Source organism: Methylobacterium sp. D48H (genome assembly GCF_053345715.1).
Window position 1 is genome coordinate 1 of record NZ_JBKFAP010000028.1, and the last position, 52,700, is coordinate 52,700.

Annotated in this window: 62 protein-coding genes and 3 tRNA genes (1 of these 65 running past the window's edge); 33 read left to right on the forward strand and 32 right to left on the reverse strand. The window is 67.7% G+C overall.

Going from position 1 to position 52,700, the window contains the following annotated elements:
- The coding region (locus ACLBX8_RS27095; protein ID WP_447716119.1) for a transketolase C-terminal domain-containing protein at positions 1–404 on the forward strand (404 nt) is incomplete at its 5' end.
- A gap of 298 nt (positions 405–702) precedes the next feature.
- On the opposite strand, the gene ACLBX8_RS27100 is transcribed toward ACLBX8_RS27095, so the two are convergent.
- Together ACLBX8_RS27100 and ACLBX8_RS27105 are read right to left on the reverse strand one after the other, a co-directional pair.
- Positions 703–1,794, reverse strand: a complete 1,092-nt coding sequence (locus ACLBX8_RS27100; RefSeq protein ID WP_447696566.1) for a tartrate dehydrogenase — start codon at positions 1,792–1,794, stop codon at positions 703–705.
- 103 nt (positions 1,795–1,897) lie between these two features.
- On the reverse strand, positions 1,898–3,829 hold the full coding sequence (locus tag ACLBX8_RS27105) for a chloride channel protein (protein WP_447701250.1): 1,932 nt from the start codon (positions 3,827–3,829) through the stop codon (positions 1,898–1,900).
- Positions 3,830–4,050: 221 nt separating this feature from the next.
- Between ACLBX8_RS27105 and ACLBX8_RS27110 the strand changes: the two genes are divergently transcribed.
- From ACLBX8_RS27110 to ACLBX8_RS27150, 9 genes are all read left to right on the forward strand, one after another.
- Positions 4,051–4,127 (forward strand) — tRNA-His (locus ACLBX8_RS27110).
- A gap of 257 nt (positions 4,128–4,384) precedes the next feature.
- Positions 4,385–4,753 (forward strand): hypothetical protein, encoded by a 369-nt coding sequence (locus ACLBX8_RS27115; protein WP_020094393.1) that lies wholly within the window; start codon positions 4,385–4,387, stop codon positions 4,751–4,753.
- 124 nt (positions 4,754–4,877) lie between these two features.
- The gene (hpt, locus tag ACLBX8_RS27120) at positions 4,878–5,444 is read left to right on the forward strand and encodes a hypoxanthine phosphoribosyltransferase (RefSeq protein WP_447701251.1); all 567 of its coding nucleotides are present in this window, start codon (positions 4,878–4,880) and stop codon (positions 5,442–5,444) included.
- Positions 5,445–5,607: 163 nt separating this feature from the next.
- Positions 5,608–5,973 carry a response regulator gene (locus tag ACLBX8_RS27125; RefSeq protein ID WP_007567202.1) on the forward strand — a complete coding sequence of 122 codons (366 nt, stop codon included), beginning with the start codon at positions 5,608–5,610 and terminating at the stop codon, positions 5,971–5,973.
- Between the two features lie 104 nt (positions 5,974–6,077).
- On the forward strand, positions 6,078–6,407 hold the full coding sequence (locus ACLBX8_RS27130; protein ID WP_091682827.1) for a hypothetical protein: 330 nt from the start codon (positions 6,078–6,080) through the stop codon (positions 6,405–6,407).
- Between the two features lie 64 nt (positions 6,408–6,471).
- Positions 6,472–6,849: a hypothetical protein gene (locus tag ACLBX8_RS27135; protein ID WP_447701252.1), complete on the forward strand. Its 378-nt coding sequence runs from the start codon at positions 6,472–6,474 to the stop codon at positions 6,847–6,849.
- A gap of 393 nt (positions 6,850–7,242) precedes the next feature.
- A complete protein-coding gene (locus ACLBX8_RS27140; RefSeq protein WP_447701253.1) occupies positions 7,243–7,857 on the forward strand; it encodes a class I SAM-dependent methyltransferase in 615 nt (204 codons plus the stop codon).
- A gap of 369 nt (positions 7,858–8,226) precedes the next feature.
- Positions 8,227–8,826 (forward strand): hypothetical protein, encoded by a 600-nt coding sequence (locus tag ACLBX8_RS27145; protein WP_447701254.1) that lies wholly within the window; start codon positions 8,227–8,229, stop codon positions 8,824–8,826.
- A gap of 361 nt (positions 8,827–9,187) precedes the next feature.
- Positions 9,188–10,378, forward strand: a complete 1,191-nt coding sequence (locus ACLBX8_RS27150; protein ID WP_447701255.1) for an acyltransferase family protein — start codon at positions 9,188–9,190, stop codon at positions 10,376–10,378.
- Between the two features lie 108 nt (positions 10,379–10,486).
- Here the strand turns inward: ACLBX8_RS27150 and ACLBX8_RS27155 are convergent, their stop codons facing one another.
- Entirely contained in the window at positions 10,487–10,618 is a 132-nt protein-coding gene (locus ACLBX8_RS27155; protein ID WP_447683248.1) for a hypothetical protein, read from the reverse strand.
- Between the two features lie 268 nt (positions 10,619–10,886).
- On the opposite strand from ACLBX8_RS27155, the gene ACLBX8_RS27160 reads away from it, so the two are divergent.
- Positions 10,887–10,961, forward strand: a tRNA-Thr gene (locus ACLBX8_RS27160).
- A gap of 617 nt (positions 10,962–11,578) precedes the next feature.
- On the opposite strand, the gene ACLBX8_RS27165 is transcribed toward ACLBX8_RS27160, so the two are convergent.
- From ACLBX8_RS27165 to ACLBX8_RS27180, 4 genes are read right to left on the reverse strand one after another with little or no spacing between them, the layout of a single operon-like run.
- Entirely contained in the window at positions 11,579–11,761 is a 183-nt protein-coding gene (locus ACLBX8_RS27165) for a hypothetical protein (RefSeq protein ID WP_447700770.1), read from the reverse strand.
- On the reverse strand, positions 11,752–12,219 hold the full coding sequence (locus tag ACLBX8_RS27170) for a hypothetical protein (RefSeq protein WP_447700771.1): 468 nt from the start codon (positions 12,217–12,219) through the stop codon (positions 11,752–11,754). Before ACLBX8_RS27170 ends, ACLBX8_RS27165 begins: the two co-directional genes overlap by 10 nt.
- Positions 12,219–12,440: a hypothetical protein gene (locus tag ACLBX8_RS27175; protein WP_447716120.1), complete on the reverse strand. Its 222-nt coding sequence runs from the start codon at positions 12,438–12,440 to the stop codon at positions 12,219–12,221. Before ACLBX8_RS27175 ends, ACLBX8_RS27170 begins: the two co-directional genes overlap by 1 nt.
- Positions 12,437–12,862, reverse strand: a complete 426-nt coding sequence (locus ACLBX8_RS27180; protein WP_447716121.1) for a hypothetical protein — start codon at positions 12,860–12,862, stop codon at positions 12,437–12,439. The genes ACLBX8_RS27175 and ACLBX8_RS27180 overlap by 4 nt, the downstream gene beginning before the upstream one ends.
- Positions 12,863–13,489: 627 nt before the next feature.
- Here ACLBX8_RS27180 and ACLBX8_RS27185 point away from each other — a divergent pair.
- The 3 genes from ACLBX8_RS27185 (at position 13,490) to ACLBX8_RS27195 (ending at position 16,023) form a co-directional block, all read left to right on the forward strand.
- On the forward strand, positions 13,490–14,386 hold the full coding sequence (locus ACLBX8_RS27185; protein ID WP_447716122.1) for a hypothetical protein: 897 nt from the start codon (positions 13,490–13,492) through the stop codon (positions 14,384–14,386).
- A gap of 111 nt (positions 14,387–14,497) precedes the next feature.
- A complete protein-coding gene (locus tag ACLBX8_RS27190) occupies positions 14,498–15,289 on the forward strand; it encodes a hypothetical protein (RefSeq protein WP_447700206.1) in 792 nt (263 codons plus the stop codon).
- Between the two features lie 167 nt (positions 15,290–15,456).
- Positions 15,457–16,023 carry a hypothetical protein gene (locus ACLBX8_RS27195; protein ID WP_447700207.1) on the forward strand — a complete coding sequence of 189 codons (567 nt, stop codon included), beginning with the start codon at positions 15,457–15,459 and terminating at the stop codon, positions 16,021–16,023.
- An 85-nt stretch (positions 16,024–16,108) separates the two neighbouring features.
- Here ACLBX8_RS27195 and ACLBX8_RS27200 read toward each other — a convergent pair whose 3' ends face one another.
- From ACLBX8_RS27200 to ACLBX8_RS27215, 4 genes are all read right to left on the reverse strand, one after another.
- Positions 16,109–17,620 carry a trypsin-like peptidase domain-containing protein gene (locus ACLBX8_RS27200; RefSeq protein ID WP_447716123.1) on the reverse strand — a complete coding sequence of 504 codons (1,512 nt, stop codon included), beginning with the start codon at positions 17,618–17,620 and terminating at the stop codon, positions 16,109–16,111.
- Between the two features lie 108 nt (positions 17,621–17,728).
- Positions 17,729–20,218 (reverse strand): hypothetical protein, encoded by a 2,490-nt coding sequence (locus ACLBX8_RS27205; RefSeq protein ID WP_447700209.1) that lies wholly within the window; start codon positions 20,216–20,218, stop codon positions 17,729–17,731.
- The gene (locus ACLBX8_RS27210; protein WP_447700210.1) at positions 20,208–20,342 is read right to left on the reverse strand and encodes a hypothetical protein; all 135 of its coding nucleotides are present in this window, start codon (positions 20,340–20,342) and stop codon (positions 20,208–20,210) included. The genes ACLBX8_RS27205 and ACLBX8_RS27210 overlap by 11 nt, the downstream gene beginning before the upstream one ends.
- A complete protein-coding gene (locus tag ACLBX8_RS27215; RefSeq protein WP_447700211.1) occupies positions 20,339–20,929 on the reverse strand; it encodes a hypothetical protein in 591 nt (196 codons plus the stop codon). The genes ACLBX8_RS27210 and ACLBX8_RS27215 overlap by 4 nt, the downstream gene beginning before the upstream one ends.
- A 242-nt stretch (positions 20,930–21,171) precedes the next feature.
- On the opposite strand from ACLBX8_RS27215, the gene ACLBX8_RS27220 reads away from it, so the two are divergent.
- Complete coding sequence (locus tag ACLBX8_RS27220; protein WP_447700212.1) at positions 21,172–21,459, forward strand: hypothetical protein; 288 nt, start codon at positions 21,172–21,174, stop codon at positions 21,457–21,459.
- 9 nt (positions 21,460–21,468) lie between these two features.
- On the opposite strand, the gene ACLBX8_RS27225 is transcribed toward ACLBX8_RS27220, so the two are convergent.
- The 3 genes from ACLBX8_RS27225 to ACLBX8_RS27235 form a co-directional block, all read right to left on the reverse strand.
- Positions 21,469–21,660, reverse strand: coding sequence for a hypothetical protein (locus ACLBX8_RS27225; protein WP_447700213.1), 192 nt, complete (start codon positions 21,658–21,660; stop codon positions 21,469–21,471).
- Positions 21,661–21,784: 124 nt separating this feature from the next.
- Entirely contained in the window at positions 21,785–22,051 is a 267-nt protein-coding gene (locus ACLBX8_RS27230) for a hypothetical protein (RefSeq protein WP_447700214.1), read from the reverse strand.
- Positions 22,038–22,706, reverse strand: coding sequence for a hypothetical protein (locus tag ACLBX8_RS27235; RefSeq protein ID WP_447716124.1), 669 nt, complete (start codon positions 22,704–22,706; stop codon positions 22,038–22,040). The genes ACLBX8_RS27230 and ACLBX8_RS27235 overlap by 14 nt, the downstream gene beginning before the upstream one ends.
- A 500-nt stretch (positions 22,707–23,206) precedes the next feature.
- Here ACLBX8_RS27235 and ACLBX8_RS27240 point away from each other — a divergent pair, with 500 nt between their 5' ends.
- From ACLBX8_RS27240 to ACLBX8_RS27260, 5 genes are all read left to right on the forward strand, one after another.
- On the forward strand, positions 23,207–23,392 hold the full coding sequence (locus tag ACLBX8_RS27240; RefSeq protein ID WP_447700216.1) for a hypothetical protein: 186 nt from the start codon (positions 23,207–23,209) through the stop codon (positions 23,390–23,392).
- Positions 23,389–23,718, forward strand: coding sequence for a DUF6522 family protein (locus ACLBX8_RS27245; RefSeq protein WP_447700217.1), 330 nt, complete (start codon positions 23,389–23,391; stop codon positions 23,716–23,718). The genes ACLBX8_RS27240 and ACLBX8_RS27245 overlap by 4 nt, the downstream gene beginning before the upstream one ends.
- A 92-nt stretch (positions 23,719–23,810) precedes the next feature.
- Positions 23,811–24,002 carry a hypothetical protein gene (locus tag ACLBX8_RS27250; RefSeq protein ID WP_447700218.1) on the forward strand — a complete coding sequence of 64 codons (192 nt, stop codon included), beginning with the start codon at positions 23,811–23,813 and terminating at the stop codon, positions 24,000–24,002.
- Positions 24,003–24,229: 227 nt separating this feature from the next.
- A complete protein-coding gene (locus ACLBX8_RS27255) occupies positions 24,230–24,598 on the forward strand; it encodes a hypothetical protein (RefSeq protein ID WP_447700219.1) in 369 nt (122 codons plus the stop codon).
- A 98-nt stretch (positions 24,599–24,696) separates the two neighbouring features.
- Positions 24,697–24,936, forward strand: a complete 240-nt coding sequence (locus tag ACLBX8_RS27260; protein WP_447700220.1) for a hypothetical protein — start codon at positions 24,697–24,699, stop codon at positions 24,934–24,936.
- 63 nt (positions 24,937–24,999) lie between these two features.
- On the opposite strand, the gene ACLBX8_RS27265 is transcribed toward ACLBX8_RS27260, so the two are convergent.
- The 7 genes from ACLBX8_RS27265 to ACLBX8_RS27295 form a co-directional block, all read right to left on the reverse strand.
- Positions 25,000–26,151 (reverse strand): AAA family ATPase, encoded by a 1,152-nt coding sequence (locus tag ACLBX8_RS27265; RefSeq protein WP_447700221.1) that lies wholly within the window; start codon positions 26,149–26,151, stop codon positions 25,000–25,002.
- Positions 26,151–26,384 (reverse strand): hypothetical protein, encoded by a 234-nt coding sequence (locus ACLBX8_RS27270; RefSeq protein ID WP_447700222.1) that lies wholly within the window; start codon positions 26,382–26,384, stop codon positions 26,151–26,153. The genes ACLBX8_RS27265 and ACLBX8_RS27270 overlap by 1 nt, the downstream gene beginning before the upstream one ends.
- Positions 26,381–26,812, reverse strand: coding sequence for a hypothetical protein (locus ACLBX8_RS27275; protein WP_447700223.1), 432 nt, complete (start codon positions 26,810–26,812; stop codon positions 26,381–26,383). Before ACLBX8_RS27275 ends, ACLBX8_RS27270 begins: the two co-directional genes overlap by 4 nt.
- Positions 26,809–27,015, reverse strand: coding sequence for a hypothetical protein (locus ACLBX8_RS27280; protein ID WP_447700224.1), 207 nt, complete (start codon positions 27,013–27,015; stop codon positions 26,809–26,811). Before ACLBX8_RS27280 ends, ACLBX8_RS27275 begins: the two co-directional genes overlap by 4 nt.
- Positions 27,016–27,018: 3 nt before the next feature.
- On the reverse strand, positions 27,019–27,225 hold the full coding sequence (locus tag ACLBX8_RS27285) for a helix-turn-helix transcriptional regulator (protein WP_091928138.1): 207 nt from the start codon (positions 27,223–27,225) through the stop codon (positions 27,019–27,021).
- Between the two features lie 129 nt (positions 27,226–27,354).
- On the reverse strand, positions 27,355–27,795 hold the full coding sequence (locus ACLBX8_RS27290; protein ID WP_447700225.1) for a hypothetical protein: 441 nt from the start codon (positions 27,793–27,795) through the stop codon (positions 27,355–27,357).
- Positions 27,792–28,997 carry a tyrosine-type recombinase/integrase gene (locus ACLBX8_RS27295; protein ID WP_447700226.1) on the reverse strand — a complete coding sequence of 402 codons (1,206 nt, stop codon included), beginning with the start codon at positions 28,995–28,997 and terminating at the stop codon, positions 27,792–27,794. The genes ACLBX8_RS27290 and ACLBX8_RS27295 overlap by 4 nt, the downstream gene beginning before the upstream one ends.
- 160 nt (positions 28,998–29,157) lie before the next feature.
- Here ACLBX8_RS27295 and ACLBX8_RS27300 point away from each other — a divergent pair.
- From ACLBX8_RS27300 to ACLBX8_RS27320, 5 genes are all read left to right on the forward strand, one after another.
- Positions 29,158–29,227, forward strand: a tRNA-Thr gene (locus ACLBX8_RS27300).
- Between the two features lie 282 nt (positions 29,228–29,509).
- On the forward strand, positions 29,510–30,724 hold the full coding sequence (locus ACLBX8_RS27305; RefSeq protein ID WP_447700227.1) for an ABC transporter substrate-binding protein: 1,215 nt from the start codon (positions 29,510–29,512) through the stop codon (positions 30,722–30,724).
- Between the two features lie 17 nt (positions 30,725–30,741).
- Positions 30,742–31,500, forward strand: coding sequence for an SDR family oxidoreductase (locus ACLBX8_RS27310; protein WP_447700228.1), 759 nt, complete (start codon positions 30,742–30,744; stop codon positions 31,498–31,500).
- Positions 31,501–31,824: 324 nt separating this feature from the next.
- Positions 31,825–32,082 (forward strand): NepR family anti-sigma factor, encoded by a 258-nt coding sequence (locus ACLBX8_RS27315; RefSeq protein WP_042671734.1) that lies wholly within the window; start codon positions 31,825–31,827, stop codon positions 32,080–32,082.
- Positions 32,079–32,675, forward strand: a complete 597-nt coding sequence (locus ACLBX8_RS27320; protein ID WP_020094385.1) for a sigma-70 family RNA polymerase sigma factor — start codon at positions 32,079–32,081, stop codon at positions 32,673–32,675. The genes ACLBX8_RS27315 and ACLBX8_RS27320 overlap by 4 nt, the downstream gene beginning before the upstream one ends.
- Positions 32,676–32,707: 32 nt before the next feature.
- On the opposite strand, the gene ACLBX8_RS27325 is transcribed toward ACLBX8_RS27320, so the two are convergent.
- The 10 genes from ACLBX8_RS27325 to chpT all read right to left on the reverse strand — a co-directional run bounded on the left by ACLBX8_RS27325 (position 32,708) and on the right by chpT (position 43,484).
- Complete coding sequence (locus ACLBX8_RS27325) at positions 32,708–33,241, reverse strand: isochorismatase family protein (RefSeq protein ID WP_056529984.1); 534 nt, start codon at positions 33,239–33,241, stop codon at positions 32,708–32,710.
- A 303-nt stretch (positions 33,242–33,544) separates the two neighbouring features.
- A complete protein-coding gene (locus ACLBX8_RS27330) occupies positions 33,545–34,447 on the reverse strand; it encodes a tetratricopeptide repeat protein (RefSeq protein ID WP_447700229.1) in 903 nt (300 codons plus the stop codon).
- 347 nt (positions 34,448–34,794) lie between these two features.
- Positions 34,795–35,811, reverse strand: coding sequence for an asparaginase (locus ACLBX8_RS27335; RefSeq protein ID WP_447700230.1), 1,017 nt, complete (start codon positions 35,809–35,811; stop codon positions 34,795–34,797).
- A gap of 119 nt (positions 35,812–35,930) precedes the next feature.
- Positions 35,931–36,503 carry a hypothetical protein gene (locus tag ACLBX8_RS27340; RefSeq protein ID WP_447700231.1) on the reverse strand — a complete coding sequence of 191 codons (573 nt, stop codon included), beginning with the start codon at positions 36,501–36,503 and terminating at the stop codon, positions 35,931–35,933.
- A gap of 248 nt (positions 36,504–36,751) precedes the next feature.
- Positions 36,752–37,615: a CheR family methyltransferase gene (locus ACLBX8_RS27345; RefSeq protein ID WP_091682808.1), complete on the reverse strand. Its 864-nt coding sequence runs from the start codon at positions 37,613–37,615 to the stop codon at positions 36,752–36,754.
- Positions 37,612–38,832, reverse strand: coding sequence for a chemotaxis-specific protein-glutamate methyltransferase CheB (gene cheB, locus ACLBX8_RS27350; protein ID WP_447700232.1), 1,221 nt, complete (start codon positions 38,830–38,832; stop codon positions 37,612–37,614). The genes ACLBX8_RS27345 and cheB overlap by 4 nt, the downstream gene beginning before the upstream one ends.
- Positions 38,833–38,890: 58 nt before the next feature.
- Positions 38,891–39,283 carry a response regulator gene (locus tag ACLBX8_RS27355; RefSeq protein WP_012320961.1) on the reverse strand — a complete coding sequence of 131 codons (393 nt, stop codon included), beginning with the start codon at positions 39,281–39,283 and terminating at the stop codon, positions 38,891–38,893.
- 11 nt (positions 39,284–39,294) lie between these two features.
- Positions 39,295–39,813 (reverse strand): chemotaxis protein CheW, encoded by a 519-nt coding sequence (locus ACLBX8_RS27360; protein ID WP_447700233.1) that lies wholly within the window; start codon positions 39,811–39,813, stop codon positions 39,295–39,297.
- Between the two features lie 105 nt (positions 39,814–39,918).
- A complete protein-coding gene (locus ACLBX8_RS27365) occupies positions 39,919–42,669 on the reverse strand; it encodes a hybrid sensor histidine kinase/response regulator (protein ID WP_447716125.1) in 2,751 nt (916 codons plus the stop codon).
- 104 nt (positions 42,670–42,773) lie between these two features.
- The gene (gene chpT / locus ACLBX8_RS27370; RefSeq protein ID WP_447700235.1) at positions 42,774–43,484 is read right to left on the reverse strand and encodes a histidine phosphotransferase ChpT; all 711 of its coding nucleotides are present in this window, start codon (positions 43,482–43,484) and stop codon (positions 42,774–42,776) included.
- Positions 43,485–43,876: 392 nt separating this feature from the next.
- Here chpT and ACLBX8_RS27375 point away from each other — a divergent pair, with 392 nt between their 5' ends.
- Both ACLBX8_RS27375 and ACLBX8_RS27380 read left to right on the forward strand, forming a co-directional pair.
- A complete protein-coding gene (locus ACLBX8_RS27375; protein ID WP_447700236.1) occupies positions 43,877–46,894 on the forward strand; it encodes a bifunctional [glutamine synthetase] adenylyltransferase/[glutamine synthetase]-adenylyl-L-tyrosine phosphorylase in 3,018 nt (1,005 codons plus the stop codon).
- Positions 46,895–46,965: 71 nt separating this feature from the next.
- Positions 46,966–47,838 (forward strand): 3'(2'),5'-bisphosphate nucleotidase CysQ family protein, encoded by an 873-nt coding sequence (locus ACLBX8_RS27380; RefSeq protein WP_447700237.1) that lies wholly within the window; start codon positions 46,966–46,968, stop codon positions 47,836–47,838.
- Here ACLBX8_RS27380 and ACLBX8_RS27385 read toward each other — a convergent pair.
- Positions 47,819–48,397, reverse strand: a complete 579-nt coding sequence (locus ACLBX8_RS27385) for a YHS domain-containing (seleno)protein (protein ID WP_447683261.1) — start codon at positions 48,395–48,397, stop codon at positions 47,819–47,821. The two genes, ACLBX8_RS27380 and ACLBX8_RS27385, sit on opposite strands and share 20 nt — an antisense overlap.
- A gap of 157 nt (positions 48,398–48,554) precedes the next feature.
- Between ACLBX8_RS27385 and ACLBX8_RS27390 the strand changes: the two genes are divergently transcribed.
- From ACLBX8_RS27390 to ACLBX8_RS27415, 6 genes are all read left to right on the forward strand, one after another.
- A complete protein-coding gene (locus tag ACLBX8_RS27390; RefSeq protein WP_091682796.1) occupies positions 48,555–49,181 on the forward strand; it encodes a DUF1134 domain-containing protein in 627 nt (208 codons plus the stop codon).
- 158 nt (positions 49,182–49,339) lie between these two features.
- Entirely contained in the window at positions 49,340–50,062 is a 723-nt protein-coding gene (locus ACLBX8_RS27395; RefSeq protein ID WP_447700238.1) for a hypothetical protein, read from the forward strand.
- Between the two features lie 142 nt (positions 50,063–50,204).
- Positions 50,205–50,507, forward strand: coding sequence for a hypothetical protein (locus ACLBX8_RS27400; RefSeq protein ID WP_020094369.1), 303 nt, complete (start codon positions 50,205–50,207; stop codon positions 50,505–50,507).
- Positions 50,508–50,675: 168 nt separating this feature from the next.
- Positions 50,676–51,023, forward strand: coding sequence for a hypothetical protein (locus ACLBX8_RS27405; RefSeq protein ID WP_447716126.1), 348 nt, complete (start codon positions 50,676–50,678; stop codon positions 51,021–51,023).
- Positions 51,024–51,189: 166 nt separating this feature from the next.
- On the forward strand, positions 51,190–52,458 hold the full coding sequence (gene lysA, locus ACLBX8_RS27410) for a diaminopimelate decarboxylase (protein WP_447700239.1): 1,269 nt from the start codon (positions 51,190–51,192) through the stop codon (positions 52,456–52,458).
- Positions 52,455–52,700: the 5' end (the start) of a glycosyltransferase family 2 protein gene (locus ACLBX8_RS27415; protein WP_447700240.1), read on the forward strand. The gene runs 615 nt beyond the window's last position; only the first 246 of its 861 coding nucleotides appear in the window; the start codon lies at positions 52,455–52,457; its stop codon lies off the right edge, out of view. Before lysA ends, ACLBX8_RS27415 begins: the two co-directional genes overlap by 4 nt.

Here is a 52,700-nt window from a genome sequence, read left to right on the forward strand (position 1 = left end):
TGTCGGAGGCCTTGAAGGCGGCCGACACGCTGGCCGAGCAGGGCGTGGCGGTGACGGTTGCGGACGCGCGGTTCGCCAAGCCGCTGGACGAGGCGCTGATCCTGGAGCTCGCGCGCGACCACGAGGTGCTGATCACGATCGAGGAGGGCTCGCGGGGCGGGTTCGGCGCGATGGTGCTGCACCTGCTGGCCGAGCGGGGCGCTCTGGACGCGGGCGGGGTGCGGGTGCGGACGATGACGCTGCCGGACGCCTACCAGGACCACGACAGCCCGGAGAAGATGTACGCCGAGGCGGGCCTCGACGCCAAGACCATCGTCAAGACCGCCCTCGACACCCTGCCGGCGGAGACCGGCAAGGCCGAGCCGGCGAGCAACGTGGTGAGCGTGCGCCGCCGCCCGCGCTGACGCCGCAGAGAGCGCGGTCTCCCGCGCTCGCTCCGTTCCCTGTCGATGTGTTCGGACCGCCGTCCTCGCGAGCGGAGCCAAGCGAACCAGGGCAGCGCGGCGCTCACCGGCGTCGCGCCAACCCCCGGGTCACTTCGCTCCGCTCGTGATGACGGAGCCGACACGCTGACCGAGGCCCCCAGACGGAGACGGCATCCCGTCTCATTCCGAGGTGCCGGAGCGTGGCACGGGCCTCGAAGGAGCCTTCCGGAGGTCGTGCGATCTCCGGAGATCTCTGCGGGTCCGGTCGAAATCGCTCCTACCCCAAAGCCTGCGCGACCGCCTTGCCGCAGGCCTGCGTGTCGGCGTTGCCGCCGAGGTCGCGGGTGCGCAGCGTCCGCTCGGACAGCACCCGCTCGATCCCGCCGACGATCTCGGCCGCCGCCGCGTGCTCGCCGAGATGCTCCAGCATCATCGCCCCCGACCAGATCTGGCCGATCGGGTTGGCGATCCCCTGGCCGGCGATGTCCGGCGCCGAGCCGTGGACCGGCTCGAACACCGACGGGTGCACCCGTTCCGGGTTGATGTTGCCCGACGGCGCGATGCCGATCGTGCCCGTGCAGGCGGGCCCGAGATCCGACAGGATGTCGCCGAACAGGTTGGAGGCCACCACCACGTCGAACCGGTCCGGGTTCAGGACGAAATGCGCGGTCAGGATGTCGATGTGGTACTGGTCCCACCGGACGTCCGGGTAGGCCTCGGCCACCGCCTTCACCCGCTCGTCCCAGTACGGCATGGTGATCGAGATGCCGTTCGACTTCGTGGCCGAGGTCAGGTGCTTCTTCGGGCGCTTCTGGGCCAGTTCGAACGCGAACCTGAGGATCCGGTCCGTCCCGTGCCGGGTCATGATCGTCTCCTGCAGGGCGAACTCCCGGTCGGTGCCGGCGAACATCCGGCCGCCCGCGTTCGAGTACTCGCCCTCGGTGTTCTCCCGGACCACCCAGAAGTCGATGTCGCCGGGCTTGCGGTCGGCGAGCGGGCACTTCACCCCCGGCATCAGCCGCACCGGGCGCAGGTTCGCGTACTGGTCGAATTCCCGCCGGAACAGGATCAGCGAGCCCCAGAGCGAGATATGGTCGGGCACGCGCTCGGGCATGCCGACGGCGCCGAAATAGATCGCGTCGTGGGTCTCGATCCGCGCCTTCCAGTCCTCCGGCATCATCCGGCCGTGCTGCTCGTAATAGTCGCAGCTGGCGAAATCGAACCAGTCGAGCTGGAGGCCGAAGCCGTGCCGCTTGGCCGCCTGCTCCAGCACGCGCACGCCCTCCGGCACCACCTCCTTGCCGATGCCGTCGCCGGGGATCACCGCGATGCGGTAGCGACGCTGCTGGCTGTTCTCTGGGGCGGCCATGAATCCTCCACGCGTTCCGAAGTGCGGGCCTCCGCGGGGCCCGGGTCGTCGGCGTCAGGTGATTGGTCCGCGCCGGTGTCGGGTCAACACCCCGGCCTGACAATCAGTCGGTTTCGCCCGCCATCGCCCGGCGCTGGCGGTCGAGCTCCTCGCTGTAGCGCTTGAGCGTGTGGCTCTCGGTGAGCAGGCCCAGCACCTTCCGGCTCTCGGCGCTCTCGACGACCGCGAGCGCCTCGCTCTCGGTCCGGTCGAAGGCGGCCGCGGCGTCCTTGGCGTTCATCCCCGGCGTCAGGAAATCGTCCGCGTGCAGGAGCAGGTCGGCGAGGACCGGCTGCGCGTCGGCGCCGGAATCCCGGGCGGCCGCGTGCGTCTCGGGCACGTTCAGGATGCCGGCGTAGCGCCCAGCCCCGTCCACGGCGATCACCCGGGAGGGCGAGCCGAGGGGATGGGCGCGCAGGAAGGTGTGCAGCGGCGTGTCCAGGGCCACGGTGCCGGGATTGCGGCGCATCAGCCGGCCGACCGTGAGCGAGCGGATCCAGCCGACGTCGTGGGGGCTGCGGATGCTCTCGCCGCGCAGGTGGAAGCGCCACGTGGCGAAGGAGTAGCCGAAGGTCTTGCGCACGGTGAGGGAAGACGCGATCACCGCCGCCAGCACGACGCCGGTGATCGGCAGGCTGCCGGTGACCTCCAGGGCCAGGAACGTCATGGTGAGCGGGCCGCCGATGACCGCCACCGCCAGGGCGCTCATGCCGATCACCGCGTAGGCGAGCGGCGTCAGGCCGAAATCCGCCAGCGGCGGCACCAGCACGGGGGCGAGGGCGGCGAACAGCTTGCCGGCGATGGCCCCGAGGAACAGCGACGCGAAGAACAGGCCGCCGCGGAAGCCCGAGCCGATCGAGATCGCCGAGGCCGTGGCTTTGGCGGCGAACAGCCCGGCCAGGACCGCGATGCCGTGCCCCTGCCCCTCGGCGGCGAAGTGCATGTGCAGGGCGCCGTGGCCGCCCGAGAGCACCTGCGGCGTCGCGAGCAGCGCCAGTGCGCCGACGCACAGACCCCCGAAGGCGGGCGCCGCCACCCGCGGCACGCCGGAGGCCTGGACGAGGCGCTCGACCAGCGTGACCCCGCGCATGATCAGGATCCCGAGGCCCGCGCAGAACAGCCCGAGGGCGAGGCTCGGCAGGATCTCGAGGCTGGTGACGTGCGAGGTCGTGACCGCCTGCATGTCGCCTAGATCGACGAGCGGCTGCGCCTCGATCAGGGCGCGCGAGATCAGGTTGCCGCACAGCGCCGCGACGACCACGGGCGTCAGCGTGGCGATCGAGTAGGTGCCAATGATCAACTCGAAGGCGTAGAACGCGCCGGCGAGCGGCGCCCCGAAGCCGGCCGCGATCGCCCCGGCCGCGCCGCAGCCGACCAGGGTGCGCAGGTCGCTGCGTCGCACTTCGAAGGCGATGCCCAGGCGCGAGGCGAGGCCTGAGGCGATCTGTGTGTAGCCGGCTTCCAGACCCACCGAGGCGCCGGACCCGTTCGAGATGACGTTCTGGAGCGCGAGGTAGAGGCTGTCGCGCAGGGACATGCGGCCGCCGTGCAGGGCGTTGGCCTCGATCGGGTCGATGGCCGGGCGCTTGCGCGGGCCGCGGACGTAGTTGGCGGCGACGATCAGCAGGCCGAGGACGGCGCCCCCGAGGCACGGGCCCACGAGCAGGAGCGCCGGCGGCACGGCGTCGACGGCGCTGAGGCGCGCCCCCGCGGGCAGCTGGTAGAGATGCTCGCGCAGGGTCTGGGTGATCCAGGTCATGGCGGACACCGCCACGCCGGCGACGCAGCCCACCAGGGTCGCGAGGGCGACGAGGCCGCCCTCGCTCCGTCGGACGAGGCTGCGGAGCCGCCCGGGGGCCTGGACGAGCCCGATCCCGGTCCAGCGCCGACGGGGCCTCCGCGCCGGCCTGACGGGCCGCCGGGCCGGGACGTCGGCCGATCCGTCGCCGGGCGCCCTGCCCCCGCCGGCGGCGCCCGATGGCTGTCGCGCGCTCACGGTCCGCCCTCTCGCCTCCGGTCCGCCCGATCGGCGCGGCCGACGCGTCGGCCCCGCCGTCGCAGTTACAGCCGGGGCCGAGCCCGTTGCAAACGGGGGGTGCCTCGGGAGCGTGGCCGGCCCCGGCGCGGAGGGCCCGGACGGCGCTGTCCACGAAGTCCAAATCCCGTGCACGCATCGCCTTGAAAACTGCCGCGGCCCACGATACACCCCGCGCCAGTGCCGCCGTAGCTCAGTTGGTTAGAGCACCAGATTGTGGATCTGGGGGTCCCCCGTTCGAGCCGGGGCGGTGGTACCATCCATTCAGCTCGACAGCGCGAGGGGTTGGCGGATCGCCAGCCCCTTTTGCTTGTGCGCGGATGGCACCGCGCCGTATCAGGGCCAGCCCGAACCCTCACCCCGCCCCGATCGGAATTGACGGGACCGCTCCTCGCGCCGGAGCCGGCCTGTACCCAGGCGGCCGCTCCAATGCTCACGCACGTTATAGAATCGCCAAATTTGCTCGCATACCGTCCCGTTTGGGAGAAGACTATTTTCGTTAGCGTGAAGACTGCCATGAAGAGCACGACACAGCAGGATCAGCTCGAGATCGTGAGCGACCTCGCGGCCTCGCTCGCCGACCGGATGCTGATGGAGCGCCTGACACAGGGGAAGCTGCCCCTCGCGAACGCGAGTCGCCTCTGGACAGCCTCGCTGCTCCTGGAAGAGCACGCGCGGCCCATCCCGCGCATCGTGACGGACGTCCTCGAGCAGGTCCGGCACGTGGAGCCGGACGACGAGGATGCGGTCGACGGGGACGACGCCGACGGGATCGGTGCGGGGCCGGAACCGGACTTGGCCGCGGCGCGGCGTGCGGCCCGGCCGGCGCGCCGGCGCGGGCTCACCCGCTTGCTCCGACCGTTCCGGCAGGCGGCCGAAGGCTGACCCGCGTCGACGGCGCCGGACCATCTGGCGGATCCGGAGTTCCCCGCGTGCGCCCGGGACGCTAAGACCGTTCCCGAGCGTGGCGGCGGGCGCCGCCGCGCCAACGGGCTTCGGGACACGAGAGATGAGCATCCCTGAACGGCGCGTCCGCACCCTGTTCGACGAGGCGGCCATCGCCAAGCGCAACGACGAGCTCGCCCGCGAGATCCTCGCCGCGCAGCCCGAGAACCTCCTCGTCGTGGCGGTGCTCAAGGGCAGCTTCATGTTCGCGGCCGACCTGCTCCGGTCGCTGCACCGGGTGGGTCTCGCCCCGCAGGTCGAGTTCGTGCACCTGTCGAGCTACCGCACCGGGACGGTCTCCAGCGGGCAGGTCGAGATCCTGCGCGACGTACAGAGCGAGGTGCGCGGGCGGGACGTGCTGCTCGTGGACGACATCCTGGAATCGGGCCGGACCGTCGTCTTCGCCAAGGACCTGCTGATGGCCCGCGGCGCCCGGCGCGTCCTCACCGCGGTGCTGCTGGAGAAGCCCGGCAAGCGCGCCGTGACGATCGACGCGGATTTCGTCGGCTTCACCTGCCCCGACGTGTTCGTCGTCGGCTACGGGATGGATGCCGCCCACGCCTTCCGCCAGCTGCCCTTCGTGGGCGTGGTCGATTACGGGGACGGCGCCCCGGACCTGTTCGACGCCTGACCATGCCCGCGGCGCGGCATTTTCGCCGCGGGCCGCGACCCGCGGGACAATTCAGCCTGCGACGACTTGACAGACGGAGAATTCGTCTGCGTCTGTCGGTATTTGGGCGCGCGCGGCGTCGCGACGCGGCGCGCGCGGATTTCGGGGACGGTTACGGGACCACATGGCGCGCATCCTCCTGGTGGATGACGAAGAGACCGTCCGGGGCTTCCTGAAGCGGGGGCTCGAGATCGACGGGCACGCGGTCGTCACGGCCAACGACGGCAGCGACGGGCTCGACCGCCTCAACGAGGCCGACGGCGGCTTCGACCTGATGCTCACCGACATCCGCATGCCGCTCATGGACGGCATCGCGCTGGCCCTCGCCGCCAAGCGCGATTTCCCCGACCTGACCATCCTGCTGATGACCGGCTTCGCCGATCAGCGCGAGCGCGCGCGCGGGCTCGACGCCATCGTCACCGACGTGCTGACCAAGCCCTTCTCCCTGGCGGATCTGCGCGCCACGGTGAGGCGTGCGCTCGCCGCCTGAGCCGGGCGAGACCGGTTCAGAAGAACTTAAACATTGCTCTTAGGTTGAGCTTCACGAAAGCGTGGCATCTTCGGTCCGACTGATCAGACCGAGCACGGAACGCCATGTATCGCCGGGACCGGGACATCGACGCGGCGGCGTACCAGGCGGACCGCTACGGCTGGGAGCCGGACGACACGGACTGGGACGACGACCGCGACGCGCGGCGGCCGCGCAGAGGCGTCGTCGGCCGGCTCTTCTCTCCGACGAAGCTCGCCCTCCTCGCGGTGCCGGCCGGGCTGTTCCTGTACGGCAGCTTCGCGGATTGCAGCGCCCGCCCGGCGGCGGGCTGGCTCGGTCTTGTCGGAGCCGGGGCCTGCGCCCGTACCGAGATGCTCGGCAACGTCCTGTCGATCCAGGACAACCTCGCGCTCCTGAAGCGGCTCATCGACTGAGCGCCCGCTCAAGGCCCTTCCGCGCTCCGCCGATCCGCTCCGAACCGACCTCCGCGAGGCCGCCATGTCCACCCGCCCGCTCCTCCCGGCCTCGTCCGGCCGCGCCTCCGACGCCCTCGAGGAGGCCCAGTTCCGCGCTCGCATGGCGCGGGTCGGCCCGGACGGCGCGCACCGCACCCCGCGCCGGAACCGGGCGCCCGAGCGGCATCGCGGCTTCCGGCTCGGCTGGAAGGGCTGGCTCGTCGTCGACTGCCTGGTCGTGCTGCTGGTCGTGGCGGGCGTGGTGGCGTGGCCGCCGGTCCAGTCCTGCCGCAACCAGGACCAGACGGTCGGGTTCTACGCCGGCGATTCCGTCGGCAAATGCATCCGGCGCGGCATCGCTGACCGCCTCGACACCGCCGACCAGCGCCTCAAGAGCCTGATCCGCCGCTCGGGCCATTGAGGGCCGGCCGCGCAGATCCTGGCGCGGCTCGGATTGAGCGGCGCTTATACGCCGTTTCTGCGAACCGAGTATCTGTCTCGCGCGCCCCGCCACCTTCCGTTCTCAACGCCCTCCCACGCGGTGGCGGCGGGTCTGAACCGGTTCGCCTGTGCCGACTAGCGAAACTATTGATAAGATTTCACATCCAACGCTCGAAATGTTCCAGGGCGCCCATACGTTGGTGCCGCATTACACCAATGGACGAGTGCTCATGCCCGGATATCGAAATCCGGGCCTAGCTGCTCTCTCGACGGCGACTACGTTGTCAAAACTGAGTTGAATCGAAGGCCATATTCCTGGCTGCGCGAACGCATCGAGCGCAAGAGCCGGCACTTCAGAACGTTCGCCGACGACATGAAGCAATTCGCCGATTTATCGGACGTCGCTGACCGCGACCTCGACGGCCGGACACCGTTCCTGCCGAACGGCTACTTCAGCTACGGCGACGCATTGGCCCTGACGACTGTTCTCGCCACACGCAAGCCGGCCCGGTATGTCGAGGTCGGAAACGGCAACAGTACGAAATTCGCTCGCCGCGCAATCGGCAAGTACAAGCTCGACACCAAGATCGAGTGCATCGACCCCAATCCGCGCTCAAGCGTCCGCGACATTGCGGATAAGTGGATTTCTGACGGCCTTCTCGATGTTGACCCGTCCTACTTTCAATCGCTGAAGGATGGTGATGTGCTGATGCTGGATGCCAGCCATCTCCTGTTCCATGGCAGCGACACGACGCATTTCTTCCTGCGAATCTACTCGCTTCTCCGGCCGGGCGTGATCGTGCATGTGCACGACATCCATCTGCCATATGAGTATCCCGAGGTTTGCGACAGGCTGTTTTGGAACGAGCAATACATTCTTGCCATAATGTTTTACTATAAGCCCGCGTCCGACATTATCGCTCCGATCAAGTACATGCATTGTGAGGGCATGTGCGACGAGGGTGCCAGCTTCTGGTTCGAGGTCTAGCGGGATCCGCGCCGGAAATCGCCATCGCCTCTGACACATTGGCAACCGCTCGGCATACGCACGGCGGTGAACGGAATGACGGGCAGGGAATATGTGAGCGATACGGCATTTCGCGCGCATCCAACGGCGAACGGGCTTCGCGTTGATGCAATCATCGGAGGCCTTCTACGCTCCTATACGAACGCGCGGAGTACCGGACGATGCCTGGGCTGACCTGGCGGCCCGCCGATCCGGGCGAGCCCTCCCTCGGAGGCCAGGCCACCCCGACCGGATCGGCGGCGGCCGCGCCGTGGCGCTGATCCACGGCAACAGCCCCTGCTGCTCGCGCGAGCGGCGCCCTCGACGAACTTCACCCTCGACGGGGATACGTTGGGTCGGACCAACCCTGCCCGCGCAGATGGGGATCGGCCCGGTCGACGAGAGCTTCCCGACCTGTCGGACGCGGCACTGGGCTCGAAGGTCGAGCGCGCGCAACACCAGCACGCCACGGTGCGGGCCTGGATCGGGGTCCCGACCTCCATCGGCCTCGGCCCGACCAAACCCTGCTTGAGGAAGCGGTGGCGGCGCACGCTGAACAATTCGGGGAGAAGCTGCGGCGCGAAGGACTGGAAACCGATCAACGTCACGGTCTTCTACCACACGAGCGAGCACGACCGGGACGAGCGGATGCGCTCGGTGTCGACGCGGGTGCAGCTGCCGGAGCACAGTTCGGACACGCTGGCGCCGATCAGGGCGGTGCGGCACAGGGTGGCACTGCCTTGGCGCGCGGCCATGACGCTACAGCAAGGCGGAGATCGTCACGACCGACCTCGTGCCGCTGTCACAAGACCCACGGGCGCTGATCGGCGCGCCGGATCGGGCGGGGCGACCCCGCTGATGGTGGCGCTGGACGCGTGCAACGCGCGCTGGAGCCGAAGCACCGCGGTGCCCGCGTGGGTGATCCGGTGCGACTGGAACACCAAGGTGTAGAATCGCGCGCCGCGCTACAAGACGCTGGTGAGCGAACTGCCAATCGCCTACGCCTGAACCTTAACAGGATGCTTGGGTGACCGCTGTGGGTGGATTTTCGCAGATCCGCTGGCGGGCGGCGATACACACAAGCGGATGTACCCCGTGCCCGCCCAGGCCCCTTTCGGGAGCTTCGAGCCCGCATTTCGCGATGCCCGCAGTTGATACGGAAGCAGCCCCTTGGTGGCGAAATCTAGTCGAGAAATATGAGTACGCTAGGGCTTGACTGGTCAGTTCTTTCAGCGATTTCGAAACCCTCAAGTGCTATGCAGAAGACCGTCCATTAATGGGATGGGGTTTTCGGGCCCGCCGTTGTTCGCAGATGTCGCGCCGCCCTCTACCAGCACGTTTTGTGGGACATGAGCCATTGCAGACCGCTCGCTTAAACCAACTTGACGGACTTCGGGGGTTTGCCGCGTTAATCGTCGTCCTTTTTCACTTTATGTCGGCCTTGGTCCCATTTCTAGTTCCAGAACAGCAATCAAATGCATCATGGATATCCTACAGTCCAGTGGCAGTTCTATGGAATGGGGCATTTGCTGTATCTGTGTTCTTTGTTCTTAGTGGATTTGTTTTGATAAATGCCACTATACGCAGACCAGACCCTATATGGGTCAACGTGATCATTAGATATCTACGCTTAGCATACCCGGCACTGTTAAGCACTTGCTTCGGTTGGCTATTGTTGAAAATATTTCCTACAGAAGCAAGCGCGCTCCATGAAATTACGCATAGCCGCTGGCTTCTTTGGACCTATCAGGGAGATATCCCAAGTTTTAGTGTCGCCATTCGAAGCGGAGTTTTTGATATATTTGCAAAAGGTGGTTCGTACTTCAATAACGTTCTGTGGACTATGCGTCCTGAGCTATTTGGATCACTTTTGTGCTTCTTGGTTTGCCTGTTTAAGCGCGCAAGAGACAGGATTATTATAACATCCATTTTTTTATGCTTGATATATACGCTAAGCAAATATGAGTATGGAAGCTTTATTGTGGGCATATATCTACGAGAAGCGTGGGCAGTTGGAAAGTTGAATTTTAGATTCCCAATGCTTGCGGTGATTCTTGGCCTGGCCATTGGATCCCAGAGTGGTGACGCAGCTAATATATTGGGACTTGACTGGCTCCCTGCATTTCTTGCAATGGGCACAAAGGACAGCATACTATACCCGATGGCCGCGGGTTTGATTGTATACGGATACATCAACTCTCCTACTGCACATCGCGCGCTTTCTGGAAAAATAGGATCGTTCCTTGGAGCTATATCGTTCCCACTATATTTAGTCCATGTTCCTGTAATTTATACAGTGTTTTCGTTTATCGTTTTGATCAGACCACACAATATAATTTATCTAGTACTCGTTTTCATATTTGCTTTTGCGGCAATAATTTCTCCTGCTTACATGGCAGAAGTTTTCGTCGAGAGGCCGTTCCTGAAGGGATTGGGAAAACTACGTTACTTTCTCAATGACTTGAGTTCCCGCCTTCGTAGCCGGATCCGAGGACATAAGTGACATCCTCACGCTGAACGTGGTCAAACATTAGGACTTGTTCCATCCTGACCATCAGCGGAACTCAGCACCCAGCTGACTCAGATAACGGCGTAGAAAACCGACTTGTAATCAACCATTGTCGGTGATGAGCGCCTCGGCCGCGCGAGCGTTGGTGCGGAGCGTCTCGGCGACGTCGCGGCGCCAACCCTTTGGACGCCGGTGGGTGTCGCTGGCGCGATCGGCCAGCACTGCGACGACCACGGCGCGGATCGCCCAGTCGGTAACCTCGGTGGTCTCGCGCAGTTCGGCGAGTCGTGGGTTCCGCGGCCATCCACTCCCAAGCCGTGAACTATGCCGCCTCCCGCATCGCTCGGGCGCCGGCCTTCTTCGGCCCACTCCAAGGGTTGCGCGCACGCACGATGAACGGAACGTGCCGAGATGTGTGCCTTGACGAAGCGCCCCCAAACGTAGTCAAAAGCGCGTCTGACGCACCGAAACCGCCAATTTTCTCAATGGTTTCAGAGCGCCTGCCGGTGTAGCACAGCGGTAGTGCAGCGGTTTTGTAAACCGAAGGTCGGGGGTTCGATCCCCTCCGCCGGCACCATATACTTCAATGGCTTAGCCCTACTTTTGTCTCTGCTGAGACCTTCTTTCCCCAGCTGGGGTAACAGTGGGGGTAACAGCGGGAGTGTTTTGCCAGCCCTTTGCCGCCCGCACGGGATGCGCGAGCGGCGGTCACATTTTGGCAAGGCCGCCGGGCTACCTCTCAACTTGCCGGCGAGTTCACGACCGTCTTGCTGGCCGCCCACGCTCGTCCGCAGATATGCCCCTCTGCTGTCGCGGCGGGCGTGGATGCGTTGGCCGATTGTCGTTCGCACCGGCTGCGCACGGACACAGAAACGTGATCGAACGCTTCGGTCGGGTTCTACATTTGGGGTCCGTCGACTCCGGTCGACCTCCACGCCTGCCGCCTGGTGGACCCCTCAAACCCCCATAATGGTGGGTGTGGAGCATGCATTTTGCATTCAGCCCGGCCGTCGAGCCTTCCCTCGACCGCCACGCCCGCCCTGACGTTCGCCCCCCCTCCCGAAGGGCGGGCGTGGATGTTGAGGGACTGTGCCCCGTTCAGCCCCGGTCCGTTCGCGCCGGACTGAACATAAGATAACCGAGCGTTCCGGTCTGTTCGGAGCGCAAGGTGGGGGACCGATCCCCCACCCTTGGTCACCGCAGCAGCGCCCGAGGCGGCAGGTCAGCCCGAGCGGCCAGGGCCTCGGCGATCCGCACCCGATCCCGTGAACGGGCGAGAGCTGCATCCGCGTCAGCCATCAGCCGCTCGTGCCGGAACAGGTCGAAGCGGGCAAGCCGGAGCATCCGGACCGCGAGGAAGGCGTAGATCAGGCGCATAGCGGATGCCTCCGCAGGTACTCGCGCACATCGGCCATCGCCTCGTCGGTCCACTCCTCGAAAGTCAGGGCGTAGCGGAGACGCGCCATGATCGCCGGCAGCGTCGTGAACGCCTGCGCATCCGACTCCTCGGTTGGGTCGTAAAGCTCCTCGATACGAACAAAGAGAGCGTCCGCCGGCTCTCGGGCGACAATGTATGCCCGCCACTCGGGCAGCTTCTCTGCCTCTGGCCACTGCGGAATGACGAAGTCTCGTCTCGCTTGAGACCAAGCCTCGTAGGCCGCTTTGTAGTGCGACGCGAGACGATCGTACTCGTCCAACATCGCGACCAACTGCGGGGCGATGGCGAGAAACCGGGCCTCATGGTCCGGCAGGATGGCTTCAGCGGCGACCGAGGGCACAGAGGCCAGTGGGGCCGCCAGGATGGCGCCGAGGGCGGCGCGGCGGGTGGAGGCCATCACTGGATACCCTCCTGCGCCGCAGTGACGGCCTCCCGATAGTAGACGCTCAGCCGCTTGCCGGCTTCCATCAGCGGCGTAGCGATGGTGTTGAGCATCGCGTTGTCGATTTGGTGCTCGCACCCCGCCACGACGGACAGGAGTTGCCCGTAGCGGAACACATCCGCGATATCGCCCTTCAGCTTCAAGAGGGGGTGCAAGGCCGGATTGCGCTCCTTCATGACCGCGCCCTCCTGTAGTTGGTGCCGTCGAAGCCGGCGACCGCCGTAGCGATCTCATGAACGTCGCCGTCTTCCTCGGGATCGTGCGGCTCATCCTGAACGTCACCGCCGTGCTCGTTCTCGGCTTCGAGGTCGGCGCCGTCCTCAAAGTCCGCGTCGCCATCGAGATCATCTAATAATGCGATGTCCGCCTCGATGCGGTCGGCGATCCGGCGACGTAGCTCGCGGAGGTGCTGTCGATCCAGATCTGGATCCGCGGCGCGCATGGCCGCGATGGCAAGGGTGACGGGGCCCGACTGCCGGCCGGGCGCCGCGCCTAATAAGCTTCGAGCGTTTTGCTCGGTCTGAGCAAATCTGCTCAGGCCCTGACTGCCGGACAGGCGTAATAAGGACGTGCGTGTGCTATGGGCGTGGGTAGCCATGCCGCTCTCCTCAACAGAGTGGTGGGGTTAGGTCCGGTGCGGGAGCTTCCACCTTCCCGCCGGACCGGCATTGTGGTACCACTGGCCGCGAGGCACGTCAACTATGGTACCACATGCGCACGGGTAGAACCCGCGGGAAGCAGACCGGCATCCAGATCCAGGTGCGGGTGCAGCCCGAGCACGTGGCCCCCCTAGACGCTTTGATCGCCGCGCAACCGGATCCGAAGCCGACGCGGCCAGAAGTGCTTCGCGAGGCTCTAGCCGAGCACCTGAAGGCGAGGGGCTATCTGAAGTGAGGCGGACGAAGCCTAAGCTGCCCGACAGCCTGACCCAGCACCTTTCGGACCTGAAGGTCGTAGCCTTCCGGCCTCGACCTAAGCGGCGGAGGCCCAACCGCTTCTCCGGATCGGCGTAGAAGATCGCCGTGTCCGCCGTGACCCTTATCGTCGTGTGCTGGCCGGTGGCTTCCTGCTGCGCCTTTGGTAGAGCCGTCGGCGTCATCTTCATCGATGAGAATGGCGAGGGGCTGCGGGGTACGCCTGAGGAAAGTTTCGGCGGCATGACGAACTAGAAAGTATGCCACTAACAGAGTTGATCAATTCATATTTTCAAACTTGAGGCAATAGTATGCTGGATATGCTTTCAATTTTGAAGATTTGCTCTGGGATTGTGACTGGTATCCTTGGTATAGTAGGAATACTAGGGGATTTTAAGGACAAAGATACGAAAGCGATAACTAAATGGGGTTATTTCTCATTGGCTGGCATTATATCTTCTATGATTGTCGGAGCAATCATTCAATTACTTGAGCAGAACGGCAACGCCGCAGATAAAGCAAGATCGACAGAGGTATCACAGAGCATACTCAGCAATAGCCAGAAATCGGTCAACAATCTTGACAGAATGCTCTTTAAGATTGGCAAGCCAAATCTTTACATAGAGCTCACAAACACATGCTCTGAAGATACTAAAAGATTTTGCAAGGCTTATGCAAGTGCTGTGGCCCGCAATCAATATGTTGATCCAAAAGCTATAAAGACAGACGACAGTCCATTTAAAGATTTTGCAGTATGGCTCTCGTTCTATAAATCAAAAAATGATTATTTGGACACGCTTGCATCGACATCATACAAGCCAGATTTGCGTTATTTGGTCGAAGCCAATTCCAGCTACGCTTCTCACTCAAGAGAAAGTGTCGAAAACGACCTTCTTACCTATCCTGGCTCTGATAATCAGCGCCAAGATTACAGTATTAACGCAAAGAACGTGAACGTTTTAGAGTCGAATGGAAAAATAATTAGCACATCAGATTTAGATGATAGTTATTTCGTCATATTTGGCTTACCAAAAGGAACAAAACTGAGAAGTTTGGAATTCATCGTGGAGGCTGGCGTCAGAATTATTTTAGATCTTGACGTTTGTCGCTACGATACACATGAATCAATGCGCAAAGACATGACCCCAACGATATACAATCATTTCGGGAGCTATTCTGTCGGCTGTCACATAAAAAACAACTCGTAGATCATCGGTTAGTGTCGACCGCTCATAACGGTCTGGTTGCAGGTTCGAGTCCTGCCGGGCCCACCAAAATCTCCAATTGGGGACGTCAGAGGCACTGAAGGCGAGATAGCTATGGCCGAAGTGCCGGATCTTCGCGAACGCGCCCGCGATCACCTGCAGCGGGCGAACGAGCACCTTGCGTCGGGCGACGATGCCCAGCTTCGCTATGCCGCGCTGGAGCAGCGCATGTGCATAGAGTCGCTTGCCTATGATTTGCTGCAGCTGCACCGTTCTGAGGCTTCGTTCAGTCTGATGCGTCGCTGGCAGGCGGATCAGGTTTTAAAAGAGCTAAGCGAAATGGTCCGCGGTTTAACCGGTGACATGGAAGTGAAACTGGGCCTTGAAGGCCTTGACGAGATCGCGGCGACTGAACACCGCATGGATTTGCCGTGGGCTCGCAAAAATTACCAAAGCTTAGGAAGTTTTTTACATGCACCAACCATCCGCGCACTTGAGGCAGGTGAGGAGGCAATATACAAAAAAATCAAAGATAAATGTCAAAAAATACAATCACGGCTTGATCTAGTTCTTTCTTCCGAAATGTTCAATGTTAAAATAGATAGGAATTGTGATTGGGTCTGTGATTTTGACGGATGTACCTTCGTCATGGAACGTGACGTAGACTGGTTTGCCGCAAATAACGTCACGACTTGCCCTAGATGCGGCGCAGAGCATAATGTATTGCTGCGGGACGGCCGTGTGTGGCATCAAATCAGGGCAGGGAACTGGAATTGCAGAAGATGCGGCATGAGGAATGCTGCGGCAGCTCACCAGATCAAAGCTGGAGCAATTGTGGCCTGCAGCTTGTGTGATCAACGATATGAACTTCGCCAAGAAATACGTTTGCTCCCCATCAACGAGTAACCCTTAGGTTTTGACAATGCCAACACGGCGAGGCTCCGGAACCAGCTTAATCTACGAGGCTTGCCGCTCGCCCTCAAAGATCGGCTTCATTCAGCCCTGTCTCGACACAAGCGCCTTCGTCGCTATCGTGGCCGGCTTGCCGGAACAGACTGCCAAGAGAGGCTTCCTTGATACAGCCACCGCTTGATGAAGCAGAGAAGCTGAAGATGCGAGAGCAATTTCGCGACTTCGAAAGCGAAAAATTTCTGCTGGCAATGAAGGTATACGCTGATCAAAGCTACGGGTATAGTTTAAACGCGTACGAAAATGTCAAACAATACGGCCTTCAAAGCGTAAAGCATCTAACTCTGCTGAACGGGGGCGCCATAATTGCTCTTTTAAGTTTAGTCGGGGCATTAATCTCTAAATCCGACCAGAAATCTATTATGGTTGCGATCTCCTTTCTTCATTCTCTCGCTCCGGCATTGTTCTGTTTCGCCGGCGGGCTCGTCGCAAGCGGGTTGTTAGCCGCACTGATATGGCGGAATTGGCTAGCTATAGCAAATACTTACCAAAGCCCAAAACATTTAAGCGATCTCATATCAAAGGGAGAGTGCGATGTTCTTCCAGATACGGCACGAAAGGTCGCAACAATAACACATTTTTTAATTTACTTGTTTGGGTGGAGTAGTCTTGTGCTCTTTCTATTAGGGGCGTGGATCGTCTGCCGTGCCTTTGAGGTGCTGGGACTCTGAGACCTATTTCGCCTTCGTCATCTGCCACCCCTGGTTCTGCGCCGAGCCGCGGAGCAGGTTGACGTAGGAGACGGCTACCTAGCCCTCACTGGCAAGCCACTAGACCGCTGACGGCCTTAGCAGCATCTGCGAGATCCGCCGGGTCAAGCTTCTGTCCAGTGATCGAGCCCGGCGTGATCATCACCCCGTTGCTCTCCAGGAACGAGGCTAGGATTGCACCCTTGATGGCGAAGTTGATGTTCTGCGGGAAGTCGCCAGATGCGATCGCAACCTTCAGCACGTTCAGCTTCGATTGAACGACGCCCGCTACATTGCCAAAGTTGTCCAGAACAGGGCCGCCAGAATTGCCGGACTGAACGGGCGCAGAGATCTGGTAGAAGCGCGAGTCGTCGTTCACGCCCGCCAACGCAGTGACATTGCCGAGCGTGAAGTTGCCCGTGTTGGCGAGCATGTCGAGGTGAGGGTAACCGAACGTGGCGATGCCTTCGCCAAGCCGGGCGCCTAGCCGTAGAGGCGCGAACTTGTGGCCCTCCGCGCCGGTCACCTGGACTATGGCCATGTCATTAGCCGCATCGGTTGCTTTGACGCTGGCCTTCCGGATCTGACCGTCTGGCGTCTTCACAACCACGTCCTTGCAGGTCTCGATGACATGGTTGTTCGTGATGAACCGGCCTTGTGCGTCGACGAAAAACCCGCTGCCCGTAGAGATTTTATCCTCGGGCCTAGACTGCGCGACTGGCGGTGGCGCAACGGGGCTTGGCGCAGGTGCAAGCGGCTTTGGCGTCGGGGGGATCACGGCAGGATCTGGCCGGCTCACCGGCACGACAGCAGGGGCCGCAGCGACGCTCGCTGGCGCCTCCTGTAGGAAGCCGGGCGGCTCTACAAAAGGTCGTCCGTTCATCACCGAGCCGAGCGACGCCGACATGAGTACAGCTATGCGCTCGCCGTTCACGACGCCGTTGGCGTTGTTCCAGAACGCCACGAAGCCGAGGATGCCTGACCCGTCCTGATGATAGCGAAGATATCTGTCCTCGCCTGTGGCCGAGGTGGCAGAAATGACGAACCATCCGTCCTTAATCACAGAGTAATGGACGAACGTGCCATCCATTTTCATTTTGTTTAGGGTGTCTGCGTAGACAAAATCAGCCGTGATGTCGGGGAAATAGTTATACAAAACGCGGAAGCGGCCCTGCGGCTCGCGGTAGGACAGACCATTCTTATTCGGATACTGCTGCAGCCCCATACCTTGCGGCATCCAGATTGGACGGCCGCGCACAGGGTGGCTAATCTGCCGGAAATTCCACATGTTGAACATGGGCCGTGCCGCCGCCAGCAACCTATCCGACGTCAGCTGATCGAGGCTGCCAGATGGGGCAAGACCGTTGGCGATCTGGAAATCGCGCGTGGCGTTGAAGATGTTAAGGGTGAAGCGTTCGGTTGGAACAGCGTTCTGATAACCTGCACCGATCAGCATGGTCTGAGCGATGACGCGTTCGCGCAGGTCGTACCGCGAGTTGAAGAAATCTTCCGCCGGATAGTAGGCGGGCGGCTTCGGCGCCGCGATGACCGGAGAGGCTGACAGAGCTAAAGCCAGCAAGACCGATCCGCACCGCATGTCAGCACCCGCACCCCTCAATCTGCGACCACATTCTCGCCACAAAATCTAAAGTTGCAACTGCTCAGTTTGCGGAGGCGTGCGGCGTGGTTACCCACGTTCCGCCGGAGCCATCGTCCGCCCCCGGCTCAGCACCACGTCCTTGAACAGGTTGCCGGAGGCCGAGGTCCGGACGTTCGTGTCTGGCCCCGGTCGCTGCACGACGACGCTGACGCTGCCGTTCGCCTCAACCTTCTGGCCACCCACGACACCGGCACGAGCGGCAGAGGCGTCGAGGCGGCCTTCGCCCTGCTGCATCGTCTCGAAGGCTTTCCTGGCCTTCTCCCGTGCTGCCCAGCCTTCACCATCGGCACCACCACGCAGACGGCTGGCGTCGTCCATAGTCAGCCCAGGCGCATCCTTCATGCTGTTGGGCTTGAGGATGCGGGGTGTGCCATTCGGCAGGAAGTCAGGGTCGTTCGATGAGATGCGGGGTCGCTCGCCGATCGGCGGGATGCTCGCAACCGGCGCTCGCTCACTGCGGGCGAGCGCGCCTCGAAGCGCCGGATTATAGTTCGACCAGTTGCGGATCCCGCCGTTCCGCAAGAGGTGGAGAGCCACGCGGGTCTGCTCTTCCAGGCTACCGGACATCGCGTTGGGCGCCGTGATCCCGAGGCCCGGAGCGATCCGGCGCCAGTTCGAGTTCAGCATCTGGTAGTAGCCCTGTGCGGTGTAGCCCTTGGCCTGCATGGGGTCGACGCCGAGGCGCTTACCCATGTAGTTCATCTGGTTCTTGCCGCCGCCCTCGTACTTCATGATGAGCCCGAGCGTGTTCCGCTCATCGGCCGTCATCGGAACCGAGTCGGGAATTGCCGGTGTTGAGCCCCGGCCGCCGCCGATCCCTGGCAGTCGCGAAGAGTCTCCGCCCATGCTGGTCGCCCGCCCGCCAGCGCCAGGCTTGTAGCCGAGGCCGGGGATCGTCCCGTCCGGAAGTATCGGCACGGTGTCGCCGCCCGTATAGCCCGGAACGCGCCGCATCAGGTATCGCCTGAAACTCTCGCGGGCGGCGTTGCGCTGAGCCTCGGGGATGGGGCCCGTTCCTCCAGGTCCGCCGTAGATCCTGGCGCCGCCGAGCGAGGCGGCCTGGATGCGGGCGCCCCCGAACAGCTCGTCGGCGTCTAGAGACGATTTCTGCGCGGTCGCATCTTTGCCGTTCTGCTGCTGCTTCAGCTGCTCGCTCAAGCCGTCAACCGACTTCCGCAACCGCTCGGTCGACTGCTCGTAGTCCTTCTGCCGTTGCTCAGGCGTCCGAGCCTTCAGGCGGCTCAACTCGGCCTCGGCGTCGGCCAGCTTCTTCTCTGCAACCTCCGGCGTGTCGAGCAGGCCCATGCGCTGCTGCGTCCGACCGATCAGGTGCTGAGATGCATCCCGCGACACGTCCCGCAGCTTGCGCAGCCTGTCGACGTTCTCTTGGGCATTGATCTCGTCGTCACCCAGCATCGGAGCGAGCCGGCGGGCGAGCGGGCCACTACCGCCGTCGAGGTGGCGCAGCGCTTCGGCCGGCTTGCCCTCGTTGAAGCTTTTGATTGCCGCAGCGATCTCCTTCACGCTCTCGGCCAGCGGCTTCACCAGCATCGTCGTGCTCGTGAGCATCTGCTCGGCGCTCTGGCCGGCGGCCTTCCAGTCGATCTTGCCCAGCTCGTCGCCGATGTCGTGCATGCCCTTCCGCACGCCGTCGATCAGATCCTTCCGCTTGCCGGAGGCGATGTCGTCGATCCACGTCGCGAACCGCTCGGCCGGCCCCATCAGCTCGGAAGCGATCGTCGTCCCGATCCGTGACATGGAGGAGCGCAGGTCGGCGAGCGCCCGCTCGTACCGCTCGGCGGACTCGACCATCTTCGGATCAAGTGGCCCGAGCTTTTCCGCAGCCTTGGCGTTCAGGTCCCGGATCGCGCCGAGGTGCCTATCCCCGAGCCGGCCCAGATCCATGTTGCCGAACAGCTTCTCAGCGAAGCGACCCCGATCCACCGCGTTGGGGATCTGCTCCATGAACTCCTCAGCCATCTTCAAGGCATCGTCGTTGTTCTTCGAGCCTTTAAGCTTGATGGCAAACTGAGCGACCACCTGGTTCTGCGATTGCAGGAAACCCATGGTCTCGCCGACGCCCCGGCGAATGTCTCTCATGTTCGTCGCAAAGCTTTTCGCCGCGGCAGCGGACGCATCGCTGGAGATGCCAAATTTGCCGCTTACTGACTGGAACACTCGAAGCTGATCGGCAGCCATCGAGGTCTCGCGGCCGAGCTGCCCGAGGCTCGACAAGCTGCTGCCCAAACTGTTCAGGGCGTTCACGACGCCGGCCACTGCCACGCCCGTGCCGAGGCTCGTGACGCCGATCGCGGCCAGGGCGGGGTTGAGAACGGTCTGGGCGGCCTGCCCGGCTGATCTGGCTGCACTCTCAACCTTACCCAAGCCCTTTGCGAGGTTCTCGCCGTGCGCGGCCCCCTGGCGGCTGGTGTCGAGCAGCTGGGCTCGGAGGGCCTTCAGCGGACCGGAGAACCGGTCGACAACCTCGGCCTGCATACGGAGCGTTTCATCGGCCATGGGCGGTCACCTTCTGCCACTGAGAGCCGTTCCATCGGAGCTTGATGCCGAACAACTCGCGGACCTCGCCGATGCGCGGCGGGTCGTTGGAGGGGATGGGCTGAGAAGTCAGCTGATCGGTCATGCGGCTGCTTTCGCGGGCTCGCGCCAGTAGGCCGTGCCGGTGAACCACGCATCGAGCGCATCGAGGTCGAGCGGCACGCCAGTGGCCTTGGCGAGCGCGGCCCAGTCCGCCTCCGCGAAGTCGAGGCCTAGGCTTTCCAGCGCTCCGTAGCCGTTGGCCGTATCTGGGTGACCATGCTGGGCCAGGAACCGGGCAGCGATGCCATCCGCCTCGACGGCAACGGCCTGGTCGAGCCCATAGGCCACCTCTAGCGGCGCGCCGAACTCCAGCGCCATCCGGGCGGCGAAGGGGCCGATCGCGCGGATCACCTCGGCGAGGCCGGTGTGCGCCAGCGCCAACGGATCGCGAGCTGGCGGTGCATCCAGAACTGGATCGGCCTTCGCCGGGAGCTTCTGAGCGCTTGGACCCTTGGCCTTGCCTCCGCGGTAGGTTTCCGCCCGGCCGCCGAGCAGCTGCTCCGACGCCTCGACGTTCACCAGCCCGTCGACCGTCAACACGATGCTGCCCTTGGCCTCCCAGCGGCCGACCGTCGAACGGTTCACACCGTGACGGCGGGCGAAGGCTGCTCTGGTTTCAGTCGTTGCCATGTTGCGTGTGCCTGTTGCACGTGACGTTGCGCGTTGCATGCTTTTGGCCGACCGCACCTAGACAGAAGCTTTGCTCGGGCGGGCCCTCGGGCCTGACCACCCCTGGGAAGGACCCTGGGAACTCGCATCAGGGCACCCTCCGTGCGGAGATCCCCGTTGGGTCCCACCGGCTCATGGGCCTCAGGGCGCTGCGGAGCGGCGCGTGCTAGACTGCTCTGACCGACGAACCGATGGAGGTTCCGATGGACATGAAGCAGTCGCTTGAGCTTGCGGTCCTTGTCATCGCGGCGATCGCGATAGTGGCCAGCTTCTTCAACATGCTGACGCGAGAGCGTCGCGTGCGGGTCGGCTACATCTACAACGGCAGCGGTAGTGGCGGAGAGGGGAGCTACGGCGGCTCGAACCCTTCGACAGACACTGGCTCGTCTTCCGGCGGTCATGGTGGTCATGGCTGCTCGGCTGGCGGCTTCTCCAGCGATGGGGGAAGCTGCGGCGGTGGAGACGGCGGTGGTGGTGGTGGCGGCGACTGACACCGTCATTCACCTCACCCCTGCCGATCGCCAGGCTGCGTCACGGGCTGCGACCTCCTCTGCGGTCTCGTGCAGCAGGTCAGGCCGGATCGGCGCCTGCTCCATGTTGCCGACGCCGTGAGCATCACCGTGATCGATGGGCGTGACTTCGATGACCGGCACGTCGGTCTCCACGGTGGTGTCGGGCTTGGTGCTGGCCATTGTCTGTGTCCGTGTGCTGCTCTTCGGCTTGAGAGGGGTTGGCCGCGCCAGCGGACAGCACACGCTGGCGCGACCGTCCCTCGACCCAGGAAACCGCATGCAACCTGGGGAGCTGGTGAAGGGGTTAGGCCACGCGTTTCCAGCGTGAGCCGTCCGCTGCATAGCGTTCGGAACCGACCGTGAAGGATGAGCCGGGGGTGTGCAGGTCGCGTCGGGTCTGCTCGACAGCGGACCGGGTCTGCGTGCCCTTGGCCTCGTCCTGGAGGTTCTGAGCCGACCAGGCTGCGATGCGTCCGGCCGAATTCAGCTTGCGCTCGGGGGTCGTCGGCTCAGGCTTGCGAAGTGTGCGACGGGCCCACGCGGCGCCGTCTTCGATCTCAGAGCGGGTCATGGATGATCCTGTAGGGAAGCGGGGCAGCGACCTCGCCCCAGATGAAGCCGGCGTCGTTGCCGAGGGCGGGCAGCTTGACGCGACTGGCGATTGAGCTGTGCGGCTGGTCAGCGCTGTCGCTCCAGCTGCAACGGGGCTCGCCGGGCGGGACCGGATCGGCGCCGTCGGGCAAGGCGAAGTTGGCAGCCTCGATCAGCGCGGCCCGCTCGCGGATCTTCTCCAGCACCGGAACCAGACGCTTCGCCTCGCTGACGTACTCCGTCGCCAATTTCTCGACCTCGGCGGAGGCCTTCATGGCCTTGCGATGCAGATCCTTGCGGCGCTTTTGCTCGGCCTCGTGAGCGGCCTTGGCCTCAGCCTCGGCAAGCACCGCAGCGGCGTGCTGCACCTCCAGCTGGTCCAGCCGGATCTTGGTGAGAGCAATACGGTGGTCGAGCGCAGCGACGTCGTCGGAGGTGCCGTTCAGCAGTACGTCGGACCGGCTGGCTTCCAAGGCCTCGCGCTCGACCTGGGCGGCGACGCGCTCAGCGGAAATCTGCGTCGAGCTAAGAGGCGCATCCAGCACCACCGGCTTCAGGTCAGGCCGACTGCGGCCGAGGCTGACGTACGACGCGACGTGCCGGTCCTGGCGAATGTTGGCGATCGGGAGGTTCAAGCTCACCTCCCTCAAGCTGCACGAGCGAGGGCGGGAGCGGCCGGCGGAGTGCGGGGGCCGTCGTCGGGACCGAGCCGAACACCGTGACGGGCGAGTTGCGCGCGAAGGCTCTGCCGCGTGAACTCGCTCATGGTCTGGCCGCGCTGGCGGGCCGCGGTCTCCACCGCTCGGGCGAGATCGGTCTCGACCTTCAGCCGGAGCAAGGCGTCTCGTCGGAGAGGATTGGTCATGATGTGGCTACGCCTCAATCACTGCGTAGCTAGAACGATGGATTACATGATGCGCCGCGGCAAGATGCTGCCGTAGCTATCTAAAATTCGCTCGCCGACGCTTTGTCGGCCTTAGTTATGGAGCGTGATACTTCGTTATATCCAATGCGGGATACTCATGCTAATTTGTCGCACCATTGAATTCTGTTTCCCATTTCTGGTCCGAAAGCTGCGCCGCGCAGTGAGCGGTGGGATAATTTCCGCAAGCTCAACCATTGGAAGGAATTCGTTATGAGCGCGCACATCTATCCAAACGTGAACACAAGCTCGGCAAGCGGAGCGGCTGCCAACAAGCCGACTCACCGGTGGGGGGAGAACGTCAACTCGGGCGATCAGCTTCCCAGCCCATACCTGCTCGGTATCGCACTCTCGGGCTCGGCGGTGGCGTGCCTGCTGATCCGGTTGATCATCGGGTGAACGCCACGGCCTGCCTCAAGCCTAGGCGCGCCATCGTCACTCGCTGCCTCGCAACCGCTGCCGAACTGATGAAGGGCTGCCCCATGAGGCTCACCTTCGGACATCAGGGCGATTGGATCGTCGATCCCCGCGAACTGGCGTTGTGTCTCGGCGTCAGTGCGACGGACTTGAAGCGCATGGAACGCCAAGGCCAGGTCGATGCGCGGATCAAGGCCGGCAGCAGCGAGGATGCGGGTCAGACGCTGGTGACTGTCCGCCTCCCCGACAGAGGTTGGCGCGGCACCTTCGACCGGAGCGGCGCACTTATCACCGAGGATTTCTGGTGACGCTATCGCGCCGGCAAATCGCACACTACTGATTGAGCGATGTACTTGCGGCCGAGCGGCCAGATCGGCATAGCTCGGCCATGACGTCTGACGTGCCACACCCCTACTCAGTCACCATTGAGCCTCTGAAGAAGCCGGAAGGCCATTTTGGTTGGGCGCTGCGCCGAAGCGGCAAGCTCATCGAGCGCTCGGACAGGGCCTTCACCACTGAGGACAAGGCTTTCGAGAACGCCTTGCGGGCGATCGAGAACGACACGAAGCCGAGTGGCGGCGGGCGGCGCTGACTTACCCTTCTCTCGGCTTTGGTTGGCTCGATGGGTGAAGCGGCACAGGATTGCGACCTTCGGCTGCCTGCCGGTTCGTAGACCGCACCGCGTCCGGCACAGGGCAGCGAACAATTCGCCCCTTTGCTCAACGATCGGCATGGCCCGCTCCTTGCACCCGCACACTCAGTATCCGCGTCACGAACACTGATCGGTTGCGTCATCTGTTGCCCGCTCAGGAGGCTCCGATGCCGTTTTTCTATCGAATGATCGCCAAAGCGTTCGATTTTGTTGTCGGCGGCGCTAATCATCGTCAGGGCGATTTGCCGCCCCAAGAAGAGGAATTCCCGATTTTCAAAAACAAACCTGATATCGGGAATGCTTGCTTTGATCGGGACTACGCGGGGGCCATCAGAATACTCAGAGATCGATTGGATCTCAAATTTCCTGATGGGCAGTACGCTCACCGGAGGTTGCGGATGAGTATTCCCCACAATCACGCCGAGGATCGTGCTCAAGCCGTCGACACGATGTCGACCGTCGTCGCGACAGCCCTGCGGAACGGCGCTAGCGTGAAAGAGGCGGCCGAAGCCGGCGCAGCGAGCGTGGGGATCTGAGGAAAGGCGATAGTCCTACCGGTCCGCCATCGCGACCCGTCGTCCGCTGCCCGATCGCATCCTGCTGCGTTGTCCCTTCCGAACCGCAGGAGATGCCCATGGCCTACGTGACGATCGAGAAGGATGGCGAGCCTTGGATGTTCTGCCATTCGACCCATGAAGGCGAAGTCGAAAAGCAAATCAGAGCCGCAAGCCTAGAGGCGCCTACCGCCACCTTCACGTCTCGACCTTCGACGCCGATCGAGAGCCAGCACTGTGCGGATGCCATGGATGCGCAGGGCGGCGTGGTCGAGGATCCATTCAAGTTCTTCGCCGTGCCGGTGGTCGACGACGCCTGAGGCGATTGTTGGAGGTGGGTCACCAAGCCCCCATAACATCGATAACATGGTAACAAGTCTGGCTCAGTCATCGTAGCCCTCCCCATCGTGAGAGCGCCGATAGACCCCCGGATTTGTTATCTTGTTATCGTTGTTACGGGGATATTGGCTGTTACCGATGTCGGCGCGGTCGGGATGGCGGTAGCGCCCGCGGCCGCACTTCTCGATCTCGCCGGCCTTGACCATCTTGAAGAGCAACTGCCGGATGTTGAGGTTCGGCATGCCGGTGGCGTCGGACAGATCGATCGGCGACATCGATGCGTCGGCTTCCAACAGCACGCTGAGGATCGTGCTACGCTCGTCCGTCCGGCGGACGTCTGTGGCTTCACCTTGAATGAGCCAGCGGCAGGACTCCTTGTCGAAGATGACTGCGCTCTCGATCTCCTCAATGTCACGACCGCGGCCGTAGAGCGTCGCACCGTTGCTGTCCCGGTCGAGGATCAAGGCGGTGTCTGCGGCGCCGGAAAGGCCGAGCGTGCCGGACACCTTCTCGAATGGGTCGCTCTCGGCACCGGACTTCCGGGTGTGATGCACGACCACGATGGCAATGCCGTACTCGCCCGCGAGGCCCTGCAGCCCTTTGATGGCGGCATAGTCAGCCTCGTACAAGGACTCGCTGGAGCCTCGCACCGGCTTGAACATGGCCAGCACGTCCACGATGACGAGGCGCGGGTTAGCCTTGGACTTGATCCACTCGCGGATCCTGTCGAGGCCGCCCTCGTTGGCACGCGGCCACTCAGTCGCGTACTCGAAGGCGGCAGGCCATTCCTTCGCAAAGGCGCCGAGCACCTTGTCGATGCGACGCTGGAGCCGGCGCCGGTTGTCCTCCAAGGCGAGGTACAGCACGTCACCCTGCCTGCAGGCGATGCCGCCGAGGCAGTCGCTCCCGATCGCCACGGCGAGACCGCTCTCCAAAACAAGCCATGATTTGCCGAGCTTAGGCCGCCCCGCGAGGAGCGTGCAGCCCTCCGCGATGTACCCAGGCACGACGTACTGGATGGGCGGGAAAGTCATCCGGCGCAGGTCGGCCGCGTTCTCAATGCCCAAGTGCGGCGGCGGTGTTTGGGATTGGCGGCTACTCGCCTTCCGCGGCGTTTCGTAGGGGTCTGGGCCGGGCCAACCGTGATAGGCGTCCGACGGATCCGACTCTGGATGGTTGTATGCGCGCTCGGACATCAGGCGCCTCCGCGCAAACTGGTGGACTTGAGCAGCGCCGTCGCGTCCGCAGCGCTGGCGAGGGCGACGGCGGCTTGGCGCAGCGCGTACCGCAGACCGCGGGCGTCACCGATCGACGCCATCTCGGTGGCCATCCTGGCGTAGCTCTCGGCAATCGACGCGGCCTCGGCGACGGCGTCGAAGGTGTGAGCGGTCATTGCCGCCCGATCGGGATTTTGGATTGGCGCGTTCATGCCGCGCCTCCCTGATTTTGGAAGGCCTGTATCGCCCAAGTGAACCGATCCTCTGCCGCCGACAGGTGCGCGGTTAGCGCGTTCATCGCGGCGACACCGGCGCGAGCGTACTCGCGGTCGACGAGGTCGGGCGTCGTGGTGACGCCCCTCCCGACCTCCTGGGCCATGCCAATCAAGCCCTGAGCGACGAAGTGCGGCGCGAGTAGCAGCGGCTCGCCGTCGACCTCGACCGTGTGGCAGGCATCCTTCCGGTGCTTCAGCAGCGCGGCCTTCAGCAGGCGGCGCAGGTCGCGTGGCATTGCGAGGGCTGCCAGCAGCTCCTCGTGAGCATGCCAAGGCATGTCGGGGCCATCGGTCGGCCCGCGGAAGAAGCGGACCGTAATGGCGTTGATGGTAGCGGTGTGAATGGGGGAGGCGATCGCGATCATGCGCGGGCCCTCCAGCTGTCGACTGCGGGATAGGCCAACTCGGCGATCGTCGCCGCCACAGACGGCGTCAAGCCGAAGCGCTTGGCGAGCGTGGATGCTTGAAGAGCGAGGGGCTTCGCGGTATCTACGAGTTTGTCAGCCGCCACAGCAGACAATTCGAGACCCGTCATCGCCCCGCGCGATGCGCGGGTTTCTTGCTTCATGGCCTACGCGGCCTCCTTCACCGAAAGGCGAGCGTCGAAGCGGTCGAGTGTTTCCTCACTCCAGAGTCGCCGGCCATTCACGATCAGATCGGGCTTTGGGAAGTCGATCTTCCCATCATGGATCCAGCGCCACAGACCCATCTCAGAGATCCCGCCATAGCGACGGCGGACCTGGGTCGCGGTGCAGTAGAGCTTCTGTCGTTCGCTCATCTTCACACCTCCAAACGCGCGCGAACTCTCGCGCCGCAAAGCAAACATGCTCGCGGTCACCGCGGATTGCGAAGGATTTAAAATCGAATTTTATGGAGTAATAATCAGCTGATATGGAGAGAAATTCGGCTATTTTCTCTCCACGGCTGATCCGAAGCGCTTGCGGTAGGCTCGCTCTAGACGGCGGGCCTTATTCTCTTCCGCAAAGCTGCCCTTTGCGGAACTGGCGAATTTGCGAGCGATCGGCAGGATTTTTTTCGCTCCGGTTGAGAGTATTTCTCTATGCATTGCGGCGACCAGCGCTGCATCTTCTGGGTATTGCGCACCGGGAGGACGTCCCCGCGAACGCTTCTTAGGCTTCGATGGCTCAACGCCAGACTGACCACGTTGGCCTAGTTGCATTCTTTGTCTAATACTGAACTCTTTGAGATCTTCCCGCAATTTGCGGATATGCTCCGGCGGTGACTGCTGAAACGCCTCTAACTGCCGTCTAAGCTCCTGCATGCGCGGCGTTTGAGCAAACGCTCGCACCTGCTCGGCCAACGCCTTCATGTCGGGCTTGTCGCTCACCGAGCCTCCTTGCCGACGATCGCCTCGACATGCGCCGCCCACGCATTCAGCGCCGCCCGCTTCTCATCCGCAAAATGGTGGCGCTGATAGATCCCGGTCACACCCCCGAAAGAGCCGGACGTGTGGTTCAGGACCTTCTCAATCACCGGCAGATTAGCTCCGAGCCGCGCCATGCCCGAAGCAGCGGTGCGGCGCAGGTCGTGCAGCACCCATGGCGGCGCATCCGGTACGGCGTCGTCGAGGCGCTTCTTGATCTTGCTGAAGCCGGAAACTGGCGTCTCGCCCGTAGTGGTAAACACAAGTCCTCGGCTGCCCGCGATGCGGCGGACCCCGGTAAGCACCGTCACAGCCGCGTCGGAAAGCGGCACGTCGTGCGCGATCCCGTTCTTCGCCCGCTCCTTCGGGATCGTCCACAGCCGCGCATCGAGGTCGACCTCGCGCCACGTCATCTGGCCCACCTCATCGCGGCGCTGGGCGGTGAGCGCCAACAGCTTGATCAGCGCGCCGAACGGCTCGTTGAGCCGATCGCAGGCCCGCAGGATGGCTCGCAGCTCGTCGTCGGACAGGACGCGATCCCGGCTCTTCTCCGCCGTCGGCGCCTTCACCTCCGCGCAGGGATTTGCGACGATCACGCCGCGCTCGACCAACCAGCCGAACATGCGCCGTACTACCGCGAGGGTACGGTTAGCCGACACGGGCGCACCACGGTCGACGATGGCATCCATCAGCTCGACGACATCGCGCTTGGCGATCTCCTGCACACGGCGAGCACGCCAGAGCGGCAGGACATGGGTCGCGAGCAACCGCTCGCTCTCCCGCCAGGTCTGCTCCTTCGTGTTGGCCTTGGCATAGCGCTCAATGAACAGCGCGGCCGCAGCGTCGAACCGATCCCGTGCCGGTCCAGCTAATTCGCCAGCTAAGCGGCGCGCCTCGGCCTTGTCGGCAGCCGGGTCGCGCCCCGACGCGACTGCCACGAGAGTGCGCCGAGCAATCTCACGAGCGTTCGCGAGATCGATGGCTGGGTAGCGACCGAGCGTGTGCTTCCGAGTCCGACCGCCGGCACGGTAGCGAACGGCCCAAGACTTCACGCCCGACGACTGGCAGATGAGATAGAGGCCGGGGATCAGCCCGTCCGGGACCTCGGCCCGGACCGGTCCGCCCTTCAAGGCCTCAATCCCTCTGACGGTGAGGGCCTTCGGCATGACCTCGCTCCGAAACCGCTGGCCTTCTGAGGGTATCACCAGGGTAACACCCAAGGCACGTTTGGCCCTGTTAGGCTCCGTGATTAACACTAGCCAACACTCCGGAAAAAACAAGCTTCTACAACGGCTTGCAAATGCCGCGCGCTGTGAGGCTGTGTTAGGCTGCGAGATGGTATTTCGTCGGTTTTGTAAACCGAAGGTCGGGGGTTCGATCCCCTCCGCCGGCACCACGACATTCGATCGCCGAGGCCGGGCCTCGCGCCCGTGGGGCGTGACCGTCGCCCGGCACAGCGCGCCGGCTGAGGCCGCTCCACCGCGCCGATCTCGATGTCGCGACGGGCCGGTCTCGGGCGGGCGTTCCGGCCCGATTCCGTCAGCACCGCCGCCGCGACACATCCGGCACCGGCCTGTCTCACCGCTCCCGGGTCCGGTCGCGGACCGCTGCTTGACGCTGGGATGCCAGCGTGCCCTCCTGGCCGAAAGACAGAAACTGCCGCGGAGGACGGTCTGCCATGGCGTCGATCCGGAGTTGCGTACTCTCGGTCGCGATCGGCTTCGCCGCGCTCGCCGGGCCGGCCGTTGCCGAGCCGATCCGCGTCAAGGTCGGCGTCCTCAACGACATGTCGGGCGTCTACGCCGATACCGGCGGCAAGGGCTCCGTCGTCGCCGCGCAGATGGCGGTCGAGGATTTCGCCAAGACCGAGCCGGGCGTGCAGGTCGAGATCGTCTCGGCCGACCACCAGAACAAACCCGATATCGGCGCCGCCGTCGCCCGCCAGTGGTACGACCGCGACGGCGTGGACGCGATCCTCGACGTGCCGACCTCCTCGGTTGCGCTGGCGGTGAGCCAGGTCACCCGCGAGAAGAACAAGGTCTTCATCGACTCGGGGGCCGGCACCACGGAGTTGACCGGCAAGCAGTGCTCGCCGAACACGATCCAGTGGACCTACGACACCTACGCCCTGGCGCACGGCACGGCCGGCGCCATGCTCAAGCGCGGCGGCGACACGTGGTATTTCCTCACCGCCGACTACGCCTTCGGGCTCTCCCTTCAGAACGAGGCGAAGGCCGTGATCGATACGGGCGGCGGGCGCGTATTGGGCGCCGCGCGGGTCCCGTTCCCCGCCACGGACTTCTCCTCGTTCCTGCTGCAGGCGCAGGCCTCGGGCGCGAAGGTTGTGGGTCTGGCCAACGCGGGCGGCGACACGGTCAACGCGGTCAAGCAGGCGCACGAGTTCGGGCTGACCGACGGCGGCCAGAAGCTCGCCGCCCTGCTGATCTACGCCGTCGACGTCCACGCGATCGGCCTGCAGACCGCGCAGGGCCTCGTGCTGACCGAGTCGTTCTACTGGGATCTCAACCCGGAGACCCGGGCCTTCTCGGAGCGCTTCTACCCGCGCAACGGCAACAGCATGCCGACGATGAACCACGCGGGCGTCTATGCCGGGCTCCTGCACTACCTGAAGGCCGTGGCGGCGACGAAGTCGACGGACCCGCAGAAGACCATGGCCTGGATGAAGGCCAACCCGACCGAGGACCCGCTGTTCGGCAAGGGTGTGGTCCGAGCGGACGGGCGCAAGATCCACCCGATGTACCTGTTCGAGGTGAAGGCGCCGTCCGAGTCGAAGGGCCCGTGGGACCTCTACAAGGTGCTGGAGACGATCCCCGCCGAGCAGGCCTTCCGCCCCCTCGCCGAGGGCGGCTGCCCGCTCGTCGCCAAGCCGTAGGGCGGGAGCCGAAGGCCATGATGCGCGCGCTCGAAGGGCAGGTCGCCTGGGTGACGGGGGCCGGATCCGGGATCGGGCAGGCGGCCGCCGTCGCGCTGGCGCGGGCCGGCATGCGGGTCGCGCTCACCGGACGAGGTCAGGAGGCCCTCGCGCGCACCGCGGAGATGGTCCGCGCGGCGGGCGGCGAGGCGCTGGTCGCCCCGGCCGACATGGGCGTGGCCGACGACGTGCAGCGCGCCTGGGAGGCGGTTCACGCCGCGTGGCGGCGCTGCGACCTGCTGGTGAACGCGGCGGGCCTCAACGTGCCGCGGCGCGGCTGGAGCGAGATCACGCCGGCCGGCATCGACGCCGTGGTCGGCGTCAATCTCAACGGCCCCTTCTACGCGGCGCGGGCAGTGCTGCCGACCATGCGGGCGCAGCGGAGCGGCCTGATCATCCACGTCTCCTCCTGGGCCGGCCGCTACGTCTCCAAGCTGACGGGACCGGCCTATTCCGCCGCCAAGCACGGGCTCGTGGCGCTCTCGGAGAGCCTGAACCAGGAGGAGTGCGGGCACGGCATCCGGTCCTGCTGCATCTGCCCCGGCGAGGTCGCGACGCCCCTCCTCGACAAGCGGCCAGTCCCGGTCACCGCGGAGGATCGCGGGCGCATGCTCCAGCCGGAGGATCTCGCCGAGACGATCCTGTTCGTCGCCCGCCTGCCGGCCTCCGTCTGCGTCAACGAGATCCTGATCAGCCCGACCTGGAACCGCGGCTATCTCGAGGGCGTGAAGCTCTGAGCGGGGCCTTCGCGGCGCGCCCGGCCCGGGGCGCGGTGCGCTCATCCCGCGTTCAGGCACGGAGGACGAGTGTCGCCACGGCCAAGCTAAAGCCAAGTATTTCTGAATTGTATCTGAGACTTTATGGACTAAATTCGGCGCAAGCTGGGCTATTTCAAGATTAAAATTGGATGAATGCGGGGTTCAGAACCGATTAAATCCGTCGCGCCTACCAGCGCTGCCGGAAGGCGATGAGACGCGTCTTCGCCGAACCGATGGGGACAACGGTCCGGCGGACCGCCGGGCCCCTCGGGGCCCCATCGCGCACGACCGGGGGGCGCGACCATGTCAGGGACCGAGGACGATCCAGGGATTCCGGGCTCCGCCGGCGCGGCGGACCCGGCCGGACCGGGCGCCGCGGCCGCGTCACGCCCGGTGCCGGTCGGCGGACCCGGCCGGCCGATCGACGATGGCGCGCGGGACCGGATCGGGCGCGGCCTGCGCCTGCACTACGCGGGCGTCCTGGCCCTGCCGATCCCGGACCGGCTCCGGACGCTGCTCGACGAGCTCGCCGCACACTCCGACACGGAGGCCTCGCGATGACCCTGATGCTGCAAGCCGCCCCCGCGGGGAGCGGATCCGGTCCGGCCCCCCGGGGCGCCGACGCGGAGATGCGCGACCTCCTGCTGGGGGCGATCCCGGCGCTGCGGGCCTTCGCGTTCTCGCTGACCTACGACCTCGACCGCTCGGACGACCTCGTGCAGGACACGCTCGTGCGCGCCTGGGTCAACGCCGCCAGCTTCCGCCGCGGGACCAACCTGACCGCGTGGCTGTTCACGATCCTGCGGAACCTGTTCTACTCGGAGCAGCGCAAGCGCAAGCGCGAGGTGGAGGACGCCGACGGCCTCCATGCCGGGCGCCTGACCGCCCTCCCCGAGCAGGAGATCCGGATGGAGATGGCGCAGTTCCAGAGCGCGCTGAACCGGCTGCCGCCGGCCCAGCGCGAGGCGCTGGTCCTGGTCGGCGCCCAGAGCTTCACCTACGAGGAGGCCGCGGCCATCTGCGGCGTCGCGGTGGGCACGATCAAGAGCCGGGTCAGCCGCGCCCGGACCCGCCTGATCGAGGTGCTGGGCATGACCGGCACCGACGACATCGGACCCGACCCGCAGACCCGCGCGGCCCTCGACGGCTCCTGAGGCGCGCGCCGCGGCGAGGACCGCCGCGGTGCCTACTTGATGAGCCTGACGACGTCGCGGAACCGCCTGTGCCGCGCCGTGCCGAGCCACTCGAACGCCACCATCTCGGTCGTGACGATCTCGGCGCCGTGGGCCGCCATCCGGGCGAGCGCGGCCTCCCGGTTCTCGATCCGCCGCGAGCCCACGGCGTCGGCCACCACGGCGACGCGGCGGCCGGACTCGCGCAGCCCGAGAACCGTCTGCAGCACGCAGACATGCGCCTCGCAGCCGCTGACCACGAGGTCGCGGTCCGCGGGCAGGCGCTCGAGGAAGCCGGGGGTTCGGGTCGCGCCGAAGCTCATCTTCGCGAAGGCCGTCCCGGGCTCGGGCGCCAGGGCCGGCACGGTCGGCCCGAGGCCGCCGGCATTCTGCTCGGTGACCAGGACCGGGACGTCGAGCAGCTGCGCGGCGGCGAGGAGGCGGCCCGCATTGGCGACGACCCCGTCCCCTTCCGCGATCGTCGGCATCAGCCGGACCTGAACGTCGATGACGAGGAGGAGCGAGCGGGCGGGGTCGATCAGCGGCATCGATGTCTGGTCCCTGCGGACGGGTCGCGTCGGAGACGGAGGGGGCCATCCTGGCCCCATCCGAGCCGTATCCTCGCCCCATTCGGCCCGGTGGGGACCGCGCCCGCCGGCATGACACGTGCGCGCCCCGACCGCGACCCCGCCCAAGAGCCGTTCCCGATCGTTTTGCGACGGTTGGGAAGGGCGGCAACTCCGGTCCCGGCAGCCGCGCCAGGGCCCCTCTCTCTCGCGGAAGAGGGCACCGGTGCCTCGTTCGGCACGGGCCCGGCGATCACCTCCGTCCCGAACCGACAGGGAACGGCTCTAGCGGAGCGCGATGTCGCCGGGGACGTTCGCGGCCGCGGCGCCGCCGGCGGCCTTCTCGAACCACCGCCGGGCGGCCTCGAAATCCTGCTTCACCCCGCGACCGTTGACGTAGAGGAAACCGAGATTGTTCATCGCCTCCGCGTGGCCGGCGGCGGCCGCCTTCTCGAACCAGCGGCGGGCCGCGGCGGCGTCCGTCTTCACACCCTGGCCGTTCAGGTAGAGGCTGCCGAGGTTGTTCATCGCGTCCACGTTGCCGCCGGCGACCGCCCGCTCGAACCAGCGGCGGGCCGCGGCGGCGTCCCGCTTCACGCCCTGACCGTTGAGGTGCAGGCTGCCGAGGGCGTTCATCGCGTCAACGTTACCGGCGGCGGCGGCCTTCCCGAACCAGGACGCGGCCGCGCCGTAATCCTGCCCGACGCCCTGACCGTTGGCGTAGAGTAGGCCGAGATTGTACAGGGCCGACGCGGCGCCGGCGGCCGCCGCCTTCTCGTACCAACTGCGCGCGGTGGCGTAGTCCTGCGTCACGCCCTGGCCGGCATCGTAGAGGCTGCCGAGGTTGTTCATGGCCTCGGCGTTGCCCGCCAGGGCGGCCTTCTCGAACCACGCAGCCGCGGCGGCGTAGTCCTGCTTCACGCCCTGGCCGTTGTAGTACAGGCTGCCGAGGTTGAGCATGGCGTCGACGTCACCGCCGGCGGCCGACTTCTCGAACCAGCGTCCGGCCGTACCGAAATCCTGCTTCACGCCCTGGCCGTTGATGTAGAGGATTCCGAGATTGTACATCGCGGCGGCGCTGCCGCTGACGGCCGTCGTGGAGAGGCTCCCGGCGGTCTCCGCCTGTGCGCCCAGCCCGGACAAGACCGAGAGCGCCAGAGACATGGAGACGATGGATGTCGCGCGCATGGCCGTGAATCCCTGTGCGGGCACGCGAACCGTCATGCCCTGCGCGGAAGCCGATCCCGAGCATCTTCCGCAATGCTGAAGGCGTGTTCCCGAACCTTCTTCGTCTGCTGGCAGTCTTCCGGGCGAAAAACCCTTCGGCTGGACTGCACCGGACTGATCCTTGACCTATCCGGGCTCGGCGGGACTTTCTGGACCAAATCGCACATGCGGCCCGCATGGCCGGCCGACATCGCCGGCGCGCGCCACGGGCCGCGACAGGGTTCGCGCGCGGCGGGGACCGTCCGGGACGGGCCGGAAGGGGGCGTTGAGGGCTCGGCGGGGCGGGCGACCGGCCCCGGGACGCGTCGCTAGTAGGTCGCGAACAGCCGCGCCACCGCCTCGGGCTCCGCCGTGACGGTCAGCGCCAGGGCGAGCAGGATCCGGGCCTTCTGCGGGGTGAGGTTGTCGGCGCTGAGGATGCCGCGGCTGCGCAGCCGGGTGGTGAGCGGGACCACGCCGCTGCCGGCCCGGGTCGACATCACCACCACGATCCCTGCGGCCGCCGCCGCCTCCAGGGCCTCGGCCTCGCCGGGCGGGGTCATGCCCGGCGCGAGACCGGCCGCGACGAGGCCGCGCGCGCCCGCGGCCAGGAAGGCCCGGACCGCGGTGCCGTCGGCGTCGGCGTACCCGTAGGCGACGTCGACCCGCGGCAGCGCCGGCAGGGTCCGGATGTCGAAGGGCGTGCCCGGCGCGTGCGCCCGCTCGGAGCGGCGGTAGTAGCGGACGGACTCGCCGTCGACGTGGCCGAGCACGCCGAAATCCGGGGTCCGGAAGGTCTGGAGCCGGGCCACCGAGGTCTTGGTCACCTCGCGGGCCGCCTGGATCTCGTCGTTGAGCACCACCAGCACGCCGCGCCCGCGGGAGGCGGGCGCCGCGGCCGTGCGCACGGCCGCCACGAGGTTCAGCTTGGCGTCGGTGGAGAGGGCGCTCATCGGCCGCTGCGAGCCGACCAGCACCACCGGCAGATCCACCGTCAGGGTGAGGCTGAGGGCGTAGGCGGTCTCCTCCAGCGTGGCGGTGCCGTGCCCGATGACGATGCCGGCGAGGTCCGGGTGCTCGGACGCGAGGCGCTCGCACAGCCGGACGAGGTCGCGCCACTCGGCGAACCCGATCGCCGGGCTCGGGACCGCCCGGAACGGCACCGGCACCACCGCGGCGACTGTCGCGAGTTCCGGAACCGCGTCCAGGATCGCGCCGGCCTCGAGACGCCGGTCGGTGGCGGTGTAGTCGAGGATGTCGAGGGCATCGCGGCCGAGGGACGAGATCGTCCCGCCCGTACCGATGAACGCGACCTTGGGCAATCCGGTCCCCGCTCCTGCCGCCATGCCGTCTCTCCCGTGCCTGTCCGGCGCTGTGATGCCGCGTCGCGCGGCCGGGGTCGACCCCGGCCGCGCGCAGGCGGGCGATGCACCGGGCGGGAGGCCCGCCGGGCCCGTCCCCGGCCTCAGCTGCGGAAGTCGAGGAGGAGCGCCGAGACGGCGCCGCTGTTGGCGGTGCCGCTCGCCCCGTAGCCGACGCGGCCCGACTGGCCGCTCTGGAGCTGCTGGATGAAGGTGGACAGCAGGTCGTTCGTCGTGCGCGCCGCGTCGGTGGTCGAGGTCGAAGTCGAGGTCGACGCGGAGACCGACGCCCCGCGCCCGCCGCTGCCCGCAGCGTCCGTCGGCGCCGGGCCGGGCGGGGGCCCGGGCGGCGGGCCGTCCGGGCCGGCGACGTCGCCAGTCCCGTCGCCGGTGGCGTCCGCGCTCTGGGTGCTCCGGCCGTGGCTGGCGAACAGGTTCTTCAGCTCCGTGGCCTGGTCGGCGGTGAGGCTGCCGCTGCTGACCTGATCGGCGATCAGGCCGTCGATCCGGTCCTTCATCGAGGACGGGTCGAGCCCGGACCGGCTCGTCGCGCTGGTCGAGGCAGCGCTGGTCGACGACAGGCTCCCATCGATGCTGCTCAGGGCGCCCGCGAGGGCCGTCGCATCGGTGCTGCTGATCGTGCCGGCCGACAGCGCGCTGCTGATCGTGTCGGACATCCGGGTCTGGGGCGACGCAGGCGGCGACCATCGCTGCGCGGCGAGCTGTGCTGTCGCGGTGGACGAGACGGTACTCATGGGGGGCTCGGGTCACGGATGAGCCGGATTCGCCCGGCGGCGGGTCCGTGTGCAAATTACCCACGCGCTTCATAAGGCCGTGTTTCCGGGATCGCCCGGATCCCCGTCGCGCTGGCGGGCTCGGGGACGGCCCGGAGCCGGGGCGCGACCGGGGATCCCGGTCGCGCCGCTCAGAGGCTCGCGGCCATGCGCAGCGGCGCCGCCTCGGCCGGGCGCGCCGCGGCCTCGGCGTGGCCGTAGAGGCCGCGGTGCTTCGGGTTCGGCGACAGCCGGTCGGTCAGGCCGATCACCGTCTCGGCGGCGCCGAGTAGAAGCGCGCCCTCCGGGGCGAGTTGCGCCGCGAGCCGCGCCAGGACGTCCGACTTGGTCGGCGCGTCGAAGTAGATCAGCACGTTGCGGCAGTAGATCACGTCGAACTGGCCCAGCGAGGCGAAGCTGTGCAGCAGGTTGAGCTGCCGGTAATCTACCATGCTGCGCAGGCTCTGGGCGATCTGCCACTGCTCGCCGACCTGGGTGAAGTACTTGATCAGCCACTGCACCGGCAGGCCGCGCTGGACCTCGAAATGGCTGTACAGCCCGAGCTTGGCCTTCTCGATCACCTCGGTCGACAGGTCGGTGGCGACGATCTCCACCTGCCAGCCGGCGAGCCGCGGCGCCGCCTCCTGGAGGAGCATGGCCAGCGAGTACGGCTCCTGCCCGGTCGAGGCCGCCGCGCACCAGATCCGCAGCCGGCGGCGGCCGGCATTGCGCGCCAGCACGTCCGGCAGGAGCGTGTCGCGGAACAGGTCGAAGGGGATCCGGTCGCGGAAGAAGAAGGTCTCGTTCGTGGTCATGGCCTCGACCACGGCCCGCTCGATCGTGCTGTTCTGGGCGAGCTTGAGGGCGCCGATCAGGTCGCCGAGGCTGGCGAGGCCGAAGCGGCGGCAGACCGGGGTCAGCCGGCTCTCCACGAGGTAGCGCTTCTCCGGCGTCAGCGCGAGGCCGGAGCGCTGCTTCAGGAAGGTGCGCAGGAATTCGAACTCGAGTTCGGTCATGCCGGCTGCCCCGTGATCAGGGCGCGCAGCGCCGTCGCGAGTTCGGGCAACGGCAGCACGGCCTCGGCGAGCCCGGCCCGCGCGACGCTGCCCGGCATGCCCCAGACCGTGCTGGTGGCCTCGTCCTGGGCGAGGACCGGGCCGCCGGCCTCGGTGAGCGCCCGGGCGCCGTTGGTCCCGTCCGAGCCCATGCCGGTGAGGATCACGGTCGCGGTGGCGGCGCCGAAGACCACCGCCGCGTCCTTGAACAGGACGTCGACCGCGGGGCGGCAGAAATTCACCGGGGGGCCGTCGGTGAGCTTGATGATCGGGCCGCCGGCCCCGCCGGCCAGCCCCATGTGGCGGCCGCCCGGGGCGACGTAGATGCGGCCCGGCTCGACCCGCTCCTCGGCCTTGCCCTCCGCCGCCGGGAGCCCGGTACGGGTGGCCAAGTGCTCGGCGAAGACCGCCGTGAAGATCGGCGGCATGTGCTGGACGATCAGGACCGGCAGGCGCCGCAGGGCGGCCGCGCCGATGCCCTCCAGCATCTCGCCCACGGCCCGCGGGCCGCCCGTGGAGGAGCCGATCAGCAGGGCGCGGGGCTGGGTCCGGTTGCGGACCTTGGGCCGCAGCGTGAAGGGGGTCGCCGGGCGCGCCGCCGCGGCCGGCGCCGGATGCACTGCGGCCGGTGCGGCCGGTGCGGCCGCCGGCGCGGCGTGGTACCCGGGCGCGTGGCCGGCGGGCGCGGCGGCCGGGCGCCGGCCACGCGCCCGGGCGGAGCCGAACACGCGGACGCGCTCGATCAGCTCGACCCGGAACGTGTCCGAGGTGGTGACGCCGCGGCTGCTCTCCGGCTTGGCGATGTAGTCAACCGCGCCGAGCGCGAGGCATTTTAGCGAGATATCGGCGTTGCGCGTCGTCAGGGTCGACATCATCACGACCTGCACGCTCGGGCTCATGGCGAGCATGCGCGGCAGCGCGGTCGTGCCGTCGAGTTCCGGCATCTCGATGTCGAGCAGGACCACGTCCGGGTCGTGCTTGGCCATCAGCTCCAGGGCGATCCGGCCGTTGGAGGCCGTGCCGACGAGCTCGAATCCAGCCTCGCCGATCCAGCGGGCCACGAGGCCGCGCACCACGGCCGAGTCGTCGGCCACGAGCACACGGATCGCCGTGGCCGATGAGGTCGTGCTCTGGGTTGGCGGCGTGCGCAGCGGGGCGACCGCGGGACTCAGGGCCATGATGATTGCCTCGGGTGCAGGGTCGCGGGGCTCGGGCCGCGGGTCAGGGAGCAGGCGATCAGGCCGCGTCGGCGACGAGACCGACCTGTTCGAGCTTGGCCGTCAGGATATCGCGGTCGAAGGGCTTCATGATGTACTCGTCGGCCCCCGCCCGGAGGGCGCGGGCGATCGCCCCGACATCGTTCTCGGTGGTGCAGAACAGGACCTTCGGCGCGCCCCCGCCCTCGCTCTGGCGCAGGGCCTGGAGGAACGCGTAGCCGTCCATGTTCGGCATGTTCCAGTCGAGCAGGATCGCGTCGGGCATGCTGGCCGCGCAGGCCTCGAGGGCGGCGCTGCCGTCCTCGGCCTCGCTGACGTTCATGCCGAGATCCTCGATGATCCGCCGGGCGACCTTCCGGATCACCGCGGAATCGTCCACCACCAGGCAGGTGGTCTCGTGGGGCGCCTTCATCGACCTCTCCCTCAAGCCGCCTTGGCGCCGGCGGGCGTGAAGCCGAGGAGCGCGTCCACGTCGAGGATCACCAGGAGCCGGCCGTCGAGGCGGTGGACGCAGGTGGCGAGGTCGCGGAAGCGCGGATCCAGGTTGATCGGCACCGCCTCGCGGCTGTCGGCGCCGAGCTTGAGCACCTCGCCGACGCCGTCGACCACCAGCGCGAAGGTCTCGCCGGCCTGCTCCAGGCCGATCGCCATCTTCGGGCTGGCCTTGGTGCCGTCCGCCTCGGCCTCCGCGTCGGGCAGGCCCAGGCGCCGGCGCAGGCTCATGGCCGTCACGACCCGGCCGCGCAGGTTCAGCAGGCCGACGATCTCGGCCGGCGCCAGGGGAACCGGCGTCACGCCCGACGGGACGAAGACGTCGTGGACCCGCTCGATCGCCAGGCCGAACAGCGTCTCGCCGACGAAGACCGTGACGAAGTCGTCGGTGGCGCCGGTCTCGGCGCCGTTGGTGGTGGCGCCGCTGGTGTTGGCGTTGGCAGCCTGCATCGGAACTCTCCGGATTCGTTCGTCGCGATCGTCGCGATCGGCCTGGGTCGATCGGCTTGGAGCGATCGGCCAGGGTCGATCGCCCGGGGCGGGCGGCGCGGCGGCTCAGGCGGCTTTCGACACCGTGGCGGCGCCGATCTCGGCCAGCGCCGAGATCAGGCCGCTGCGGTCGAACTTCGCCACAAGGTCGCTGATCGCCAGCGCCCGCGCCTTCTCCACCGCGTCGGCGCCGATCGCGCCGGTGAGGCCGATCACCGGGAGCCCGGCGAGGCGCGGCTCGGCCCGCCGCATCGCGGCGACGAGGTCGAAGCCGCTGCGACCCGGCATCTCCAGGTCGGTGACCACCACCTCGATCTGCGGATCGGACTGGAGGGTCGACAGGGCCGTCTCGGCGCTCGACGCCGTGACCACCTGATAGCCCGCGGCCTTCAGCACCGGGCTCAGCATGTCGCGGAAGAAGGCCGAGTCGTCGACCAGAAGGACCGTGGAGATCTGCTCGGGCCGCTTCAGGCCGCGCGCCCAGTCGTCGTAGGCCAGCGGCAGGAAGTGGGCGATGTTGATGATGTCGGTCGCCCGGCCCCGCAGCACCGCCGAGCCGATCAGGTCCGACCGGTCGGCCGCGATCTCGATGTCGAGGCGCTCCTCGACGATGTCGACGATCTCGTCGACCACGAGACCCATGGCGCGCTCGCCGTCGGAGAACACCACCAGGGCCTGCGTCCCCTCCGACTTGATGGTGATCGCCGCGTCGGCCGGGACCAGGGGCATCAGGCGCCCGCGGTACTGGATCAGCGCGCGGCCGCCAAGCCACTCGACCTTGGCGCACTCGATCTCCTCGAGACGGGTGACCAGCGACAGCGGCACCGCCTTGAAGCTGCCCTGGCCGCCCTTGAACACCAGGAGCGTGGTCTTGGTGTCGGCCATCTCGACCGCCTCGTCGGCGTCGGCGTCGATGTGGCCGCCGCTGCCCTGGACGCCCTGCGCCACCTGACGGGCCACGCCATTCGGATCGACGATTAGCACCACGGCGCCGTCGCCGAGGATCGTGTTGCCGGCAAACATCGGGATGTGCCGCAGCTTCACCGACATCGGCTTCACGACGATCTCCTCCGTGTGGAAGACCTCGTCGACGAGGATGCCGAAGCGCTCGCGCCCGACCTGGGCGACCACCACGAAGCCGGCCTGGTCCGTCTCCGCGCCCGGGCTCGTCTGGCCGAGCAGGCCGGTGAGCGAGACGATCGGCAGCAGCCGCTCGCGCAGGCGCAGCACCGGCGCGCCGTTGATGTGCTCGACCCGCTGCGCCCCGGCATCGACCCGGACCAGCTCCAGCACCGCCACCTGCGGCAGGGCGAAGCGGTGCTCGCCGGCCCGGACGATCAGGGCGGCCACGATCGCCAGCGTCAGAGGGATCTTGATGGTGAAGGTGGTGCCGCGACCCGCCGTGGTGGCGATGTCGATCAGGCCGCCGATGGTCTCGATGTTGGTCTTGACCACGTCCATGCCGACGCCGCGGCCCGAGACCGAGGTCACCGCCGCCGCCGTCGAGAAGCCGGCGTGGAAGATGAACTTGGCGACCTGGGCGTCGGTCATCCGCTCGATATCGGCCTGGGAGGCGAGCCCGCGCTCCGCGGCCTTCTTGCGGATGGCCGCGAGGTTCAGGCCCTTGCCGTCGTCGGCGATCTCGATCGTGATCGTGCCGCCCTCGTGGTAGGCGGCGAGCCGGATCGTTCCGCGGGCGGGCTTGCCCGCCGCCACGCGCTCGGCGGTCGATTCGAGGCCGTGATCCGCCGAGTTGCGGACCATGTGGGTCAGCGGGTCCTTGATGACCTCCAGGACCTGCCGGTCGAGCTCGGTCTCGTTGCCGACCATCACGAGGTCGATCTGCTTGCCGAGTTCGGCCGAGAGGTCGCGCACCACGCGCGGCAGCTTCTGCCACGCGTTGCCGATCGGCTGCATGCGCGTCTTCATGACGCCCTCCTGCAGCTCGGCCGTGACGTGCGACAGGCGCTGCAGCGGGACCTTGTAGCTCGAATCCTCGTGCCGGCGGGCGATCTCGAGGAGCTGGTTGCGGGTCAGCACCAGCTCGGAGACCATCGTCATCAGGTGCTCGAGCGTGTCGACGTTCACCCGGATGGTCTGGTTCTTGGCGGCGGCGGTCGTCTCGCCCTCGGCGCCCTCGACCTTCTCGGCGCGCGCCGGCTCGGCCTTCTCGGTCTTCTCGGCCTCGACGGGCTCGGGCTTCTTCTCGGCCTTGGGCGCCGCGCTGACGGCGGGCGCGGGCGCCGGGGCGGCCGCAGGGGCGGGCGTCGCGGCCACGGGGGCAGGCGGCGGGAGGAAGTCCGATTCGTCCGGACCGGGGGCGGCCAGGAAGGCGGCCTCCAGGTCGTCGAGGGAGACCTCGCCGGGCTTCAGCTCGCGGACCACCGGATCGGGCAGGACCGGCTCGGGCGGCGGCGGCGGGACGGCGGCCTCCGGCTCCGGCGAGCCCTCGGCCATGCGCTCCAGGGCGGAGATGAGGTCGTCGTCCGAGCCCGCGGGCTCCGTGCCGGTGGCCTCCAGATCGGCCAGGATCGCCTTCAGCCGGTCCAGCGTCAGCAGGATCAGGGTGACGGAATCCGACGTGGCGGGCAGCCCGTCGCGGAAGCGACCCATCAAGGTCTCGGCGGCGTGCGCCAGAGCTTCCAGCCGCGGGAGTCCGAGGAACCCGCAGGTTCCCTTGATCGTGTGCACGAGTCGGAAAATGTTCCGCAGAATAGTCTCGTTGTTCGGATCCTGCTCGAATCGAACCAATTCTGCATCGACCGTGTCGAGATGCTCCCCGCTCTCGGTCAGAAACTCGCGAAGCAGGTCGTCCATAGGCGCTACTCGTTACGCGGAGAAGGTCTCGCGCAACCTACTTACTCGCGCGGGGTTAGGGAAGCGTTTCCATCCCGGCCCCGCGCGGCACCTTTTTCAGAGTTTCACGCCAGCGCCGTGTCCGAAGCCTCTCCATCGCGATCTTCGGGCGTGTCGATCACTGCGGGCGTGGCGGTGATAGTCACTTCATCGCCCTCGATAGCGAAGCGGACATCCATGGCGGCGGCCCGGGCCACGAGGCCGGCGTAGAACGGCAGGATGCCGTGGGCGTCGACGGTGCCGCTCTCGGGGCTGCCGGCCATCAGCTCCTCGACGTGGGGCGGGATGCGGGCGTGCGAGCCCTTGGCCTTCAGCACCAGCGTGGGCGCCTCGCCGTCGCCGGAGACGACGACGTCGATCAGGCCGCCCCGGGGAATCGCCGAGGTGGCGACCATCACGAGATTGAGCAGGAGCTTGACCTTGTTCTTCGGGAACAGCGCCTGCGGGGCGCTCCAGGTCAGCTTGGTCTTGTCGTCGGAGAACATGCCCTTGGCGACGCTCTCGGCGTCGGCGAGGTCGATCGAGGCGCCGGCCGAGCCGGCGGCCCCGAAGGCGATGCGGGCGAATTTCAGCCGCGCCGAGGCCTGACGGGCGCTCTTCCCGATCAGCTCCAGGGCGAAGGTCCGCATCGATTCGTCCTGGTCGTCCTCCAGGACCTCGAGCCCGTTCACGATCGCGCCGACGGGGCTGATCACGTCGTGGCAGACGCGGGAGCAGAGCAGGGCGGCGAGGTCGAGGCCGTCGAGAGTCAGGGTGGGCGAGGTCGGGGAGGACATGGTGCGCTCCGGGCGGGCGGATCGGAAATGCGGACGTCTGCGGGCCGGGGCCCCGGTCGGGGCTGCCGGTTCCCGGCCGCCCGGTCCTCGGCCGCCCCTGCGGCGATCGAGTCGCCCGAAGGAATCCCGCGCGGCCCGCGGGCCGGACCGGGGGCGACGACCGGTCCGCACGGATAGACGCCACGGTCGGCTTTGAAAAGCGTTACCGGATCGGACGGAAGGCCGGGACGGCCCCCGATTCCGGGCCCGCGCGGCCGCGAACGCGTCGCCGCTGCCCGGTCCTGGCAGCATCGTGAACGCGCGGCGGGCGCCTGGAGCCATGTGCGCCAGACCGGACACGGGCGGCTTGGTCGGCTACGATGCCGGTCCCGTCGCGCCAGGGAGGATGCGGCATGAGAGATGAGACCGGTCTCCCGAACGGAGCGGCGAAGGGAGCGGCCGCCGAGCCAGCCGAGACGCTGCGCGCGCGCCTGCGCCCCCGGCTCGGGCTCGCCGACCCGGACGCCGCGGGGGCCCGGCTCGCCGAGCTCGCGCCGGCGCTGCCGGCCGGCTTCCTGACACCGCCCTGCCGGGAGCTGCTCCTGGGCCTGGCGGATCATTCCCCCTTCCTGTGGCGGGCGGCCACCCGGTCGCCCGAGCGGCTCGTCGCCCTGCTGGATCAGCCGCCGGACGCGGCGAGCCGGGACATCATCGCGCGGCAGCGCGCCGTCGGCGCCGCCTGTGGGGCGAATCCCGACCTCGCCGAGGTCGGCCGGCAATTGCGCGCCAACCGGGAGGCCCACGCCCTCCTGGTCGCCCTGGCGGATCTCGGCGGCCGCTGGGACCTCGACGCGGTGACCGGCGCCCTGTCGGCCTTCGCCGACGCATCGGTGAGCGGGGCGGTCGAGGCGCTTCTCCGGCAGGGGATGGCGGCCGGGCGGTACCGGCCCAGGGATCCGGAGGCGCCGCAGGACGGGTCGGGCCTGATCGTCCTGGGCCTGGGCAAGCTCGGCGGCTGCGAGCTGAACTACTCCAGCGACATCGACCTCGTCGTCTTCTACGAGGCCGAGCCCGCTGCCGCGGCGACCGGCGGCGATCCGAAGCCCTTCCTCGTCAAGCTGGCGCAGGGGCTGGTGAAGCTCCTGGCCGACCGGACCGCCGACGGCTACGTCCACCGCATCGACTACCGGTTGCGGCCGGACCCGGGCTCGACCGCGGTGGCGCTCTCCACCGGCTTCGCCTTCGACTACTACCAGACGCTCGGCCAGAACTGGGAGCGCGCGGCCTTCATCAAGGCCCGGCCGATCGCCGGCGACGTCCCGGCCGGCGAGGCCTTCCTGGCGGAGCTCGCGCCGTTCATCTGGCGCCGGCACTTCGACTTCCCGGCCATCGCCGAGATCCACGCCCTGAAGCGGCAGATCCACATGGTCCGCGGCCACGAGACCATCGCGGTCGGCGGCCACGACATCAAGATCGGCCGCGGCGGCATCCGGGAGATCGAGTTCTTCGTCCAGACCCAGCAGCTCGTCTTCGGCGGCCGCAAGCCGGCCCTGCGGGGCCGCCGGACCGTGGCGATGCTCGGCGAGCTCGTCGCGGAGGGCTGGATCGACGGGCGGGCCCGGGACGAGCTCTCCGCGGCCTACGCGTTCCTGCGCACCCTCGAGCACCGGATCCAGATGATCCGGGACGAGCAGACCCAGCGCCTGCCCACCGGGACCGAGGCGCTGACCGCGCTCGCCCTGTTCGCGGGCTTCCCCGACCTGGCGGCCTTCGAGGCGGCCCTGCTCCACCATGCCGGCCGGGTCCAGGCGCACTACGCCCTGCTGTTCGAGGCGGAGCCGGAGGCCGGCGCCGACGGGGCCGCCCTGGTCTTCGGCGAGAGCGATCCGGATCCCAAGACCCTGGCGCGGCTCGGCGCCTTCGGGTTCCGGGACCCGCCCCTGGCCTGGGAGACCGTGCAGGGCTGGCATCTCGGGCGCCGCCCGGCCCTGCGGACCGGCCGGGCCCGGGAGATCCTCGCCGAGATGCTCCCGGCGCTGCTGCGCGCGCTCGGCGGCACCGCCGACCCCGACGCGGCGCTCCTCGCCCTCGACCGGGCCTTCGCGCGGATGCCCGCGGTGGCCGAACTCCTCGCCATCCTGCGCTCGCACGAGCGCCTGCGCCTGCTGTTCGCCGACATCCTGGGGACGGCGCCGCGCCTCGCCGACACGGTCGGCCTGAGCCCGCACGTCCTCGACACCGTGCTCGACGCCGACTTCGTGACGCCGACCACGGATCCCGACGAGGTCCGCGCGCAGTACCGGTCGCTCCTGGGCCAGCCGGCGAGCCACGAGGAGAGCCTTGACCGCTGCCGGGACGCCACCCGGCAGATGGCCTTCGTTACGGGCGCCCGCCTGCTGTCGGGCATCCTCACCCCGCGCCAGGCCGGGGAGGCCTACGCGGCGATCGCCGAGGCCACGGTGGCGCTGAGCCTGGAGGCGGAGGAGCGCCGATTCGCCCTGGACCACGGCGCGGTGCCGGCGGGGCGCTGCTGCGTCCTGGCGCTCGGCCGCCTCGGATCCCGCCAGCTCAGCGCGGAATCCGACCTCGACCTCGTGTTCCTGTACGATTTCGACCCGGAGAACCGCACCAGCGATGGACGGCGGCCCCTGGACGCCGTGGTGGCCTACAACCGGCTGGCGCAGCGCGTGTTCGCGGCGCTCACCACGGCTACGCGGCGCGGCCGGCTCTACGCGGTCGACCTGCGGCTGCGGCCCTACGGCAGCCACAGCCCGCCCGCCGTGCAGCTCAGCGGCTTCGCGGCCTATCACGGCGGCGAGGCGGAGCTCTGGGAGCACATGGCGCTCGCCCGCGCCCGGGTCGTCGCCGGCGACGCCACCCTGGCGGCCGACGTCACCTCCGCGATCGCCGGGATCCTCCGACAGCCGCGCGAGACCGCCGCCGTCTGCGCCGAGGCGGGCGCGATGCGGGCCCTGGTCGCGCGGGAGCGGGGCCATGCCGGCCCCTACGACCTGAAGCTCGCCCCCGGCGCGCTGTTCGACCTCGACTTCCTCGCCCAGGCCATCGTGCTGAGCCAGGCGCACGACTGGCCCGGCTGCATCGGCCTCGGCGCGGAGTCGCTCTTCCGCGAGGCGGCGGCGCGCGGCCTCCTGCCCGCGGCGGCGGGCGAGGCCCTCGCCGAGACCTACGGCTTCCTCGACGCCGTCTACCAGTGGCAGCGGCTCGTGATGACCGATCCTGCCGCGGAGCCGTCCGAGACCGCGTCCCGGCAGATCGCCAAGGCGGTGGGCCTCCCGGACGCGCGCGGCCTCGCGGCGGAGCTGCGCCGCCACCGTCGCCAGAGCCAGGCCCTGATAGCGCGGGTCCGGCGGACGATGCGGATGCCGGCGCGGACGCCGGCCGCCGCGCGGGAGCCGCCGGAGCGCCGATGAGGCGCGCTCCGGCCGGTGGCCGTCGACATTCACCCCCCGCTCGGGCATTCAGGGCGGTGTCGGGAGGCATCATGATGGGCGCGGCGACGATCTCGGGACCGGAGCGTGAGCGGATCGCCGCGGCGCTCGCCGAGATCGCCTGCGCGGCGGGGGAGATCCTGCGCCGCTACCACCGGGGGCCCTGCCCCCACGCCCTGAAACCGGACGGCTCACCCTCCAGCGCCGCCGACGTCGAGGCCGAGGACCTGATCGTCGAGGCCCTCGCCGGGCGCTTCCCCGGGATCGCGGTCGTGGCCGAGGAGCGCGCCCAGAGCGACGCGACCCGCACCGCCGACCTCTTCTTCCTCGTCGATCCCCTGGACGGCACCCGCGACTTCCTCGCCGGGACGCCGGACTACTCGGTCAACATCGCGCTGGTGTCGGGCGCCCGCCCGGTGGCGGCCGCGCTGGCCGCCCCCGGCCTCGGCCGCGTCTGGTGGGCCGGACCCGCGACCCTGGAGGGCCCCGTGATCGCGGGCCGGCCGGGGGCCGGGCGGCCGGTCCGCGCGCGGGCGGCGCCGGGGACGGGCCTCGTCGCCCTGGGCAGCCGGCGGCACGGCGATCCCGAGACCGCCACCTGCCTGGCGGCGCTGCCAGTGGTGGAGACGCGCCAGGTCGGGTCCGCCCTGAAGTTCGGGCTGATCGCCGCAGGCGAGGCCGACATCTACGTCCGCTGCGGCCCGACCATGGAATGGGACACGGCCGCGGGCGACCACATCGTCGCGGCGGCGGGTGGCTGCGTGGTGGTGCCGGGCGGCGGCCCGATCCGCTACGGCCAGCACGGACCCGATCACCGCAACGGTCCCTTCGCGGCCCTCGGGGACCCCGCCCTGGCCCCGCGGCTCGCCCTGCCGGCCCGCGCGAGCGACCGGCCGGCGGCGGCGCTCAGCGCGGCGCATCCCTAGGCGGCACGTTGGGCGAGGCTTCGGGCGAGCCGTCGGGCGGGACATCCTGCAGACGGCGCACGGCCGGCCAGGCCGCCTCCGCCTGCCGGGCCAGGCCGGGCTCCGCCAGGAACCGGGCGCGGCGCCCGGCATCCCGGAACAGGTAGAGGCGCTCGTCGATCACCGCGAAGACCAGGGGATCGGCGTCCACCAGCCGGCCATCAAGGATCCCGGCGGCGTCGTAGCCCCCGAGGCGCGGCGCGTAGGCGGGCGGGTCGTCCCGGAATGCCGCGCGGTTGGCGCCGCTGGAGAAGCGCCAGACCTGGCCGCCCCAGGACAGCTCGAACCGGGCCAGACCGGCCTGCGGCCCGCCCTCGAGGAAGTAGCTGACCGGGTCGAAGCCGTTGAGCGTCAGCAGCTCGATCCGCGTCCGGGCCGTCAGGCCCTCCTCCGCGGCGGCGCGGCCGGGGGCGACCGCCGGCAGGGCCGCCAGCGCGGCTGACAGCGCGGCTGACAGCCCCACCGCCCGCGCGAGCGTGAGCGCCGCCCGCGGGACGCGCGCGCCCGACCGCCCGGCCATGCGGATTGCGGGGTCAGGACGCGTTAACCACATCTTGCGGATTCCCTCAGAAGCTGGTCCGACTCATCCGCCCGGCGCGGCCTCTGCCGGCCCGGCGGGACAGAGCGGCTCAGGTCCATCGCACGAACCGTTAATCGAACCGGGCGAGGAGGCAACGATGACGGCACGAGACGATCGCGGCACCGACCGCCGCACCCTCCTGCGCGCGGGCCTCGGCCTGGCGCTGGGTGCGCCCCTCTGCGGCTCCCTCCTCGGCGCCGCGGGCGCGGCCCGCGCGGCCGGCGAGGATCTCGACACGCCCGAGACCTTCCGTCCCGGCGAGATCGTGGAATCCGGCCACCGGTTCTTCGGCACGGTGTCGCGCGGCCTCGCGCTCACCGTCGAGGAGGCGGGCCGGCGCTGGGGCGAGCCCAACGGCTACATCCTCGGCCAGGAGGGCGGCGGCGCCGTGGTGGCGGGCGTCCGCTACGGCGAGGGCACGCTCTACACCCGCAACGCCGGCAAGCGGCGCATCTACTGGCAGGGCCCGTCCCTCGGCTTCGATGTCGGCGGCGACGGCGCCCGCACCATGATGCTGGTCTACAACCTGCCCAACGTGCGCGACCTGTACCGCCGCTTCGCCGGCGTCGACGGCTCCGCCTACTTGGTGGGCGGCTTCGGGATGACCGCGGTGGTCAACGACCGGGTCATCGTCGTGCCGATCCGCAGCGGCGTCGGCGCGCGGCTCGGGATCAATGTCGGCTATCTGAAGTTCACCCGTGAGCCGACGTGGAACCCGTTCTGATCCGGCCAGATCCGGCCTCGATCCGGGATGGCGTCGGAACGCGTTCTGATTGACCGGCCCCGAGGGATTTCACCCTCGCGGCCAACCTGGGCTAGAGTGGAGTTGGGTCGGGTTTTCCGGCCGGATGCGCGGGCTGCACCCTCGTGATCGAAACGGTGATGATCTTCGCGCTGGGCTTCCTGGCGGCGAGCCTGTGCGGCCTGCTGCTTCTGCCGGCCCTCAATGCCCGCGCCGCGCGCCTGGAGCGCCGGCGGGCCGAGGCGCGCCTGCCGCTGTCGCCGGCCGAGATCGCCGCCGAGCGCGACTTCCTGCGCGCGCAGTTCGCCGTGCAGCAGCGCCGGTTGGAGCGCCGGGTCGAGACCGTCGAGGCGCGGCGGCAGGCCGACATGGCGGCGATCGGGGCCGGGACGATGCGGGTCGCCGCCCTGGCGCGCGACGTCGCTGCCCGCGACGCCGAGATCGCCCAGGCCCAGGCCAAGACCCGGGAGTTGGAGACCGAGCTGACGCTGGCGCGGGAGGACGGGAGCGCGAGCCTCGCCACGCTCCAGGCTCTCGAGGACGCCCATGCCGACCTGCTCGATAGTCTCCTGGCGCTCCGGCAGGGCGCGGCGCCGGCACCGGACGCCGCCGCGCTGGCGGCCGAGCGCGACGACCTGCGCGCGAGCCTGAAGGCGGCCGAGGAAGCTCTGGCCCTGACCGTGGTCGACCGCCAGAACGAACGCCACGACCGGGCCGGAAACCTGTCGCCGGACCGGCAGGCCGGCATCGAGCGCGAGAACGCCGATCTCCGCCGGCGAATCGTCGAGGTCGCCGAGGCCCTCACGGCCCCGGGCCGGATGCCGCGGACCGCGGCGGCGATGCCGGAACCCGAGCGGGTCTGAGCCGATCCACCCCCGAAACGGGGTTTGGCGACCGGAACGCAACCGAAAACCTGCGATGACTGCCTTGTTTCGACCACGCAAAGGCATCATCGCATCGCCGACCCGCCCTGCATCACAACTTCGACAGATGGTACGGATACCCATGCGCCTGAAGCCGATCGTCCTCGCCGTCGCGGCGGCCGTTGCCCTGACGCTGCCGGCAGCCGCGCAGCAGACGAAGCGCGGCAACGAGACCCTGAAGAAGTACTGCACCGGGGACTACCTGACCTATTGCGGCAACCTGGCCCCCGACGATCCGGCCACCGATGCCTGCTTCCAGAAGAACTGGAAGAAGCTCAGCGAGAACTGCCGCCGGGCGATCGACGCCTACGAGGCCGAGCAGCAGCAGAACGCCCCCGCCAAGAACCGGCAGGGCTCGCAGGGCGGCAAGGAGCGGCGGGGCTGACGCCTCCCGGCTGTCGAGGCCGGGTCGGGAGCCGCGGGAACGGGCCCCAACCATGCGCCGCGGCCGGCCTGTGGCGGACGGGCGCTCGCGCCGGGACGCGGCAACGGCTAAGGTAGCGCTCCCGCCGGCCCTCGCGTGCCGGTGCCGAGCCCGCCGGACCCTCGCGCGATGTTGTCGAAACCCGCCCTGAAACTCCTCGCCGTGTCCGGCCTCGTGGCCCTGGCGGCTTCCGCCTGCGGGCGGCGGGGTGCGCTGGAGCCGCCCCAGACGGCGGCCTCGCGGGCAGGTGCGCAGGCCAGCGCGGACGCGCCGACCGGGCGGCGGACGCTGCCGGTCTCGGTCGGCCTCGGCGGCGGCGCCCCGGAGCCGGACCCGGCCTCGGTGCGCGCCGGCGACGAGCTCTCCGCGGCGGCGGTCCCGCCGGGCGGCACCGAGGCGCCGGTCGAAACCAGCCGCGGCGCGCGGCGCGGCTACCGGGTGCCGAAGGAGCCTTTCATTCTGGATCCGCTGCTGTAGAGGGCGGAGGCCGGAACGCCGTCGCGGTACCGCGCGCCCGGTGGCCCCGCTCGGACTCGGTCGGACCCCGCCACCGGCGCGCGCCGCCGCGGCCTGCGGCGGAGTGTTTCACGGGAAACAGCCCGCGCTCCGGCGGGACGAGATACGGCGACGAGACACGGCCGAGATGCACCATTTTCACTATCGCGACGGCCGCCTGCACGCCGAGGATGTCGACCTGACCGGCCTCGCCTCGGAGGTCGGCACACCGTTCTACTGTTACAGCACCGCCACGCTGGAGCGGCACTTCCGCGTCTTCGCGGAGGCGTTCGCGGCCGACGACGCGCTGGTCTGCTTCGCCATGAAGGCGAACTCGAACCAGGCCGTCCTGCGGACCCTCGCGGCCCGGGGCGCCGGGATGGACATCGTCTCCGGCGGCGAGCTGCAGCGGGCCCTGGCGGCCGGCGTGGACCCTGGCAAGATCGTGTTCTCGGGAGTCGGCAAGACCCGCGCCGAGATGGAGGCCGCGCTGAGGGCCGGCATCTTCTGCTTCAACGTGGAGAGTGAGCCGGAACTCGCGGTCCTGTCCGAGGTGGCGGTGGGCCTCGGCCTCCGCGCGCCGGTCTCGGTCCGGGTGAACCCCGACGTGGACGCCGGCACGCACGCCAAGATCTCCACCGGCAAGTACGAGAACAAGTTCGGCATCCCGATCACCCGGGCGCCGGCTGTCTACGCCGCTGCGGCCGCCCTGCCGGGGATCGCGGTGCACGGCGTCGACATGCATATCGGCAGCCAGATCACCGATCTGGCGCCCTTCGCCGACGCGGCCCGGCTGCTCGCCGGTCTCGCCCGGGCGTTGCTGGCGGCCGGCCATCCCCTGCGCCACATCGATTTCGGCGGTGGCCTCGGCATCCCCTACCGCGACGACAACGCGCCGCCGCCGGACCCGGCCGCGCTGGCGGCGACCCTGCGGCCGCATTTCGCCCCGCTCGGCCTGCGGCCGGTCTTCGAGATCGGCCGGATGATCGTCGGCAATGCCGGGATCCTGCTGACGCGCGTGCTCTACGTGAAGCACAGCGAGGGGCGGACCTTCGTGATCGTCGACGCGGCGATGAACGACCTGATCCGCCCGACCCTGTACGAGGCCTATCACGGCCTGCGGCCGGTCATCGAGCCGGGTCCCGAGACGCCGCGCCTCGTCGCCGACGTGGTCGGCCCGGTCTGCGAGAGCGGCGACTACCTCGCCCTCAACCGCGAGATGCCGGAGGTGAGGCCCGGCGACCTGATCGCCGTGATGAGCGCCGGCGCCTACGGGGCGGTGCAGTCCTGCACCTACAACACAAGGCCGCTGGTGCCGGAGGTTCTGGTGCGGGGCGACCGCGCGGCGGTGGTCCGCCCGCGCCTCGACGTCGACGCCCTGATCGCCCTCGACCGGGTGCCGGACTGGCTGGCGTGAGCCGCGCTCCGGCGGGCACCGCCGCCCCCAGGCCGGTCCCGGGAGCCGACGGGCCCCTGCCGCTGTCGGTCTTCATCATCGCCCACAACGAGGTGGACCGGATCGGCGCGACGCTTCGGGCGGTCCGCGGCCTGACCGACGACCTCGTGGTGGTCGATTCCGGGTCGACCGACGGCACGCAGGCCCTGGCGGAGTCGCTGGGCGCGCGGGTGCTGCACCATCCCTGGCCGGGCTACGGCCCG

What these genes read in the sequence shown, in the direction of transcription:
- ACLBX8_RS27285 (WP_091928138.1), bottom strand. Translation starts at nt 27,225, where the DNA reads ATGAGCGAACGACAGAAGCTCTACTGCACCGCGACCCAGGTCCGCCGT.
- ACLBX8_RS27265 (WP_447700221.1), bottom strand. Translation starts at nt 26,151, where the DNA reads ATGTCCGAGCGCGCATACAACCATCCAGAGTCGGATCCGTCGGACGCC.
- ACLBX8_RS27190 (WP_447700206.1), top strand. Translation starts at nt 14,498, where the DNA reads ATGGCCGAAGTGCCGGATCTTCGCGAACGCGCCCGCGATCACCTGCAG.
- ACLBX8_RS27135 (WP_447701252.1), top strand. Translation starts at nt 6,472, where the DNA reads ATGTCCACCCGCCCGCTCCTCCCGGCCTCGTCCGGCCGCGCCTCCGAC.
- ACLBX8_RS27355 (WP_012320961.1), bottom strand. Translation starts at nt 39,283, where the DNA reads ATGAAGGCGCCCCACGAGACCACCTGCCTGGTGGTGGACGATTCCGCG.
- ACLBX8_RS27325 (WP_056529984.1), bottom strand. Translation starts at nt 33,241, where the DNA reads ATGCCGCTGATCGACCCCGCCCGCTCGCTCCTCCTCGTCATCGACGTT.
- ACLBX8_RS27165 (WP_447700770.1), bottom strand. Translation starts at nt 11,761, where the DNA reads ATGCGCCTGATCTACGCCTTCCTCGCGGTCCGGATGCTCCGGCTTGCC.
- ACLBX8_RS27380 (WP_447700237.1), top strand. Translation starts at nt 46,966, where the DNA reads ATGATGGGCGCGGCGACGATCTCGGGACCGGAGCGTGAGCGGATCGCC.
- ACLBX8_RS27205 (WP_447700209.1), bottom strand. Translation starts at nt 20,218, where the DNA reads ATGGCCGATGAAACGCTCCGTATGCAGGCCGAGGTTGTCGACCGGTTC.
- ACLBX8_RS27170 (WP_447700771.1), bottom strand. Translation starts at nt 12,219, where the DNA reads ATGGCCTCCACCCGCCGCGCCGCCCTCGGCGCCATCCTGGCGGCCCCA.
- ACLBX8_RS27400 (WP_020094369.1), top strand. Translation starts at nt 50,205, where the DNA reads ATGCGCCTGAAGCCGATCGTCCTCGCCGTCGCGGCGGCCGTTGCCCTG.
- ACLBX8_RS27215 (WP_447700211.1), bottom strand. Translation starts at nt 20,929, where the DNA reads ATGGCAACGACTGAAACCAGAGCAGCCTTCGCCCGCCGTCACGGTGTG.
- ACLBX8_RS27100 (WP_447696566.1), bottom strand. Translation starts at nt 1,794, where the DNA reads ATGGCCGCCCCAGAGAACAGCCAGCAGCGTCGCTACCGCATCGCGGTG.
- ACLBX8_RS27295 (WP_447700226.1), bottom strand. Translation starts at nt 28,997, where the DNA reads ATGCCGAAGGCCCTCACCGTCAGAGGGATTGAGGCCTTGAAGGGCGGA.
- ACLBX8_RS27360 (WP_447700233.1), bottom strand. Translation starts at nt 39,813, where the DNA reads ATGCAGGCTGCCAACGCCAACACCAGCGGCGCCACCACCAACGGCGCC.
- ACLBX8_RS27270 (WP_447700222.1), bottom strand. Translation starts at nt 26,384, where the DNA reads ATGAACGCGCCAATCCAAAATCCCGATCGGGCGGCAATGACCGCTCAC.
- ACLBX8_RS27210 (WP_447700210.1), bottom strand. Translation starts at nt 20,342, where the DNA reads ATGACCGATCAGCTGACTTCTCAGCCCATCCCCTCCAACGACCCGCCG.
- ACLBX8_RS27130 (WP_091682827.1), top strand. Translation starts at nt 6,078, where the DNA reads ATGTATCGCCGGGACCGGGACATCGACGCGGCGGCGTACCAGGCGGAC.
- ACLBX8_RS27225 (WP_447700213.1), bottom strand. Translation starts at nt 21,660, where the DNA reads ATGGCCAGCACCAAGCCCGACACCACCGTGGAGACCGACGTGCCGGTC.
- ACLBX8_RS27280 (WP_447700224.1), bottom strand. Translation starts at nt 27,015, where the DNA reads ATGAAGCAAGAAACCCGCGCATCGCGCGGGGCGATGACGGGTCTCGAA.
- ACLBX8_RS27175 (WP_447716120.1), bottom strand. Translation starts at nt 12,440, where the DNA reads ATGAAGGAGCGCAATCCGGCCTTGCACCCCCTCTTGAAGCTGAAGGGC.
- cheB (WP_447700232.1), bottom strand. Translation starts at nt 38,832, where the DNA reads ATGGCCCTGAGTCCCGCGGTCGCCCCGCTGCGCACGCCGCCAACCCAG.
- ACLBX8_RS27345 (WP_091682808.1), bottom strand. Translation starts at nt 37,615, where the DNA reads ATGACCGAACTCGAGTTCGAATTCCTGCGCACCTTCCTGAAGCAGCGC.
- ACLBX8_RS27385 (WP_447683261.1), bottom strand. Translation starts at nt 48,397, where the DNA reads ATGGCCGGGCGGTCGGGCGCGCGCGTCCCGCGGGCGGCGCTCACGCTC.
- ACLBX8_RS27310 (WP_447700228.1), top strand. Translation starts at nt 30,742, where the DNA reads ATGATGCGCGCGCTCGAAGGGCAGGTCGCCTGGGTGACGGGGGCCGGA.
- ACLBX8_RS27260 (WP_447700220.1), top strand. Translation starts at nt 24,697, where the DNA reads ATGGCCTACGTGACGATCGAGAAGGATGGCGAGCCTTGGATGTTCTGC.
- ACLBX8_RS27375 (WP_447700236.1), top strand. Translation starts at nt 43,877, where the DNA reads ATGAGAGATGAGACCGGTCTCCCGAACGGAGCGGCGAAGGGAGCGGCC.
- ACLBX8_RS27150 (WP_447701255.1), top strand. Translation starts at nt 9,188, where the DNA reads ATGTCGCGCCGCCCTCTACCAGCACGTTTTGTGGGACATGAGCCATTG.
- ACLBX8_RS27255 (WP_447700219.1), top strand. Translation starts at nt 24,230, where the DNA reads ATGCCGTTTTTCTATCGAATGATCGCCAAAGCGTTCGATTTTGTTGTC.
- ACLBX8_RS27395 (WP_447700238.1), top strand. Translation starts at nt 49,340, where the DNA reads ATGATCTTCGCGCTGGGCTTCCTGGCGGCGAGCCTGTGCGGCCTGCTG.
- ACLBX8_RS27115 (WP_020094393.1), top strand. Translation starts at nt 4,385, where the DNA reads ATGAAGAGCACGACACAGCAGGATCAGCTCGAGATCGTGAGCGACCTC.
- ACLBX8_RS27315 (WP_042671734.1), top strand. Translation starts at nt 31,825, where the DNA reads ATGTCAGGGACCGAGGACGATCCAGGGATTCCGGGCTCCGCCGGCGCG.
- ACLBX8_RS27220 (WP_447700212.1), top strand. Translation starts at nt 21,172, where the DNA reads ATGGACATGAAGCAGTCGCTTGAGCTTGCGGTCCTTGTCATCGCGGCG.
- ACLBX8_RS27340 (WP_447700231.1), bottom strand. Translation starts at nt 36,503, where the DNA reads ATGTCCGACACGATCAGCAGCGCGCTGTCGGCCGGCACGATCAGCAGC.
- ACLBX8_RS27335 (WP_447700230.1), bottom strand. Translation starts at nt 35,811, where the DNA reads ATGGCGGCAGGAGCGGGGACCGGATTGCCCAAGGTCGCGTTCATCGGT.
- ACLBX8_RS27185 (WP_447716122.1), top strand. Translation starts at nt 13,490, where the DNA reads ATGCTGGATATGCTTTCAATTTTGAAGATTTGCTCTGGGATTGTGACT.
- hpt (WP_447701251.1), top strand. Translation starts at nt 4,878, where the DNA reads ATGAGCATCCCTGAACGGCGCGTCCGCACCCTGTTCGACGAGGCGGCC.
- ACLBX8_RS27330 (WP_447700229.1), bottom strand. Translation starts at nt 34,447, where the DNA reads ATGCGCGCGACATCCATCGTCTCCATGTCTCTGGCGCTCTCGGTCTTG.
- ACLBX8_RS27405 (WP_447716126.1), top strand. Translation starts at nt 50,676, where the DNA reads ATGTTGTCGAAACCCGCCCTGAAACTCCTCGCCGTGTCCGGCCTCGTG.
- ACLBX8_RS27275 (WP_447700223.1), bottom strand. Translation starts at nt 26,812, where the DNA reads ATGATCGCGATCGCCTCCCCCATTCACACCGCTACCATCAACGCCATT.
- ACLBX8_RS27305 (WP_447700227.1), top strand. Translation starts at nt 29,510, where the DNA reads ATGGCGTCGATCCGGAGTTGCGTACTCTCGGTCGCGATCGGCTTCGCC.
- ACLBX8_RS27365 (WP_447716125.1), bottom strand. Translation starts at nt 42,669, where the DNA reads ATGGACGACCTGCTTCGCGAGTTTCTGACCGAGAGCGGGGAGCATCTC.
- ACLBX8_RS27180 (WP_447716121.1), bottom strand. Translation starts at nt 12,862, where the DNA reads ATGGCTACCCACGCCCATAGCACACGCACGTCCTTATTACGCCTGTCC.
- ACLBX8_RS27240 (WP_447700216.1), top strand. Translation starts at nt 23,207, where the DNA reads ATGAGCGCGCACATCTATCCAAACGTGAACACAAGCTCGGCAAGCGGA.
- ACLBX8_RS27320 (WP_020094385.1), top strand. Translation starts at nt 32,079, where the DNA reads ATGACCCTGATGCTGCAAGCCGCCCCCGCGGGGAGCGGATCCGGTCCG.
- chpT (WP_447700235.1), bottom strand. Translation starts at nt 43,484, where the DNA reads ATGTCCTCCCCGACCTCGCCCACCCTGACTCTCGACGGCCTCGACCTC.
- ACLBX8_RS27390 (WP_091682796.1), top strand. Translation starts at nt 48,555, where the DNA reads ATGACGGCACGAGACGATCGCGGCACCGACCGCCGCACCCTCCTGCGC.
- ACLBX8_RS27140 (WP_447701253.1), top strand. Translation starts at nt 7,243, where the DNA reads ATGAAGCAATTCGCCGATTTATCGGACGTCGCTGACCGCGACCTCGAC.
- lysA (WP_447700239.1), top strand. Translation starts at nt 51,190, where the DNA reads ATGCACCATTTTCACTATCGCGACGGCCGCCTGCACGCCGAGGATGTC.
- ACLBX8_RS27125 (WP_007567202.1), top strand. Translation starts at nt 5,608, where the DNA reads ATGGCGCGCATCCTCCTGGTGGATGACGAAGAGACCGTCCGGGGCTTC.
- ACLBX8_RS27230 (WP_447700214.1), bottom strand. Translation starts at nt 22,051, where the DNA reads ATGACCCGCTCTGAGATCGAAGACGGCGCCGCGTGGGCCCGTCGCACA.